Annotated in this window: 52 protein-coding genes (2 of these 52 running past the window's edge); 36 read left to right on the top strand and 16 right to left on the bottom strand. The window is 46.1% G+C overall.

Translation table 11 applies throughout. The annotated features are described in order from the left end of the window. Positions 1-491, top strand: partial view of a hypothetical protein gene (locus AC58QM_RS25805; RefSeq protein ID WP_497287695.1) — the end only. Its footprint begins 862 nt before the window's first position; only the last 491 of its 1,353 coding nucleotides appear in the window; the start codon falls outside the window, past its left edge; its stop codon occupies positions 489-491. A 286-nt stretch (positions 492-777) separates the two neighbouring features. Further along, on the top strand, positions 778-2,808 hold the full coding sequence (locus tag AC58QM_RS25800) for an S-layer homology domain-containing protein (protein ID WP_497287694.1): 2,031 nt from the start codon (positions 778-780) through the stop codon (positions 2,806-2,808). A 115-nt stretch (positions 2,809-2,923) separates the two neighbouring features. On the opposite strand, the gene AC58QM_RS25795 is transcribed toward AC58QM_RS25800, so the two are convergent. Both AC58QM_RS25795 and AC58QM_RS25790 read right to left on the bottom strand, forming a co-directional pair. Further along, the gene (locus AC58QM_RS25795) at positions 2,924-4,408 is read right to left on the bottom strand and encodes a hypothetical protein (RefSeq protein ID WP_497287693.1); all 1,485 of its coding nucleotides are present in this window, start codon (positions 4,406-4,408) and stop codon (positions 2,924-2,926) included. Between the two features lie 67 nt (positions 4,409-4,475). Then, entirely contained in the window at positions 4,476-5,234 is a 759-nt protein-coding gene (locus AC58QM_RS25790; RefSeq protein WP_497287692.1) for a stalk domain-containing protein, read from the bottom strand. A 186-nt stretch (positions 5,235-5,420) separates the two neighbouring features. Between AC58QM_RS25790 and AC58QM_RS25785 the strand changes: the two genes are divergently transcribed. Both AC58QM_RS25785 and AC58QM_RS25780 read left to right on the top strand, forming a co-directional pair. After that, complete coding sequence (locus AC58QM_RS25785) at positions 5,421-6,233, top strand: helix-turn-helix transcriptional regulator (protein WP_497287691.1); 813 nt, start codon at positions 5,421-5,423, stop codon at positions 6,231-6,233. 118 nt (positions 6,234-6,351) lie between these two features. Next, complete coding sequence (locus AC58QM_RS25780; RefSeq protein ID WP_497287690.1) at positions 6,352-7,368, top strand: ABC transporter substrate-binding protein; 1,017 nt, start codon at positions 6,352-6,354, stop codon at positions 7,366-7,368. Between the two features lie 76 nt (positions 7,369-7,444). Here the strand turns inward: AC58QM_RS25780 and AC58QM_RS25775 are convergent, their stop codons facing one another. Then, the gene (locus AC58QM_RS25775) at positions 7,445-7,846 is read right to left on the bottom strand and encodes a CHRD domain-containing protein (RefSeq protein WP_497287739.1); all 402 of its coding nucleotides are present in this window, start codon (positions 7,844-7,846) and stop codon (positions 7,445-7,447) included. A gap of 266 nt (positions 7,847-8,112) precedes the next feature. Here AC58QM_RS25775 and AC58QM_RS25770 point away from each other — a divergent pair, with 266 nt between their 5' ends. From AC58QM_RS25770 to AC58QM_RS25720, 11 genes are all read left to right on the top strand, one after another. Then, positions 8,113-9,393 (top strand): S-adenosylmethionine decarboxylase related protein, encoded by a 1,281-nt coding sequence (locus tag AC58QM_RS25770; protein ID WP_497287689.1) that lies wholly within the window; start codon positions 8,113-8,115, stop codon positions 9,391-9,393. Beyond that, entirely contained in the window at positions 9,390-10,277 is an 888-nt protein-coding gene (speE, locus tag AC58QM_RS25765; protein WP_497287688.1) for a polyamine aminopropyltransferase, read from the top strand. The genes AC58QM_RS25770 and speE overlap by 4 nt, the downstream gene beginning before the upstream one ends. 146 nt (positions 10,278-10,423) lie before the next feature. After that, a complete protein-coding gene (locus AC58QM_RS25760; protein ID WP_310502445.1) occupies positions 10,424-10,999 on the top strand; it encodes a TerD family protein in 576 nt (191 codons plus the stop codon). A gap of 77 nt (positions 11,000-11,076) precedes the next feature. Further along, positions 11,077-12,321 carry a TerD family protein gene (locus tag AC58QM_RS25755; RefSeq protein WP_497287687.1) on the top strand — a complete coding sequence of 415 codons (1,245 nt, stop codon included), beginning with the start codon at positions 11,077-11,079 and terminating at the stop codon, positions 12,319-12,321. A gap of 54 nt (positions 12,322-12,375) precedes the next feature. Continuing rightward, positions 12,376-12,921, top strand: a complete 546-nt coding sequence (locus AC58QM_RS25750; protein ID WP_497287686.1) for a hypothetical protein — start codon at positions 12,376-12,378, stop codon at positions 12,919-12,921. A gap of 413 nt (positions 12,922-13,334) precedes the next feature. Continuing rightward, the gene (locus AC58QM_RS25745) at positions 13,335-16,316 is read left to right on the top strand and encodes a rhamnogalacturonan lyase family protein (RefSeq protein WP_497287685.1); all 2,982 of its coding nucleotides are present in this window, start codon (positions 13,335-13,337) and stop codon (positions 16,314-16,316) included. A gap of 471 nt (positions 16,317-16,787) precedes the next feature. Continuing rightward, the gene (locus tag AC58QM_RS25740; protein WP_497287684.1) at positions 16,788-17,807 is read left to right on the top strand and encodes an ABC transporter substrate-binding protein; all 1,020 of its coding nucleotides are present in this window, start codon (positions 16,788-16,790) and stop codon (positions 17,805-17,807) included. 17 nt (positions 17,808-17,824) lie between these two features. Further along, complete coding sequence (locus tag AC58QM_RS25735; protein ID WP_497287683.1) at positions 17,825-18,814, top strand: FecCD family ABC transporter permease; 990 nt, start codon at positions 17,825-17,827, stop codon at positions 18,812-18,814. A 1-nt stretch (position 18,815) separates the two neighbouring features. Then, positions 18,816-19,595: an ABC transporter ATP-binding protein gene (locus tag AC58QM_RS25730; protein ID WP_497287682.1), complete on the top strand. Its 780-nt coding sequence runs from the start codon at positions 18,816-18,818 to the stop codon at positions 19,593-19,595. A 26-nt stretch (positions 19,596-19,621) separates the two neighbouring features. Further along, on the top strand, positions 19,622-20,137 hold the full coding sequence (locus tag AC58QM_RS25725; RefSeq protein ID WP_497287681.1) for a HugZ family pyridoxamine 5'-phosphate oxidase: 516 nt from the start codon (positions 19,622-19,624) through the stop codon (positions 20,135-20,137). Positions 20,138-20,182: 45 nt separating this feature from the next. Then, on the top strand, positions 20,183-20,626 hold the full coding sequence (locus tag AC58QM_RS25720; RefSeq protein WP_497287680.1) for a DinB family protein: 444 nt from the start codon (positions 20,183-20,185) through the stop codon (positions 20,624-20,626). 474 nt (positions 20,627-21,100) lie between these two features. Here AC58QM_RS25720 and AC58QM_RS25715 read toward each other — a convergent pair whose 3' ends face one another. From AC58QM_RS25715 to AC58QM_RS25705, 3 genes are all read right to left on the bottom strand, one after another. Next, positions 21,101-22,267 (bottom strand): GGDEF domain-containing protein, encoded by a 1,167-nt coding sequence (locus AC58QM_RS25715; protein ID WP_497287679.1) that lies wholly within the window; start codon positions 22,265-22,267, stop codon positions 21,101-21,103. A gap of 539 nt (positions 22,268-22,806) precedes the next feature. After that, complete coding sequence (locus AC58QM_RS25710) at positions 22,807-23,517, bottom strand: DsbA family oxidoreductase (protein WP_497287678.1); 711 nt, start codon at positions 23,515-23,517, stop codon at positions 22,807-22,809. A gap of 31 nt (positions 23,518-23,548) precedes the next feature. Then, complete coding sequence (locus AC58QM_RS25705; RefSeq protein WP_497287677.1) at positions 23,549-24,421, bottom strand: SDR family oxidoreductase; 873 nt, start codon at positions 24,419-24,421, stop codon at positions 23,549-23,551. Positions 24,422-24,564: 143 nt separating this feature from the next. Between AC58QM_RS25705 and AC58QM_RS25700 the strand changes: the two genes are divergently transcribed. Then, the gene (locus AC58QM_RS25700; protein ID WP_497287676.1) at positions 24,565-24,921 is read left to right on the top strand and encodes a winged helix-turn-helix transcriptional regulator; all 357 of its coding nucleotides are present in this window, start codon (positions 24,565-24,567) and stop codon (positions 24,919-24,921) included. A gap of 99 nt (positions 24,922-25,020) precedes the next feature. Here AC58QM_RS25700 and AC58QM_RS25695 read toward each other — a convergent pair whose 3' ends face one another. Continuing rightward, on the bottom strand, positions 25,021-25,230 hold the full coding sequence (locus AC58QM_RS25695; protein WP_497287675.1) for a hypothetical protein: 210 nt from the start codon (positions 25,228-25,230) through the stop codon (positions 25,021-25,023). A gap of 374 nt (positions 25,231-25,604) precedes the next feature. On the opposite strand from AC58QM_RS25695, the gene AC58QM_RS25690 reads away from it, so the two are divergent. The 3 genes from AC58QM_RS25690 to AC58QM_RS25680 all read left to right on the top strand — a co-directional run bounded on the left by AC58QM_RS25690 (position 25,605) and on the right by AC58QM_RS25680 (position 29,368). After that, positions 25,605-27,524 (top strand): DUF2334 domain-containing protein, encoded by a 1,920-nt coding sequence (locus tag AC58QM_RS25690; protein ID WP_497287674.1) that lies wholly within the window; start codon positions 25,605-25,607, stop codon positions 27,522-27,524. A gap of 193 nt (positions 27,525-27,717) precedes the next feature. Continuing rightward, on the top strand, positions 27,718-28,374 hold the full coding sequence (locus AC58QM_RS25685) for a hypothetical protein (protein WP_497287673.1): 657 nt from the start codon (positions 27,718-27,720) through the stop codon (positions 28,372-28,374). 181 nt (positions 28,375-28,555) lie between these two features. Next, on the top strand, positions 28,556-29,368 hold the full coding sequence (locus AC58QM_RS25680) for a thermonuclease family protein (protein WP_497287672.1): 813 nt from the start codon (positions 28,556-28,558) through the stop codon (positions 29,366-29,368). A 293-nt stretch (positions 29,369-29,661) separates the two neighbouring features. Here the strand turns inward: AC58QM_RS25680 and AC58QM_RS25675 are convergent, their stop codons facing one another. Further along, positions 29,662-30,936: an MDR family MFS transporter gene (locus AC58QM_RS25675; RefSeq protein WP_497287671.1), complete on the bottom strand. Its 1,275-nt coding sequence runs from the start codon at positions 30,934-30,936 to the stop codon at positions 29,662-29,664. Positions 30,937-31,158: 222 nt separating this feature from the next. On the opposite strand from AC58QM_RS25675, the gene AC58QM_RS25670 reads away from it, so the two are divergent. From AC58QM_RS25670 to AC58QM_RS25650, 5 genes are all read left to right on the top strand, one after another. After that, the gene (locus AC58QM_RS25670; protein WP_497287670.1) at positions 31,159-32,211 is read left to right on the top strand and encodes an NAD(P)/FAD-dependent oxidoreductase; all 1,053 of its coding nucleotides are present in this window, start codon (positions 31,159-31,161) and stop codon (positions 32,209-32,211) included. Positions 32,212-32,344: 133 nt separating this feature from the next. Then, a complete protein-coding gene (locus AC58QM_RS25665) occupies positions 32,345-32,836 on the top strand; it encodes a CcdC protein domain-containing protein (RefSeq protein WP_497287669.1) in 492 nt (163 codons plus the stop codon). Positions 32,837-32,955: 119 nt separating this feature from the next. Continuing rightward, positions 32,956-33,927 carry an ornithine cyclodeaminase family protein gene (locus tag AC58QM_RS25660; protein ID WP_497287668.1) on the top strand — a complete coding sequence of 324 codons (972 nt, stop codon included), beginning with the start codon at positions 32,956-32,958 and terminating at the stop codon, positions 33,925-33,927. 12 nt (positions 33,928-33,939) lie between these two features. After that, the gene (locus AC58QM_RS25655) at positions 33,940-35,100 is read left to right on the top strand and encodes a dipeptidase (protein ID WP_497287667.1); all 1,161 of its coding nucleotides are present in this window, start codon (positions 33,940-33,942) and stop codon (positions 35,098-35,100) included. 12 nt (positions 35,101-35,112) lie between these two features. Continuing rightward, positions 35,113-37,236 (top strand): CocE/NonD family hydrolase, encoded by a 2,124-nt coding sequence (locus AC58QM_RS25650; protein ID WP_497287666.1) that lies wholly within the window; start codon positions 35,113-35,115, stop codon positions 37,234-37,236. A gap of 50 nt (positions 37,237-37,286) precedes the next feature. On the opposite strand, the gene AC58QM_RS25645 is transcribed toward AC58QM_RS25650, so the two are convergent. After that, a complete protein-coding gene (locus AC58QM_RS25645; RefSeq protein WP_497287665.1) occupies positions 37,287-37,946 on the bottom strand; it encodes a transmembrane-type terpene cyclase in 660 nt (219 codons plus the stop codon). 896 nt (positions 37,947-38,842) lie between these two features. Here AC58QM_RS25645 and AC58QM_RS25640 point away from each other — a divergent pair. From AC58QM_RS25640 to AC58QM_RS25620, 5 genes are all read left to right on the top strand, one after another. Further along, complete coding sequence (locus AC58QM_RS25640) at positions 38,843-40,582, top strand: methyl-accepting chemotaxis protein (RefSeq protein WP_497287664.1); 1,740 nt, start codon at positions 38,843-38,845, stop codon at positions 40,580-40,582. Positions 40,583-40,709: 127 nt separating this feature from the next. Beyond that, the gene (locus tag AC58QM_RS25635) at positions 40,710-41,474 is read left to right on the top strand and encodes a GTP pyrophosphokinase (protein ID WP_497287663.1); all 765 of its coding nucleotides are present in this window, start codon (positions 40,710-40,712) and stop codon (positions 41,472-41,474) included. 79 nt (positions 41,475-41,553) lie between these two features. Then, positions 41,554-41,778 (top strand): DNA-binding protein, encoded by a 225-nt coding sequence (locus tag AC58QM_RS25630; RefSeq protein WP_310501655.1) that lies wholly within the window; start codon positions 41,554-41,556, stop codon positions 41,776-41,778. Between the two features lie 4 nt (positions 41,779-41,782). Continuing rightward, a complete protein-coding gene (locus AC58QM_RS25625; protein WP_497287662.1) occupies positions 41,783-42,217 on the top strand; it encodes a DUF6526 family protein in 435 nt (144 codons plus the stop codon). Between the two features lie 156 nt (positions 42,218-42,373). Beyond that, the gene (locus tag AC58QM_RS25620) at positions 42,374-46,000 is read left to right on the top strand and encodes an Npt1/Npt2 family nucleotide transporter (protein ID WP_497287661.1); all 3,627 of its coding nucleotides are present in this window, start codon (positions 42,374-42,376) and stop codon (positions 45,998-46,000) included. A 61-nt stretch (positions 46,001-46,061) separates the two neighbouring features. On the opposite strand, the gene AC58QM_RS25615 is transcribed toward AC58QM_RS25620, so the two are convergent. After that, positions 46,062-46,646, bottom strand: a complete 585-nt coding sequence (locus AC58QM_RS25615) for an NAD(P)H-dependent oxidoreductase (RefSeq protein WP_497287660.1) — start codon at positions 46,644-46,646, stop codon at positions 46,062-46,064. Between the two features lie 117 nt (positions 46,647-46,763). Between AC58QM_RS25615 and AC58QM_RS25610 the strand changes: the two genes are divergently transcribed. After that, positions 46,764-47,798: an AraC family transcriptional regulator gene (locus AC58QM_RS25610; protein ID WP_497287659.1), complete on the top strand. Its 1,035-nt coding sequence runs from the start codon at positions 46,764-46,766 to the stop codon at positions 47,796-47,798. A 111-nt stretch (positions 47,799-47,909) separates the two neighbouring features. Here the strand turns inward: AC58QM_RS25610 and AC58QM_RS25605 are convergent, their stop codons facing one another. The 5 genes from AC58QM_RS25605 to AC58QM_RS25585 all read right to left on the bottom strand — a co-directional run bounded on the left by AC58QM_RS25605 (position 47,910) and on the right by AC58QM_RS25585 (position 52,237). Continuing rightward, positions 47,910-48,908 carry a FecCD family ABC transporter permease gene (locus AC58QM_RS25605; RefSeq protein WP_497287658.1) on the bottom strand — a complete coding sequence of 333 codons (999 nt, stop codon included), beginning with the start codon at positions 48,906-48,908 and terminating at the stop codon, positions 47,910-47,912. Further along, positions 48,905-49,924, bottom strand: coding sequence for a FecCD family ABC transporter permease (locus tag AC58QM_RS25600; RefSeq protein WP_497287657.1), 1,020 nt, complete (start codon positions 49,922-49,924; stop codon positions 48,905-48,907). Before AC58QM_RS25600 ends, AC58QM_RS25605 begins: the two co-directional genes overlap by 4 nt. A gap of 4 nt (positions 49,925-49,928) precedes the next feature. Continuing rightward, entirely contained in the window at positions 49,929-50,903 is a 975-nt protein-coding gene (locus tag AC58QM_RS25595) for an ABC transporter substrate-binding protein (RefSeq protein WP_497287656.1), read from the bottom strand. Positions 50,904-51,006: 103 nt separating this feature from the next. Continuing rightward, on the bottom strand, positions 51,007-51,810 hold the full coding sequence (locus AC58QM_RS25590) for a helix-turn-helix transcriptional regulator (protein ID WP_497287655.1): 804 nt from the start codon (positions 51,808-51,810) through the stop codon (positions 51,007-51,009). Between the two features lie 133 nt (positions 51,811-51,943). Further along, a complete protein-coding gene (locus AC58QM_RS25585; protein ID WP_310501662.1) occupies positions 51,944-52,237 on the bottom strand; it encodes a hypothetical protein in 294 nt (97 codons plus the stop codon). Between the two features lie 241 nt (positions 52,238-52,478). Here AC58QM_RS25585 and AC58QM_RS25580 point away from each other — a divergent pair, with 241 nt between their 5' ends. The 4 genes from AC58QM_RS25580 to lepB all read left to right on the top strand — a co-directional run bounded on the left by AC58QM_RS25580 (position 52,479) and on the right by lepB (position 55,059). Continuing rightward, on the top strand, positions 52,479-52,937 hold the full coding sequence (locus tag AC58QM_RS25580) for a hypothetical protein (RefSeq protein WP_497287654.1): 459 nt from the start codon (positions 52,479-52,481) through the stop codon (positions 52,935-52,937). 80 nt (positions 52,938-53,017) lie between these two features. Beyond that, the gene (locus AC58QM_RS25575; protein ID WP_497287653.1) at positions 53,018-53,785 is read left to right on the top strand and encodes a hypothetical protein; all 768 of its coding nucleotides are present in this window, start codon (positions 53,018-53,020) and stop codon (positions 53,783-53,785) included. A gap of 66 nt (positions 53,786-53,851) precedes the next feature. Further along, positions 53,852-54,466 (top strand): hypothetical protein, encoded by a 615-nt coding sequence (locus tag AC58QM_RS25570; RefSeq protein ID WP_497287652.1) that lies wholly within the window; start codon positions 53,852-53,854, stop codon positions 54,464-54,466. A 35-nt stretch (positions 54,467-54,501) separates the two neighbouring features. Further along, entirely contained in the window at positions 54,502-55,059 is a 558-nt protein-coding gene (gene lepB / locus AC58QM_RS25565) for a signal peptidase I (RefSeq protein ID WP_497287651.1), read from the top strand. Positions 55,060-55,099: 40 nt separating this feature from the next. On the opposite strand, the gene AC58QM_RS25560 is transcribed toward lepB, so the two are convergent. Then, a complete protein-coding gene (locus AC58QM_RS25560) occupies positions 55,100-55,744 on the bottom strand; it encodes a response regulator (RefSeq protein WP_497287650.1) in 645 nt (214 codons plus the stop codon). Positions 55,745-55,890: 146 nt separating this feature from the next. On the opposite strand from AC58QM_RS25560, the gene AC58QM_RS25555 reads away from it, so the two are divergent. Beyond that, on the top strand, positions 55,891-57,441 hold the full coding sequence (locus AC58QM_RS25555) for a sensor histidine kinase (protein WP_497287649.1): 1,551 nt from the start codon (positions 55,891-55,893) through the stop codon (positions 57,439-57,441). Then, positions 57,434-57,671: the 5' portion of a response regulator gene (locus tag AC58QM_RS25550; RefSeq protein ID WP_497287648.1), read on the top strand. The gene runs 185 nt beyond the window's last position; only the first 238 of its 423 coding nucleotides appear in the window; it begins with the start codon at positions 57,434-57,436; its stop codon lies off the right edge, out of view. Before AC58QM_RS25555 ends, AC58QM_RS25550 begins: the two co-directional genes overlap by 8 nt.

The raw sequence follows: 57,671 nt of genomic DNA, 5'->3' as shown, positions 1-57,671 counted from the left end.
TGTATCACGACACGCAAGAAGAAACGGCACCAGCCTACATGTTGACGAGTGATTCGCCGGTTAAGCCGGAGATCAACGAATATACAATGACGCTTGGAGGAGTCGGGCAGGGACCTTGGCCGGATACGCTATTTTATTATGATAAAGACTGCCAAATGGCCTTTCTAAAAGGCGAGAACAAGCCGCGGATGATGCGAAATTATGTGGGGAAATGGAACATGCAGGAAGAGTTCTCGGAGCCTGTGCCACCTGTGTATGTAACGCATTACGTGAAGACAGAAGAAGCAATCGAACTGGTCTATGAGATCGGGCCTTGGCCGCCGATGCCGTTCGGACTTGCTTACTGGGACAATTTAGAAGGTTATGAGATTGAAGCAAGTGTTGATGTGATTTCAGCCAAAATGATTGAAAATCAAGTTGCCATGTTCCGTCTTCAACTGACTGGACCAAAGAAGCAAGTTACGGTTAGGCTTCGCAAACGCGTAGGTTAATGCCAACGTAATGTGTAGACCAATATACATCTCATCACCATAGAATGAACCCGCTCACTGAGCGGGTTTTTTCTGTGTAAGGGTGGACATGTAGATGGATTGTAGACAAAGGATACCAGATATGAACAGGAAATTTTTAACTGAATACTTGGTATGTGATTCCATGTTATATTGTGTACTGCTAAATAAAGTATCAACAGGAACTATTTACATTCATGCCATTTACTTTGAGAGTTTTATTAAAAACCTTACATACGATTTAACACCTTGGAGGAAATACAACAACATGAAAAAGCTTATACCAACTATCGTATCGGGTGCACTGATACTAACTATGGCAATGCCAGCAATGGCAGAGACCTCATCGAATCCATTCTCGGATATTAGTGGTTCATTCGCCAAAGACGCAATCAATCAACTTCAAAAAGAAGGGATCTTAACGGGGATGGATGCTGAGCATTTCAATCCTAAAGGAACGTTGACTCGCGCGCAATTCATCGTAATTATGGTGAAATCCTTAAACCTACCAATAGATAACAAAGCTGTATCAAGCTTTACGGACGTTGAAGGTTGGGCAGTTCCGTACATTGAAGCAGCTAAAAAATTCGGTATCATAGATGGAATAAGTGATAGCATGTTTGCACCAAACGCGACGCTGACACGCGAACAATCAGCAGTAGTCATGGTGAAAGCTTTACAAAAACAAGGTGAAATCGAAGATTCAGCAGAGCTTACAATCCCTGACGCAGCAAGTGTTTCTGATTGGGCTAAGAAATATGTTGCACTTGCCTTCAAATATAAACTAATTACAGGTAATGAAGATGGTTCATTCAATCCGCAGGGTACCGCAACGCGTGAACAGGCTGCACAAATGGGTTCAAACTTCATTGAGAGTGTAGAGCAAGTCAAAGAAGACAATAAGCCCGAAACAACAGCTCCAATACCTACGGTAACACCAGCTCCTGTACCTAAGGAAACACCAGCACTAACTCCTCCTCCTGCATCAACTGGTGGTGGCGGCGGCGGTGGATATCTACCGCCAAGCGATACCGCAGCGCCAACAGCACCAACAAACGTTGCATCGTCAGACATCACCCAAACAGGCGTGACATTGAGTTGGACGAGATCGACTGACAATGTAGGCATAACTGGCTATGATGTTTATCAAGATGACGTAAAGGTTGTGACTGTAACAGGAACTGAATCTGGTGCAACCATTGGTTATACGGTAGATGGATTAACTGCGAATACTAGCTATGTATATACAGTAAAAGCGAATGATGCGGCAGGTAACGTATCTTCAGCTAGCGCACCATTGACAGTGACTACATTGGCAAACGTGGTAATTACACCAACACCAACTCCAGCTGTCACAGAGGACACATTCAGCCTGATTCAAAATGGGATGTCCAGAGAGCAAGTAGCAGCTATCTTTGGAACGGATGGTGAAACAGATACAACAGGAAATTTATTTCCAATACTGGGAACGAATTATACACAAATCTATAAATCAGCTGATGGGGTTTCAACAGCAGGGCTGTATTATGTTGATGGTGGAGTAGTATTAAACTATGGCTTTTTCCCCGTAACACCATCCCATTTAGGCACACTTGCCAATTATGATCAGGTTAAAGTAGGAATGACAAAAGCAGAAGTAGAGTCATTGTTAGTTATACCAAATGATTGGAAAAGTCCGTATAGTGAAGAAACGACGTGGATAAAAAACAATGCCACCATAGTAAACAAATATTGTGGAGCAACTGATTTTAGTGGAACTTGGTTTGCCTATGTCAATGAATCGTTAACACAAAATGAGGGCGTTGTAAGACATTCTATTCATGTTCAATATATGAATGATGTTGTGGCGTTCGTGTACAATGGATATATTGGAAATATAGAATGGTCTGCAACAACTCCAGTACCCATTGATCCGGTTACTGGTCAAATCGTGCTTGACCGAACGACTGTTGCAGCTGGCGAAATTCCACCGGAAATGAATGAAATAGATTACATCAATCTTAAGAATAATGAACAATCACTGACCGTGTTTTATTTCGGATTGCAAAATTGGGCTGTAACCCAAGATCTCGGCTTTCATATTGCAGCAGGTGGATTTCCTTGGTATCTCAATAGTCCAGGTGGGGTCACCGTAACGGGAGCAGATGATACAACGATTAATCTCGTGGCTGATTACCTGAGAAATCATTATCATTTCACTGTAATTAGGATAGATAATGTATCCAACGAAGAGTTCCCTGGACAATACGTAATTGCTTTCTCAAATCCAGCATTAACAGCAGTAAGCATTGACATTTAAAAGGCATCTTGAGCTTCGAATTCAAGGGGCACATAAAATACGCCACCATATACAAGAAAGAAGCACCCATCGAAGGTGCTTCTTTCTTTTGATCTAGAACTATAGTGCATTGCTGCTACTTCTTAACTTCATCCTTATGTTCTTTATCGGGAGCCGTAATCTCAAAGCCTAATCGGATCGCTGGAATCGCTGAACCTGGATGATCTTGGTCGTAGGTGAGCTGTGGCGTTACATAAATGTTCGGATTTTGTTTCTGTCCGCGATAAATACCCGGATAGAGATCCATGATGTGATAGCCCGGTTCGCCGGTTACATTGATCGTGAACTTGACGTGCCCTTGCGAGTTAAAGCCACACATATAGCCGATGTAGCTGTTATCATAGGTCAAATAAAAAGCATTGTCATATTCCGTCCAGCCCACGCCCTGAATCTCTACAGTAACCGCGGTGCCGGCAGGTCCGGAAGTGGGCGTCATGCTAACAATGGAGGGGTGGATGGTATAGTAGGCCTGCCCATAAATATCGTCGCCAATCTTAACGTCAATCCGATGAGGCACGCCTCCTAAATCGACTGGAATGCGGAAATCATAGGTAAGTTTTCCTTGTTCATCAGAGGTCAGCACAGTTAACTTTTTGGCACTCTCAGAAAATCCTGCAGCCGTCACACGACTACCCACCATCGTGTTCCAGTCGATTTGGACTTCTTTGCCCGCCGGCAAGCCGCTAGCGGTTAGCGTGACTTTGTCATTCACGATGCCGTCGTTGTGACTCAAGGAAACCTTGACGTCGTCCTTATTAATGAGTTCAGGCATTTGAACGCCGCCGCCTGCAGCAGATTTTGGAACCGGTTCAACATAATTATGAATGGCCGGCTTCTCGTCCGTTACGTCAAATGTGAAATGCGGAACAGGCAAATAGGAGTTCGGAGCTTGCTCATGATTAATATACGGCATCCCGAGATAGCCATGCCAGATTGTTAACGAATGCTTGCCAACAGGGCCAGCAGCACGAATTTTGGCGACGGCTGAGCCGTTCGTGGAGATGGCGGAAATCATGCCTGTCATGTGGTTGTCGTACGTCAGCTGCCAAGTGCTTTCCAAGTCGGCCCAGCCGATCCCTTCAGCTTCAATGGTAATCTCTGTACCGATGGGTCCAGATTCTGGTGACATACGGAACGTTGGACCTACGTACAAGTTAGTTTGCGCTTCGTTGTGATCTTCTTCGCGCACATAAACGGTATGGTCACCGCCAAAACCTGCCGGCACCGCAAATGTACCTTCCCACACGCCATTATGATCTGAGGATCCGGTTAGTAGGACGCTTTCTTTGAGCTCATAGTTTGGTTTTATGAAGGAATATATGCCTTTGAGTAAATAGCTGCCCTCCATGGAGGTCCATACCAGCTTGACTTCCGTATCGGGATCAAGGCCTTCCGCATGAAAGGTCACCTTTTCGCTGATAGTTGTTCTTAGTTTGTCTAATGTGAGAGTTGCTTGTTCGACTTCCTCAGCTGCGTAAACCGCAGGCAGCAAGGAGGAGCCAGCGATTAGCAAACCTAAAGCTGCTACAAGTGTTTTCTTTATAAACTTTTGTTGGGTCATACCTTCCGAATTCCCCTTTTCCTATAAAAATCGGGAACAACCTGCACGGGCTGTTCCCAGTTTGAAATTATTTACCTGCGGCTGTGGTAGGCGCCACGATTGTAATTAATGAAGGCGGGACGTTAAATGGACGAAACTCGCCTTTGGCCGTATCTGTCACCGCAGTGACGGAATAGTTCAAGATGCCTTTCGGCGTTTTATCGGAAACGGTATATTTAGCTGTCCAAAACTCAGGAGCGTTCGGAACTCCTGGAGGATGTGTACTCAGTACCATGTCAATGGTATCACCTGTCGCCAGATGTACCTGCAGCTTGGCATTCTTTTCGATTTGCCCTGTAATTGGGTTCTGTGCCGTCATCCGGAAGATGATGGAGTCACCTACAGTGAATCGATTTTGCGGAATACAGCCGCCTTCAGAATAAACGGTATCGCCGAATAGTACGAGCTTGTGATCATAGGAAATCAATACGCTCTGCGAGGAGGCATTCCAATCTACATGACCTGCACCCGTTGCATCAGCCAGTGAGCGGACAGAAGCGAATTTGACGCCGTTTTTTACGGTGACTGCTACTTTTTTGTCGTTAATGGTGATCGAACTAGCTGCCTCATCAAAAGTGTAGGTTCCAGCGATCGCTCGAACATAAGCGTCTACCTCGATCATGGATTGTCCGGCATCAGATAAGTAGCCTGCTGTTGAGTTGACCGTCTGGCCGTTAACGACAACGGAGATGCCAGATTGAGCAAAAGCGGCTGTTGGTAAAGCTGCGAGTAGAACTGTGGCGCAGATAATACAGCGGGTAATCGTACCTCTGAATGATCTCTGCATCTTGTTACCTCCTAAAATATGGAATACAAACAATTTGTATTATACATTTGTAATATATATTTTACAACAATAATATGGGGATGAAGGTGTACTACTCCTTGGAAATAATCCCTCTTCCATTGAGCCGACCCTATTTCTAGATTACAATAAGTAAATACTGTTCAATCCAAGATAGGGGTGATCTGTGTGGGAAATTCATATGATGCGTTAGCCGCTTTTTTTCTGCAGATGCCCATCGATATATTCGGTGTATTTCAAACCAACCTACAGAATGGTATGTATCAGGGCCACAAGGCACAGCCAACGACCAAAAGCGGTGTTCTTATTGCGTTGAAAGGCGAAGCTGATTTCATATATGACGGGGCAAGTTACCCGATGAGTCCAGGCAAGGCTATTATTGGCGGGTACAACCGCCATTTTGAGATTACGGTGCATTCGGCTGAGTTCGAATATTTCCTGGTTCATTTTTTGCCGGAGGCTCCTAATTCGGTAAAGTCTTTGCTCATAAGTGAGGTTCATCTGCTTCATATCGAGTTGGACGCGATGCTACTGCAGTTGATGAAGCAACTACGGCGTTATTCTACGGAGCTGGGGCACATTGAGCTGCTTGAGAAGAAGACATTATTTTACCAATTAGTGAATAAGACGTTGACATACGAGCGATACTTGCAAAATAGCGAAAGTCATTCAATGATGGAGCAGACGATCGAGCATATCCGCCAGCACTATACGGAGCCGATCACGTTGGAAAGCTTGGCGGAGCAGCATGGGATGAAGGCGAAGTATTTTTCGCACCTATTTCAAAAGTATACAGGGATAGGCCCCATCCATTATTTGATTCAATATCGGATGAAGGTAGCCTATGAGCTACTGATGACCACGCCATTTGCCGTGAGGGACATTGCCCGAAGTGTAGGGTACCCGGATGCTTATTATTTCAGTAGACTGTTCAAGAAGCATTATGGTAGGTCGCCAACCTCGCTGAAAGGGAGCGAATAAGGAATAAATCCATCCCGCTATCGGGAAAATCTCTATTTGCGTGAGCGGGACAGAGTGGTAATATTAAACCGATAATGATAATCGTTATCACTCATTTGGCGTTCACGAGAGGAAGATTATGATGATGAAAAAAAGTTACATGCCCCTTCTAACAGCGTGTGTAATGGTGGCATTCCTTTTACTAACCGCATGCTCCAGCAGCTCCAAGTCCAGCAGTGAGAGCAGCAGCAGCCCGTCTGCGACGCCTACAACTAGCGCATCGACGGCTAAGGCAAGCTTTCCAAGAACGATCGTCAGTGGCGACGGGAAACAAGTGACGATCGCGAAAAAACCAGAGAAGGTCGCGCTGGTTCATTGGGGATTGACGGAGGATTTCCTGAGTTTTGAAGTTCCGTCAATTGCTGTTGCACTTCCTTTTACGGAAAAGCAATCGCAAATGGGCAGTGAGTTGTACAAGCCTTATACGAGCAAATATAAAGAAATTACGATTGTTGGTGAGAATACGGAAGTCAACTTGGAAAAGTTATTGCAATATGCTCCTGATCTTATCATCGCGGGTACAGAGACGAACAAAAAAGTGGCAGATCAATTGTCGAAAATTGCGCCGACAGTGTTCCTTGATGAAACGAAGATGGATGTTTGGAATGACTGGCCAGGTGTGATGACAAAGTTTGGTGAAATGCTTGGACAAGAAGATATTGCGAAGCAAGCAATAGAGAAGTTCACAACGGTGTTCGCGCAAGCGAAGGATCAGCTGAAAGGTGTAGAAGGAACGGTTGCCTACGCTCAGGTCAGAGAGAAAAATATGTGGCTGCAAGGCACCAAATATGCCGGTCATTACTACGAGCCGCTAGGTCTGAAGCCGCCGGAGCAAGCGAATGGAGAAGGCGCAGAGCTTAGCCTTGAAGGTTTAACTAAAATCAATCCAGATTATATTTTCCTAGGATACTTTAACTACACGGATAAATCCCTACCTGCTCTAGCGGATGAATGGGAGAAAACGGACGTTTGGAAATCACTTAAAGCCGTGAAAGCAAATCATGTGTACAAAATGGATGGCTCAATTGCCTATGGTTTTGGTCCGATCAGCAGATTGTACGGCGTTAATGCCATTGTGAGTGCGCTTAAAAAGTAGTACGTGACACCATAATGCAAAAAGAAGAAGCACCCATTGAGGTGCTTCTTCTTTTGTACGTGGGTGGAGTGAGTCCTTAACGAGTGACTTGGCCTCGAATTTCCCCATCAGGATTTTGAATGGTGTGGACATTCATGTAGGCATTGCCGTTTTCGAATTCGCGCACCAAATCCTGGAGGGATCTTCCTCTAAGTTGGCCGACTAAATCTGCACTCGTCAAGATGCCTCGAACGACTCCTCGTCTTACAGAAATACCAAATTTAGATGGACCAAACAGAAAGGCAACAACGGGACCATTCTGACCTGCTCGTCCAAGGTGAATATGCCCTTGTGTCACGCGAGAAATGTTTCGTACAACAAGAATAAAACTGAGTTGGTTCCCTCTGTTGTTCAGCTGTAATAAGGCGTTTCCACTGGCAATAGTTCGTACTGGGGGAACCTCATTTCGACCTCTTAAGATTGCTCGGAATGTTTTGATAAGCCACCACTCTCCTTCACTAGTATTCCTACTATATGTATTCAATTCTAGTAGGAATGGTTTGTTTAATAGCCCGATAGGAAAAGGAAATATGATTGACATATAAATTCCGTGTCAGAATCACTACCCTTACAAGATAGCTGACTCTGTCAAATGATAATTAATCTACATATTCTATCAATGATAGACAAAAGAAAAGAAGGAAGGGAGTTGTATATGAAAATTATTACTAGATTGTATTTTTAGTAAATAGGAGATGAGTAGATGTGAACAACCAGAAGGTTATTATAAGTATTCTTGGAAGTGCTGGAGGAGTAGCTAAATCCGTTTTTGCCATATTAGACAAGTCGGTTCAAGATGTTAATGACCCTATCTATCATTTTATCAGTCAGTGTAACATTCATTTAATCGATTTGAAGCAAAAGGACGTGGCCTATTACGAATCAATGCTCCCTCATTTAAGCCATGCAATTACGTTACATCAGTTTGATTTGAGTAATCTGAAAATGTTTCGACAGCATTTAACCCGTACGAAGACAACGCTTGTCATCGATATCTCTTGGGCAGATACCGTTGAGATGCTCCAATGCTGCGATGAATTGGGCATTCCGTATATTAATTCAGCTTTAGAGAATACGTGGGTGGACGAAAACGAAGAGCTTGAAGGATTTACATTATTGGAACGATACCGTATTTTTCAAGAAAATAGAGGACGCTTCACGAATATGAAAGCGATTATCGGATCTGGTATGAATCCAGGCGTCGTGCAGTGGATGGCTTTGGAAGTGATGAAGCAAGCACCCGGCGAAATGCCGCTTGGATGCTATATCATCGAGCATGATAATTCATTTTATGTCGATCAGTCGATAGTTCAGAAAAGAACGATTTATACCACATGGTCTCCCGAATGCTTCTTGGATGAAGCCATATTGAATTATCCTATGTTTATGAAGCGAAATATGCCTGTATTTCTTTATAACGATGTGTATGAACTGGCGTTTAAGGTGTCTCTAGGGAACAAACAGTTTTATGGATGCTTGATGCCACATGAAGAGGTTATTACGTTGGGAAAAGCATACGACATGGAGACAGGCTTTATATATCGGGTGAATGATGTTACAACGGAATTACTTTGTGCCAATCTCAGCAATGCTGACGAGCTTTGGAATTGGAATCATAAGGTGTTAGACCCTGCAGAAGCCGAGCTGGAAGGGGAAGATTTGGTAGGTGTGCTGCTCGTGTATAAAGATAAGGAACGATTTATGTACAACGTCATGAGTAATCAAAGCGTATTTGCCGAATTCAAGACGAACGCCACCTATTTCCAGGTAGCATGCGGTATCTATGGGGCTATATCCACGCTGTTGCTTGATGAAATTCCTAAAGGTATTTATTTTGTTGACGAACTGTTGTCTCAAACAGACAGTGGATATGGTAAATACCTTTCGTATTACATGAAAGACTTCGTTACAGGCGAAAATAACGGGTCCGATGGGTTGTTACTAGATAGAGTTTCACAATGCTCAAATGGGGGGGCAAACGTGTGACGAACAGAAAGAGTTCTTTGACTGGCTATTACAAAGAAACAAATGAGGAACTGTGGCTATGGGACGATATACCGGAACTTGATATGGAGGTCGGCTATAAAGTCGAAGCGCTGCTCTATTACGAACAATCACCTTTTCAGGAAATAAGTATCGTTGATACGAAAGGTTTCGGCCGTATGTTAGTTCTCGATGGAACCCCTCAGGTTACAACCAAAGACGGCTTCATTTATAACGAAATGATTACGCACATTGCAATGACCACTCATAACGAACCTAAAAGAGTGGCAATGATCGGCGGGGGCGATTGTGGCCCTTCCCGTGAAGCGCTGAAATATGAAAGTGTGGGGCAGATCGACGTAGTGGAAATTGATCAAAGAGTTGTTGACGTATGCCGGGCATGGATGACCAAAGAAGGCAGCCATGAGCGTGAAGGGTGTATCCGCATGATATATAGGGACGGGTATAAGTGGATTCAAGAACAGAAAAAGAATTTAGATGTACTTCTTGTAGATAGGTCTGATCCCTATGGACCAGCAACCAGTCTATACAAGCAACAATTTTATCAATACGTATACAATAGTTTGACAGATGATGGCATCGTTGTCTTTCAATCAGGTTCTCCCTATTACAACCAGAGTATCTTTAGGAATACAGTTCACAGTCTGAGCAAGCTGTTCCCAATAGTACATCCCTATTTATGTACTATTCCTACGTTTCCTGGGGGAATATGGAGCTTTGTAATTGCCTCAAAGAAATGGGATCCTCTGGAGGCAGATTTGAGTCATTTGCAGTGGCAGGATACGAAGTATATCGATCCTGAAACGTTCAAAGCTTCCTTTGTATTGCCTAGCTATATAAAAAATATCTTGCATGGGAAGAAGTGACTGCTGATTAGTCAATTCGGCTTAGACATGTTCCACTTTAGGGGATTTTAGGCGTCGAATCATTGCGGTTTATGTAACCAAACCTATATACTGGATAGAGAACCCAATGATGCATGTCTATGATCTATTTGAAAGGTGAGATAACCATGTCGATTGATTTATCCAAGGGTCAACGCATTGACCTAACCAAAACCAACCCAGGTCTAACCAAAATCATTGTAGGACTTGGCTGGGATACGAATAAATATAATGGTGGTGGAGATTTCGATCTCGATGCCTCTGCGTTTCTTCTTCATGAAGATGGTAAAGCAAAATCAGCTGGTGATTTTGTGTTCTATAATAACCTGAAAGCCTATGATGGTGCCGTTGTTCATACAGGAGACAATCGTACGGGGGAAGGCGATGGCGATGATGAGAAAATTATGATCGATTTCGCCAAAGTTCCACAAGCGATCAGTCGAATTGGGATTACGGTTACGATTCATGATGGACAGCAACGCGGCCAAAACTTTGGACAAGTCAGTCATGCTTTCGTAAGAGTAGTCAATGATGCGAACAAGAATGAGATTCTTCGCTATGATTTGGGAGAAGACTTTTCCATCGAAACAGCGGTTGTCTTCTGTGAGTTTTATCGTTATGGGGCAGATTGGAAATTCCAGGCAGTTGGTAGTGGCTTCGCAGGTGGTTTGGCTGCGCTAGTAACGAACTATGGCTTGAGCTAGGTTCGCTTGTACAGGGTGGTTGCCTTCTGGTTGCCACCCTTCTGTTTATATATGTTTAGAAGAAGGGTGAAGTCAACATGAGCGTTGTTGCTGTGATCAAAGGACAAAAGGTGGATGTAACGAAAGTACATACAACACTTACTAACTTGGCTGTCTTCATCGGTTGGGAGACTCCCAATCAAATCGAGCTCGATACGTCGGCCTTTTTACTTGCGCAGAACAATAAAGTTCGTGGTGACGAGGATCTTATCTTTTACGGAAACCCGAGCAATAGCTTCATGACATACATCGAGAAGAAGGCTAATGAAAGGGAACTGCAGATCGATCTGAAACGTGTACAAACAGCTGTAGATAAGATTGCGTTTACGCTTACGATCTATGAAAGCGAGGCGAGGCGTCAGAACTTTAGCCAGGTTCGCAATGTCTATATCCGTTTCGTGAATCAAGCAACAGGGCAAGACCTACTTCGTTATGACTTGGGCAACCATTTCTCCATAGAATCAGCGATTGTTATAGGAGAATTATATAGATACAACGGTGAGTGGAAGTTTGGCGCCATCGGTGCTGGTTATGCTGGAGGCCTGAAAGCGCTTTGTCAGAGCTATGGTGTCGTTGTAAATAAGGATCAGCAGAGCGCACGGCCAGAACCGGAACCGAAGCAGAGTCATAAGGAGGAGCTGGAGCTGGAGCCGGAGTTGGCTAAGCTACCACCGATTAAACTTTCGAAAATCGAGTTAACGAAAAAGGGAGATAAAATCAACCTCGAGAAGAAATCGGGAAATCTGGGGGAAATCTTAATCAACCTAAACTGGAATCAAAAGCCAAAAGAAGACATTGCCTTCTGGATAGATTCACCAAACGGGATCGATCTTGATTTGGCCTGCCTCTATGAACTGAAGGATGGTAGTAAAGGGTTAATTCAGGCGCTGGGGAATACATTTGGATCACTTACGCGGGAACCCTTTATAGCTCTTGATGGAGATGATCGCACAGGTTCTGTTAAAACCGGAGAGAACATTCGAATTAATGGCACTAAGCTGGCTCATTTCAAACGGATACTCATTTTTACCTTCATCTATGAGGGTGTCTCGAGATGGTCTGAGGCCGATGGCATTGTAACGGTTAAACAAAATGGCGGGCCAGACATCATTGTTAAACTCGATGAGCACGAGAACGATCTCCCGATGTGTGCAATTGCTTTGATTCAAAATGTGAACGATGAAACGTTGAGTATTGAGCGAATCGTACGGCATTTTAAGGGACACCCCGAAATGGATAAAGCATATAATTGGGGTTTAAGATGGGTTGTCGGCAGCAAATAGACCTATAGAATGGCTAGGAAAAGGAAATGGCTATCGTTCCGGGAGGTTTCGTCTATGTTAGAGTTCTCTTTTGAGATCATGTCCGAATCAAATATTAACATCGAATATGTCTATGGCAGCGAAATGTTCAAATTAAATCTTTTTCTAAAAAATGGTTACTGGACCATCCATCCCTTTGATGGCATGCTCCTTCAGAATCGAGAGTTATGCAAACTCGTCATCATTGATTTATTCAAAAATAAATATTTTCAAATCATGTTGGCAAAAGAAAATATTGCTTTATCTAGTTTACGAACATCGATTGAATTGGATCCAACGAGAGAGCCAGAAGCATCTAATCCTGCGGAGCGCAGGGGCGGCCGATGGCAAGATCCTGTAGATGAGACAGAAGAATTCATAGGCAATCATTCCATTGAGGAAATTATTCAGATCGAGCATGATGCGCTGGAGCAACGGGTTACTTTTTACGCAGATTTGTTGAAAAAAATGTTTATGGACAACTATGGTCCAGGGGATCATGAGTTTGATAAGGTGCAATCTCTGGTGCGTATTTTGAAGGAAGCGCAGGCTAAGATGACGGAGCTTACGAAAACCGTGTAATTCATAGATGTTACTGGGAAATAGATCTTACTTGCCTGAAATCGGCCAAGGAGGTCTATTTTTTGTGGTTTTTATTACTTTTTAACATAACCAATCAAGAAAAGAGAAGTTTAGTCAAAAATGTCATATCCCTGTCAAATGGCTTTCTGCCTATGCGTTTCATTTTATAAAAATGTCTAATAGACGGTGCAATCTGTCAGGTTCTACAGTTAGTACAGAGGCCAACTTACCAGCAAGTATGAGCTGTATGGGGCATGGTCATCGATTCTTGTCTGGCGGGGAGGGAATGAGGGAGCGGTTCTGACCGATGGCAAAAAGGTGATTCGTAAGTTATGTAAAACCTTGCACGACGAGGAAGTATCGAGAGTAATCAAGCGTCTCTCATAACTCGAATAGAAGGAGTGAAAATAACAATGCGAACTAACAGACCATGGAGAAAAGTCGTTTCGTTACTTCTTGCAAGCGCTCTCTTTATACCGAACTGGTCCATGGCGTCCGCAGCTGAAGGGACAAGTGGGACCGAACTCGACAGCGTTTATTATAGTGATTTTGGCGATACAGCTGCGGTGGATCCTGCATTCTGGGGGTTTACGACTGCAAATGCCACCGTATCTATCAATACATATGGAGTTGCTGGGAATAGCACCCCGATGCTGCAGTTTACACAGACGAACCAAAGTGGTGGGCGTGTAGCGACCAAGAACTTTAGTACTTCGGTCAAAGGCAGCCAGATTCTCGTTGAATTTGATTGGTATCCTGGCAAGGTTAATGATAAAGCCGCGAGTAATCCTAGTGAAAACGGCGGTGAGTTTAGGCTCCTCGATAGCACGGGCAATACGGTGTTTACGGTAAATAATACGAATAACTCGCCATTGCAATATTTTGCAGGAAAGCAGCCTGCGGCTAGTACGGGTATTACTAATCCTCAAGCATGGTATAAGGTAGGGATTAATCTCGATGTAGAAAATGAAGCAGTTAAATTGAAGCTTACCGACAAAGCTGCGGGTACCAGTCAAGAATTTACGTCATCGCTGCAAGGTGTAGCTTTTGACGGTTCGGTAGCTTCGGTAAAACTGGTGGGCATGCGGACATCCGGCAATAATATTGCTTGGACGACGTACCTCGATAACTTCGGTGTTTATCATAAGCCTATTCCCGAAAATCGAATAACAAAAGTGGATAAGTTAGCCTATCACACTGTGTATGTAGACAAAAAGAAGCGGGATATCGATGCCATCGGCTTACCGCCATCTGTGAACGTTACCCTTGCCAATAATAGTAAGGCATCCGTACCTGTAAGTTCGTGGGTGAACGTCGGAAAGCCTTGGAATTCTAGTGTGCCTGGCGTGTATACGTTTCAGGGAGAGCTTGCCGTTCCGGCAAGTTTGGAGAATGGTTTTGGCAGATATGCAACCCAATATGTCTATAACCGTCTTACTCCACCTGATAAGGCAAGGCAGACAGAGTGGCTGGATAGAGGCGTAATTGCTTTGAAATCAAATGAGGGCATATTCGTGAGCTGGCGTCTGCTGGCAGATGAGTATGATCGCGATGTGAAGTTCAACATTTACCGCAACGGGCAAAAGCTGAATACGTCACCATTGTCGGTTACCAATTATGTGGATGCGGCTGGTGTCCCAGGTGATGACTACAAAGTGGAGACGCTGGTTAAGGGGAAATCAGATTCGAAAGCAGCGGCGACAGCTACGGCTAATGATTATCTTTCTATCCCGATGCAAAAGCCTGAAGGAGGAACAACGGCTACAGGCAGCTACACATATAGTGTTAATGATGCGGGTGTAGGCGACTTGGACGGTGACGGTGAGTACGAGGTTGTTGTGAAGTGGTATCCCTCCAATGCCATCGACAGCTCGCAGAACGCTATGACGGGGCCAACGATTTTTGATGCTTATAAAATGGACGGCACGCTCTTATGGCGGATGAATATGGGGCTGAATCTCACATCGGGAGCCCACTATCATCAATTTATCATTGCAGATTATGATGGAGACGGCAAAAGTGAGTTCCTCATTAAAACGGCGGATGCCACAACCGTCTATGGGGTAACTAACGGGAAGTTTGATAGCACCAAGGTTATCAGTGTCATTGGCAATGCAGCGGATAATGGCAAATGGGTGAATGAGGCTGGCCATATTTTCGGTGGGCCTGAATATATCTCCGTATTTAAAGGAGAAACAGGGAAGGTCATCGACACGATTAATTATGCATTCCCGCTGGGGGACGTCGCTTCTTGGGGAGATACGTGGCACAATCGTTCGGACCGTTTCCTTGCCGGATTAGCTTATTTGGACGGCGTAAAGCCGAGCGCGATTTTTGGCAGAGGTTATTATGAACGGACGACGTATGTGGCTTATAGCTTAGTTCGTGGCAAGCTCAAAGAAGAGTGGACCTTCGACTCCGCTCAAGCGGGCAGAGGTGCAGGCTTAGGTTTCCACAATCTAGCCACTGCCGATGTTGATAATGACGGTTTCGACGAGATTATTGCAGGTTCGTTGACCCTTGATCAGGATGGATCCATTCTCTATGAAATGGATGGCGACATGCAGCGTGAACAGGGTTCACACGGTGATGCGCTTCATGTAGGGGCATTTGATCCTGCACGGGAAGGCCTTCAGGTTATGGCGGTACATGAAGTTCCGTCTGTGGCTTCTGTAGAACTTCATGATGCTGCAACTGGGGAAACATTGATGTCCTACAATGGTTATGTCGATACAGGGCGTGGTTTGGCGTCCAATATTACCGCAAGCCCAGGCTTTGAATTCTGGGGTACGGGAGGAACGACGCCAGCATCTGGTGGTGGCATTTATAACGTCCAAGGTCAGGTTGAAGTCGATAGTTTTAGAACGGCAGGTGTATCGGTTAACTTCTCGCTTCTCTGGGATGGGGATTTATTAAATGAGCTGTTGGATAATACATCGATCACCAAATTTAATCCTATCACGAAGAAGGCGGAGCCTTTCAAAAGCTTTGCAGGTGTCGTCAGTAACAATGGCACGAAGGCGACGCCGACCCTACAAGCCGATATCTTAGGAGATTGGCGTGAGGAAGTTCTTCTGCCGACAACGGACAGTTCGGAACTGAGAATCTTCAGTACGACTATTCCTACGGAGTACCGAATTTATACACTTATGCATGATCCAGTGTATCGGAACGGTATTGCATGGCAGAACACAGCGTATAATCAGCCGCCGCACTTGAGTTTCTACCTCGGTGAGGACATCAGAGACACTGTTCTGGCAGGCGGATTAAAGGCGCCGAAAGTCCAATACACGGATAAACACCACGATAAGGATCCGAAAGATCCTAAAGATCCTAAAGATCCTAAAGATCCTAAAGATCCTAAAGATCCCAAGGACCCAAAAGATCCTAAGTAACGTTGAAGTTGTTGCTCTAGCATAAACCATTATTGCAGGCTGTCCTAAAAGTAGAATCTACTTAGGGGCAGCCTTTTTCCGTAAGTAAGACTCACTTTAACTCTCACTGGAGTTTACGTTAGTCCGAGTTTGCCGAACTAAAACAAGCGGTCCTCTCTAAAAAGAAGCAATAGTCCGAGTTTGCCAAACTATTTACCTATTATCCATCACTGGAGGGAGTTTAAGCTGATTTAGTGGGGTTATTTCGGACTAACGAAGCATGGATGACGCTCACAGTGAAATTAGTTTGATGATTTCGGACTAATGATGCCGGAGATCCTATCGCGCGCGAATCCTGGGCGCACTAAGAATCTTTCTCATTGAAAGAATAGAGATAATGTGTTACCATTTCCCTGATAATGATTATCATTTTTATTGATAATGATTATTAACATCAATTACAAATATACATACATCAGGGGGTCATGGGTTTTGAAAAGGTTCGTTTCATTTTTACTTTTAACAGGTTTATTGGTAATGACAGCATGTTCGTCACAAACAAAGGAAGCGTCAGCTCCAAGCACAAGCACACCAAGTCCAGCTACTACGGCTGCTGCTAGTCCTAATGCTCAGAAAACTGCTGCTGATGCAGACAAAGTATATAGTTTGACGAATGATGGGATTGACCCAGCGGCTGTTACCCAAGCTTTAAGCCAATTCCCAGCGAAAGTGCCGACGCGCATTGTAACAACATCTGTACCCTTGGCAGAAATGCTAAATCTTCTTGGGATTACGCCTGTAGGTGTACCAACTTCAACGAATCCGCTTCCAGCGGCATTTGATGGAATTAAACGTATTGGCTCACCTATGCAACCAGATCTAGAGGTTGTAACGAGCTTGGAATCCGACCTGCTGCTTGGTGCGGAATCCCTCAAAAGTACGCTGGATAAAAACTTGGCAGGAATCAAGCTTGATAAAGCCTACTTGCGTACAGATTCCTTTGAAGATTTGAAGCTTAGCTTCAAAGTGTTAGGCACGTATTTTAAGAAAACAGATGAGATGAATAAAATTCTGACGAAGATCCTAGATCAAGAAAATATCTTGATTAAAGAGTCTAAAGGCAAGAAAGCACCTAAAGTTATGCTAGTGATTGGAACAGCAGATTCGTTCATGGTAATGAGTGAAAAGTCTTACTTAGGAAGTCTTGCTAAGAAAGTAAATGCAGATAACATCGCCACTTCTGCTTTGAAAGTAACAGCAACTTATTCCGCAATTAACATGGAGCAGATTGTCGCAATTGATCCGGACATTGTATTGGTTCTAGCTTCTGGCGACCATGGCGCAACGGTAGATAAGTTCAAAAAGGAAGTAGAGAAAAATACCACTTGGAAGCAACTTTCCGCTTATAAGAATGACAAGATTCAGATATTGGATTACAGCATCTTTGGTGTAACGTCCATTACAAATGTAGATAAAGCATTAACTCAAATCTCTAACTACTTCTATAAATAACCTGAGGAGCTACACCCGTGATTAGCAAAACTCGAAACCAGTCGATTGTTATCTTGACGTTCATACTTGTAGCGATAGTCGCCATCATCGCGATTGGTCTAGGCAGTGTATCGATCTCAATACCGGATATTCTCAAGACGTTATGGGGTTCTCCGTCCAAAGCCATGCATGCTACGATCATCTGGGATATTCGATTGCCTCGCGTTTTGCTGGCATTGATTATTGGCGCTAATATCGCCATCTCAGGCGCGCTTTTGCAAGCTGTCATGGGCAATCCGCTTGCTGACCCTGGGTTGACAGGGGTTACTAGCGGTGCCGCAGCTTGTGTGCTTGTGATTATGCTAGCAGCACCTACGTACACGCAATTTATTCCAATTGCTGCTTTTGTAGGCGGCGTCATTGCAGCAGGCATTGTGTACTCACTTGCGTGGAGACGGAGCGGGATTACGCCGATAACCATTATTCTTTCCGGCGTTGCCGTAAATGCTTTATGCGGAGGCGTTATTGGCTATTTGACGATTATGTACAGTGATCGACTTCCTTCGGCGGTACAATGGCTGAATGGCAGTCTTGCTGCAAAAGGAAATAATGCATTGACGATGATTTATCCCTATGCGATCGTTGGTTGGATTCTGTCGATGTTCGCCATCCGCAAGGCGAATATCATTCGTCTTGGCGACCAAGTCGCATCGAATCTGGGTGAGAATACGAACCGTATTCGTATCCTGTTGTCGCTTTTGGCCGTATTCTTGTCAGCGGTATCCGTAGCAGCTATTGGCATGATTGGATTTGTAGGTCTCGTCATTCCGCACATGTCCAGACTCTTAGTAGGCTCGGATTATAAATTTCAACTGCCGATGAGCATGGGGCTTGGAGCCCTTGTCTTATTGCTTGCAGATACAGGTGGACGGACCTTGTTCGCCCCACTTGATATCCCAGCAGGCATTCTCATGGCCGTAATTGGCGCACCTTATTTTCTATATTTGATGAGAAGGAGAGCGTTCTAATATGTTGACAGTCGATGGGATTTCGATCCGATATGAACAGAAGAGCGTCATCAACAACTTCTCCTTCTCTGTCAAGCAAGGTGAGATATTGTCGATTATCGGGCCGAATGGTTCGGGTAAATCCACACTGCTCAAAGCCGTTTCTCGGCTGATTCCGTATCATACGGGAACGGTCATGCTTGACGGTGTAAATATGAAGTCATTGAGCTCCAAACAAGCTGCACGCAAGATGTGCATACTTAGTCAGAAGAATCAGGCGCCAAGCGATATGACAGTGGTTGATCTTGTCTCATATGGCAGGTATCCGCACAAAAAGTGGTTCGAGAAGTTAGATAATGAAGATTTAGGTATTGTCGATTGGGCCTTGGAGAAAACGAAGTTACTACCTTACAAAGACCGAACGGTTTCTTCCTTGTCCGGCGGTGAATCGCAGCGTGCCTGGATTGCGATGGCGTTGGCACAACGTCCTCAGATTTTGCTACTAGACGAACCGACAACGTATCTGGACATTTCTCATCAGCATGAAGTGCTTGAACTCGTTCGAGAACTTAATCAGTCGATGGGGATGACAGTCGTTATGGTTTTGCATGATCTTAATCAAGCGTCCTGTTATAGTGATAGTATTGTTGTGGTGCAAAACGGTGAGAAGGCGATGAGCGGAACACCGCGTCAAGTGATGACGACAGATATGATCAGGGAAGTGTATCGGATGGATGCAGAGGTCACCTACGCTATGGCTGAGCAGAAGCCTCGTATTCATCTATTAAGTACGGTAAAATAGCCAACCCTATAATTGGAGGAATCAGCATGCAGAAGAAACCGGTTGATATTGAGAAGAATAAGGAAAATTATTTGCAGTTTATTGCCAAGCGCAAAAACTTGATTTTGAGCTTGATTGACGATGAAGGTAAGCCGTTTATCAGCTACGCTCCTTTCGTTAAAAAAGATGGCAAGCTGTATATTTATATTAGCCAAATCGCTGATCACTATCGTTATATGGAAAACAACGATTTTGTTGATGTGCTGCTGATTGCCGACGAATCCGAAACCAATAATAAATTTGCAACAGAACGCGTGCGTTGGAGCTGTACTTCTGAGAACATCGGTAACGAGGGGCATGACGATATTTTCGAGTTATTCAATGCGGATCATGGTGCGAAAATGGTAGATTTGCTACGCGGACTAGATTTCTCATTGTTTGAGATGACACCTTTGCAAGGTCGTTATGTTGTTGGCTTCGGTATGGCTTTTGACTTAGATCTGGAAGCGAATAAATTCACTCATGTTGTTGTGGATAAAAAGAAAGATGCCATCAATAAATAATGATCTGTCCGTGGACAATGATGTAAGCAAAGGAGATCACTTCATATGACTTTTTCAACAGTGCTGCCTATCTGGCAAGCGATTCAAGAACGTTTTCATAAAACAGTGAAGGCTTTGCCTGAGCAGGATTTGAGCTTGCAGGTAGGTTCTTCCACGATAGGCGGTTTGCTATATCATAATGCGGAAGTAGAGTTCATGTTCGCGGAATGGTTTTTTGGAAAAAGCATACCTGAGAATCGCAAAGGGGACGCGGACAAGCCATCCTTCACGAATTTGCAAGAATTGGTTGACCTGCTAGCAGCATCGAACGCGCACCTGATTGAAGCAATGCGTGAGCTTCCAGAGGAAGCTTGGCAGGTGAGTGTGGAGTCCCGCATCGGTGCATCCACGCCCCTTGAGGCTGTCGGGAGATTGATGTACCACACGGGTATTCATGCTGGGCAAATCTCGCTCACACAGAAAAACGCGGGTACGCCAACAAGTAAATAAAACGAAAATAGACCTCACTTGTGCGCAATCGGCCAAGGAGGTCTATTTCTTATCTCATTTTACCTTTTACAAACAAAAACTCAACACGACCGTAATATCATTCTCCGATAAATCAATATGCCCATTTTCGTTACGGTTAAATCTATAGCCGTTGTCCTCGATCCCCTTACATATACGAAATAGCCGATGTTCATCCATTTGGATTAGCTTTGCAAAGTGTGCTAGATACATGGGCTTATCATTTAGAGAAATCATCTTACCTACCTACTCTCTGTGAGGGTTATTTGTGCTTAGCCTTAAATTAACAAGAATGAGTTAAAAAGTATCAGGAAATTTGTCGTCCTTATTCTGAAAAAAGGAAGTGTTTGATAGTTTGTCACAAACTGTGATCAAGCCGTCGCCGCTCATGTAAACGGATATCAGCTTTTTGACACAACAACAAAAAGGCCGTCGCACACATAGCGATAGCCTCATTTATTTGTCTACAGAGCCGCGATACACGCTATTCCGTCCGTTCCTTTTTGCCTGGTAGAGCGCTTGATCACAAGTCGAGTAAATGTCTTCGAGGTGTGCCCCTTCACTCGGGACGATCGTGAGAACGCCTATACTGATGGTGTAGGAGATCTTCAATCCAGAAACACGCGAGCCTTCAACGGCCTGTCTGAGCTTCTCCGAGTAGAGCGTTGATTCCCGTTCATTCATGCCGGGTACGATAATGGCAAATTCGTCTCCGCCATATCTAGCAAATAGATCATCGGCGCCAAGCTGAGCCTTCATTCGCTTCGAGAGATCAACAAGCACCTGATCCCCGATGTCATGACCGAACGAATCATTAATCGACTTAAAGTTATCAATATCAAACAGCAGCAAGGTAATTGGCTTCTTTTTCTTCTCATAATCGGTCATGTATTGATTCGTAAGTGTGACGAATGTCCTCCGGTTGAGCGTACCGGTTAAATCGTCATAATTGGCCAGTCGAAGCAAGGCTTGGTCGGTCTGTTCTTTCATCAAGAGAATGAATCCCGTATTGCCTACAATCATAGCGAGATACTGGCAAAGCAGCATCAGGGTCTGATTACCGTCCAGATGATAATAGCTCATTAGTGTGCCAAAGAATAAAGCACTGACGACCCTAATAAGAAGCACAGTAACGACGATCAGATAGAAATAGCCAATGACTTTGGTCAATGTAGATGCAGCTTGCTTACGAATCATTTGGAAAGCTGGAATGAGGAGTCCCACAGCTATACCTATGGAAACAAAGGAAATTCGGAACTTCTCTTCGTTATAAAAAAGCAGGATGCCATGGAAGCCAACAATGTTGAAAAGGGTCAAAGCCGCATACAGGTTCCGAATCTGCCTGCTCAGCGTATTTTGAATCTTCAGGATGGAAATCGTTTCAAATGCATAACCAATAAATAACAATGAGTTCACAAGAGATACCGTAAGTGAATCCGAAATGCCGCCACGAACCATTAAAAGAAGCCAAGCCGCGGCTTGCGTACATTTGGCATAGAAGAAGTACCGAATTGTACTATCATCCTTACGATGACGCCAGTAGGCAATAATGAACACGGCCGTAAATAGTTGCCCGATGACGAGAGTTAGCAACATGGTTTTCATATCGATAAGTAGTTCCATTTTGAACCTCATCTGACTGTTGGAAGTTTGGGGGATTTTTCGAAAAAAATGTCGAACATTTTTACTTTACCATAAAATTGAGGTGAGGTGCTTCTAAATTTTTCCAAATATAAACGATAATTCTTCCTTGCTTTAGTTTCCCGTTATTGGCTTGATTATTCTATGTGTAAGTTAGGTATTGGGTACATTGTAGGGCCGATTAAAATTCCTTTCACGCATGGTGACTATCAATTCGTGAATAGATGTAGAAACTACAGCTAATTTGCTCGAATCTGACGTTTTTCATGATTAGATGGAAAAAATGCATTTAATTTGTAAGAAATTTGAAGCGTTGAGCAAATCGAAGAAATTTAACTACAGATAATACAGTTAACCTTTCGGATTCGAGGATTGCGTCTCAAATAGATGGAGAAAATCCAGTTAGATTGCAAGAGGAGGGTTATTACTCTTAGGTCTTTAACGAAAATAGAGGTTGTTTCAAAAGTCTAAATTGAACTTTTGAGACAACCTCTTCTGGTAATAAGAGTAAACGTCGATGCTTAAGGTTTGTTCGGAACCGCACACGTGCCGTCCAAACAAGCCTCGTCGCTGGCTGTTTCAGCAACCTGTGGCGGTTGCTCGGCATCCCATAGCTGTTGCATAGCGTTCAAGTAGACGCCACTTGGTTGTGCACCGGACAACGCATGTTTGCCGTTGATGAGATAATACGGAACGCCGCGGATACCGAGGCGACTGCCTTTGTCTTCTTCGGCGCGCACGTCCTCGGCGAACTGATCGCTATCGAGCACGGAGAGGGCCTCTTCGCGATCAAGTCCTATAGCTTCCGCAATGTCTGCAAGGATGCCATGGTCGCTTACATTCTTGGACTCACTGAAATATGCACGGAATAATAGCTCCGATATAGCTGCACCTTTATTTTGCTTCTCGGCGAATAACCGCAACCGATGAGCATCGAAGGTGTTCGTCAGCACGAGGCCATCGAAATTAAAGTCGATCCCCTCACTAACAGCTTGCTGACGCATCTTCTCATTCATGGAGATCGCTTCCTGACGGCTCATGCCGTATCTGGAAGAGAGCATGTCATAAACGTCGTGTGGGACGCTTGTAGGTGCTTGACGGTCTAACTCAAAGCTGCGATAGACAACTTCAACCTGATCACCGTGGGCAAAGCTCGCTAGGGCTTGCTCAAAGCGGCGTTTGCCAATGTAACAGAACGGACAAGCAAAGTCCGACCAAATTTCAACTTGCATAAGGTTCACCTCGTAGTTAGGAGTATAACGATTATTTATTGAATAATAGCGCAATACTTTCATGAATGGAAGTCGGTTTTCTGCCAATTAGCTTCTCAAGGTCGTTGGACGTGTGTCCTTCGGTTCCTGCAGCCATTTTACGATCAATCGCCACTAGGAAGTGTACAAGACCTTCAGGAAGTCCAGCCTGAACCATACCTTGGAAAGAATCCTCATCGGAGACGGATTGGTAGTTTACTTCGGTACCTGAAACCTGTGATAGAATAGCGGCTAGTTCTTCATAACTCCAAGATTGGGACGATGCAAGCTCATAAACATAATTTTGATGGCCATCCTCGGCAAGGACTGTTGCCGTAGCCAAGGCTAGGTCATCGCGTGTAGCTGTATTTATTTTTCCTGTTCCTGCTGAGTTTATTATGCGGCCATTATCGATATAACCTTGCAAGCTCGGGTTCACATAAAGCTCCTGATACCAAGTGTTTCGCAAGATCGTTGTTGGAATTTCTGATGTTTTCAGCGCATACTCAGTCGCTAGATGCACATTGGCCAGTGGGGCGAAAGCATCAACATCTGCAAAAGCAAAGCTCGTGTAAACGATATGCTGGACACCGGCTTTTTTGGCAGCTTCAATTGCACTGACATGCTTGCGTACACGGCTAATCGAATCATCTTGCGGGGAAGAAATAAGCAGGAGCTTAGAGGCATTTGCGAAAGCTTTCTCCATCGATGCAGGATCATCCAAATCGCTATATCGCACTTCAATGCCTAACGCTGCAAATTCAGCGGCCTTCTCGACATTGCGAACACTTACAGCGATCTCACTCGCTGGTACTTTGTTCAGTAAGTGCTGAACCACCAATTTACCAAGTTCACCTGTTGCTGCTGTAACCACGATTTTTGACATGACTAATGTCCTCCTATTTATAAAAAAATGTTGGTTAATTCGTTATAGTCATATATTATTATAGTATCTTTAAAAATGTAAGTAGTAACAATTTAATAACATAGTCATAAAAATAAGACCATGGAGAAAGCGAGGGATTGGACATGTCCCGAACATCGTTTCAGGGTGAAATTCCAGTAGAACAAATTGAAGTCTGCCCCGTTACCGCGACCCAAAATGTCATTGCAGGTAAATGGAAAATCATCATTCTGTGGCATTTAAGAGAGACAAAACGGTTTGGCGAGCTTCAACGGTTGGTGCCTGGTGTATCGAAAGGCATACTGACGACGCAGTTGAGAGAGTTAGAAAAGGATAACATGGTTCATCGGAAAGTGTATCAGGAGGTTCCTCCTAAAGTGGAATATTCCCTGACAGATGCAGGAAGAAGTTTCATTCCTATCCTCGAGAGCATGGGGGAGTGGGGGAAGAAGTATGAGATCATTAAGAAGAATGGTGAGTGAATGCGGCGCATGCCAACTAGAAGAACCCCTGACTCTCGCAGTCGGGGGTTTATTTATGATCACTATGTAAGTAAACGTATAGGAAGATAAGCTCGTTTATTATGGATTCGCAATAATCTTGCCATTTTGCCACTCGAATTCATACTCGAATTGTTCCGTGGAGTCATAAAGGGCAGGCGAGTAAGGACGAACAATGTGATTGTCAGTGCGTTTCTCTGATAGCTTCTCTGGTTGACTCTCTTTTGCAGCAACACCTAGAACCGATAGGGACAATATACAGAAAAATACGAAACCGATTTTTGCTGTCATAGTCGGATGCCTCCGTCACAATAAGATATCTTTAGGATACGATGTTTATGTCATTGCAATATTATCTGGAAGTAAAGAGATTGTGTTATTTTTATATTCTTACCCAACTCCCGCAAAATGAAACAAGCAAACAGAAAACGGGAGACAGAAGGCAAATCTATTACCTATAAGCAGTGGCACTATTAGCGTATTGTTTATGGAAGTTTTTCCATTATAATGGAAGCGATTCCAATCGCGCCACGCCTTGCTTTATCTCATTTTGACCTCTGTTCAAACTCTTATAGTAAGAAGACCTAGATTCATATATAATTTAGGAGAAAATGTCGAAATCATAGGTATTATCTACGTTTTACATAATGGGGGAGCAGGCAAGCGTGAAACGTAAATTGTGGCAGCAGATTGGAATTGGTATCGTTGGTGGCCTTCTAGCAGCCGTTGCGCTGGCCGTTTATATCCCAACTCAGACAGAGACCAATGATTCCCCTAATGCAGGGAAACGTCATGTCATGATCCGACTGGAGGATGTTGGATTAGGCGGTGATTACAATACACTCGAAGGCTTGGGGAAATTGCGGGCCGTCATGAATTACATTGAGTCTGAGGATGTACCCTTTCATGTGGCGGTAATTCCCAGAAGGATGAGCTTGCAAGATGATGGTGTCTGGAAGGAAAAGGGGATTGACGACCCCAATCCAGACGAAGTTGTCAGCGCGTTTATTCAGGTTCTCCAGCAGGCTGAGCAGCATGGCGGTGTATTAGGCATGCATGGGTACCGTCATCAATATGGGGAGACCTATCGTTCGGATGGCGAGCAAAACTCAGGAATAGGGTCTGAGTTTAACATTAAGGATGCACCGGAAACGCAAGAGCTCTCTTATGCAGCGGAACGGATGAAAGAAAGCTTGGCTGCCTTTGCTAGAGCAGGTCTACATCCCGCGTTCTGGGAGTCTCCCCACTATAAAGATACCCACGAGCAGCAAGGCGTGTTTCGTTCTTTCGTCGGGCTGATGTATCAACCTGATCTCTACGCTAAAAACGCACGTGATGATATGAATACCTATGATACGATTAATACGTACGGACAAGATAGTTTGGGTTCTGTCTATATCCCTGCGCCATATCGCTACATCAGCGACGACAAATCAGTCGATCAAATGTTGGATAAGGCAGCAAAGGATGATGGACTAGCTTCTTTTTACTTCCATCCTTTTTTAGAATTTTCACACCTTGAACCTGTCATAGGGACGGATGGAAATCCAGCAGTGAAAGAGGGTATTCCTCTCTATCACTATAAAGAGGGAGATACAGCGTCTTACTTGCATAAATTGATTGCAGGCTTTAAGAAGCTAGATTACCGCTGGATGTCACTGCACGATATCGTCCCTTTTACTCCTGCACATCGTGTTACACTGCCACCTAGAACGAAGCTGCAGAATGTGATGCTAGGCGATGTAACAGGCCGTGGACATGCGGATGTGGTCGTGCGCCAGCTCCATCGTATTCTAGTTATTCCTGGGAATTATGAAATGCCAAGAAATCGCCAGCAGGAAGCTTCACAAGTATGGTTAAGAGAGACTTTTGCTCCTGAAGAGCAGATTTTGCTTGTGGATGTCAACAGTGATGGCAAACAAGATCTGCTCGCGTATAACGCAGAAACAGGAAATGTGAGGGTAGCCATAGCCGATCAGAAACAGTTCCTGCCAGTTCGCGCAATGGGGGCCTTACCTTTAGGACTTTCATCTATTCGTACGCTTCGGTCTAGCGGCGGCATGGGCTTGATTGCTAGAGGTGACAAGGGTCTTGTGCAAGTTAACTGGTTGAATCAGCAGTTGACGTATACAGAGTCCGACACGAAGCTGCCTGAAGATGCTGAAATTTTCACAGCTCACATGCAAGACACCGCTGCAGATGATGATATCCTGTGTGTCTCTCATAAGGAGCGACGGGTATCCATTATGTATCGTCAAGGACAAGGCATGTTCGCTGACCCCCAAACAGCAGGTGGGGTTTCCTTTGGGAATAGCGATCAGCTGCTAGTCGGCGACACGAATGGTGATGGACGAAGCGATCTGATTGCGTATAACGCGGAGACGGGCATCTGGCGGGTATTCCAGAACGAGGGAGATAACCATTTCCAGCCGCTGGATAACGAATTTGGCCCTTGGGCACAAGGCAAAGAGAGACGTGGTGTCGTTGCTGATTTTGACGGCAATCGGAAGATGGATATGGGCTCCTATGATGAAACGGGGCATGTGTTGGATTTAGCTCTTTCATTTCGAAAGGGAACGCGATAGGTAGGCGAAAAAGCACCCGGAGGGGTGCTTTTTGCTGTCTGCAGCTTCCGGTATAGTTACAAAACTTTGAAGTATGATGTGATTTTGTAAGATAGGAAGCGTAAATAGGTACATGAATGCTATGTATGTCCCCATACCTTAACTAGTTACTATTCATAGAATAGAGTAATTGGTCCTTGTCCCTGAGGGCCTAATGCCAACTAGAAAGGATGAAGGGACTGTGGAGGATAAAAAGAAAGAGCAAAAAAACAAAATTGAAGTTTCGGTAAAACCAATTATTAATGTTAATGTAGGAAACGCGTCGTCGAAGAAAGAGAAAAAATGCTGCTCTTGCAGCGGTATGGTCAACAGTTATGTGGAAGCGGAAGAACTGACGTTGCGTTTTCAAATTTGCCCCAATTGTAGGATGGAGGGGAGCTTAATCTATTTTACCGTGGAGGACGGTTCATTTACGTCCAACTCCTTTAGTCTTCCGAAATGTTATACTTCGCTTACAGGAGATACGGTATTAGAAATAAGCGGTTCAGGTTATTTTAATTTCCTAGGGATAACCTTCCAAGGTCCTTATGCAATTACTTTAGTAGAAAGACTAGGTGCGACAGATGACGTTGTCATGTTTTCTTTTGCTGGCCTAGATATTTTGGACAGTGAAAACTCGTTGCTTGGCACCTTTAACGTAAATGTACCGGACGGCGACCTTTCCATTACGCAATGCAGCAAGGATTGTTCATGCGGAACGTCACCTCCTGTGCCTCCACCTCCAACCAATGGAATGGCTGCTGCGAGCAAAATGACAAGCATGAATCGGCTGATTATCGTAAAGCCTGATGGCCAAGTGATTACGCGGTGATTCGTAGAAATTGACGCGGGGCTGTTTGAGGCGATTTAGTTCGATGATTTCAGATCAATGGGCATATCGAGTACGAATACGACGGCGGAAGCCGTTTTTTTCATGCTTATGAATTCATCCAGGTCTGAAGTCTGCTATACTTTCATAGACAGATAGAAACAGTCATCACTTGGAGGAATTCATGATAATCGCAAAAGGAAAGATCGTCGCTGTTGGACTCAGCCTACTTATGCTGCTGGCAACGGCTTGCAGCCCTTCCGAGGTAGAGAGTAGTCAATCAGCTGCACAAGGCAGCAAGTCATCAACTGTTGCCACTGCAGGGACAGCGGATGTGGCAGGCAAGTCGGCGACGAATAATCGCATCGCAGCCAAAGTTACGCGTGTCGTTGATGGCGATACGATGAAGGTCTCTTTTACAGAGGGCGGCAAAGTCAAAGAAGAAACAATTCGCTTACTTCTTGTGGATACGCCAGAGAGTGTAGATCCTGAGAAGCCGGTGCAACCATTCGCGCTGGATGCGTCCAACTATGCAAAAACGATGCTGACAGGCAAAGATGTCCAACTGGAAATGGATGTGTCGGAGCGGGATAAATACGGCAGATTGCTATGCTATCTCTACATTGGGGATAAGATGTTCAATGCGCTGCTGCTGGAAAATGGGTATGCCCGCGTGGCCTATATCTACCCGCCTAATGTGAAATATGTGGATCAGTTCCGGGAGATTCAGAAGCAGGCACAGCAGAAAGGCTTGAACATCTGGAGCGTGGAAAATTATGCGCAAGAGGATGGTTTTCATGAAGGTGTGGTGAAAGGGGGCGCAGCTGGAACAGCTACTCCGAAGCCAAGCGCTACTTCGCAATCCAAACCAACCGCATCCTATAACTCCTGCAAGGAGGCGAATGCGGCTGGAGCGTATAACATCAAGCGAGGTGAGCCTGGTTACAGTGCCAAGCTGGATGGTGACGGCGATGGCGTTGCTTGTGAGGCCAAATAGTAGACTCGACCATGCGAACCGCTATCGATGTCGCACTAGATATCTCAGCAAGGTGACCGTTGACACCAATGAAGTAACTGCGATAATGAGCAAAGTTACGATCTCAACCAGACTTTGCAGTTGTAAGCGCAGCGTTAAGTGATCTAAGATGACAAATCGTACAATTTTTAAAGAAATCATATAAATGGAAATGAAGACTAAGGCAGCAACGATAACTGAAATGAATCTGTACAGGATGATGCCTCCTCTCCCAAAAAAGCACCCTTATGGGTGCTTTTTTTGTTCAACCGCGTCTATGGTGCCGACGCAGTTTGTCGATCGTATTGATTAAACATCATGTTGTAGATGGCTGCTGACAGAACAGCAAGTGCCGCCAGCAAGATGAACGTCCACGTAAAGCCAATCCAACTACTAATCGGGATGGAGAGCGGTGCAATGGTGCGCCCCAGTGTGTAGCGCAAACTGGAGGCAGCAAAATATTGACCGCGGATATGATCCGGCGCCAATCTGGACACGAAGGCTTGCTGTGGTCCTGCTGACATAAGCTCAGCAAGTGTGAAGACGGCGATGGCGATTGTCAGTCCCCAGAAAGTGGACATCTGGCAGAACATGACCATGCCCAGCGCATAGAAAAGCGCCCCGCCGATGAACACATAGCGATCGCGATACATCAGCATCCATTTGGTCACGATGACCGTGAAAATGGCGACGAATAAACCATTCTCGGAGACAATCAAGCCAAATAGCTGCTTGCCCGTTAACTGGAGATCCCAGTCATTATAGGAGAAGATCGTCGTCAACGGCATGGTTTCTTCCAAGAAAACGGGGAAGAGCAGATCCAGCTGCATGAAGGTCTGCGAAAGCAGAACGCCAGCAATGACGAATAGCAGGAATACACGGTCTGTGGCGATGATTTTGTAGTCGCGCAGCTGGACCGCAATGGCATGGTACCAAGGGGTGTCAGCTTTTAATCGATGGCGATCGGCTAGTTGCTGCGGCAGTGTCTCATTTAAGCGACGTGCCATCATGAGTGCGAGCAAAACGCAGAAGACCGAAGCCGCGGCCAGTACGAGATAGGGATTGTCCTTGTATAAGAGAGAGCCGAGCAAAGGTCCGACGACGACGGCCATGTTCGCGGCGGTATAGAAGATGGCAAACACGCTGGCGCGATGCTCATCTTTCACAACATCTGCGACCATAGCCTGACTGGCTGGCCAGTACAAGGAGCCAAAAAAGCTAGCCAAGCTGAAGCCCATGAAGCTAATAACAGGCATGGCAAGCCAGGGAGAAGCGGCAAGTGCGAAGATCCCGTAACCTAGGGCTTGTCCTAGAGCAGCAATCACCATCATCCGTTTCCGGCCGAACCGATCCGCACTATAACCGCCTAGCAGATTACCAAAGACGGAAAGCGCCTGTGACAAAATCAGAAGAACACCTGTCCAGCCTTTACCGAATGAGTTGGCAAAATAGATCGATAAAAACGGGAAAAATGCCCAGAAAATAACGTTAAAAGCAGTTTCTCCGCCGAGGCGGATTTTTAAATTAATGTCCCAATCTCTGATCTTCATTATTTAATTTACCTCTGGTTAATATAAGTGTCACCCTATCATACTACCATTCTTCGTACGGAAACAAGGCAGATATAAGGAAGAATATTTCCAGTTATCTGTTAGAGAAGGCCTTCACGGTTCATTCAGCATTTTTTCTGTTGATAAAATCGCCAAAACGCAGTATCATTCATTAATAATGATTCTCAATCGCAATTGGTGACTTAAGGAGTGAATGTGAGCATGGAACAGAACGAATTGTTTGATGTAACGGTTATCGGCGGGGGACCAGCAGGTCTGTACTCGGCTTTCTATAGTGGACTTCGTGAAATGAAGACCAAAATCATTGAATTTCAACCGCATCTAGGCGGTAAAATACATGTGTATCCCGAAAAAATGATCTGGGACGTTGGCGGTGTTACACCGACGCCAGGAGCAAAGCTGATCAATCAGCTTGTCGAGCAGGGGCTTACGTTCAGCCCGGAAGTTGTGTTGAATGAGAAAGTGGAAGCTATCGGTAAAAACGAAGATGATATCTTCGTTCTGCGCACAACTTCGGGCAAGCTGCACTACTCCAAAACCGTAATCGTCGCTGTCGGTTCCGGCATCCTTAATCCCAAAAAGCTAGAGATCGAAGGTGCAGAGCGCTACGAAGTTTCGAATTTGAACTATACGGTAAAGTCGCTTGAGCGCTTCAAGAACAAGACCGTCGTCATTTCAGGTGGCGGCAACTCGGCTGTGGACTGGGCGAATGAACTAGAGCCTGTCGCCAAGCAGGTCATTCTGAGCTATCGTAAAGAGCAGCTAACCGGACACGAAGCCCAAGTGAAACAGTTACAGAACAGCACAGCGATCTGCCACTTAAATACGTCCATTACAAAGTTATTTGCTGCTGGTGAGGATTCATCTATTGAACGTGTTGAGCTGACGAATCACGAAACGGGAGCAGTTTCATCTGTGTTGGTGGATGAAGTGATTATCAACCATGGCTATGATCGTGACACGACCTTGCTTGAGAATAGTGAAATTGAAATCGAGAGAGCGGAGAATTACTATATCGCGGGTAATGCGAACAGTGAATCCTCTGTGCCAGGACTCTATGCAGCTGGGGATATTCTTAATCATCCAGGCAAAGTGCATCTGATCGCGGGCGCCTTCCAAGACGCGGCGAATGCGGTGAATAAAGCGAAACAGTACATCCAACCTACAGCAGAGAAGTTCGGGATGGTCTCTTCGCACAATCAAGCATTTAAGAAGCGTAATAAAGAATTAGTGAAACAAATGTTTCAATCCTAATCGGGATAAGCTACATATATCCAATCAACTAGGCACCCTGCGGGGTGCTTTTTTCCGTCTCAAGACGGAGGTAAATTCTTATGAGTGACCGTATAATTTTCATACTACTAGTCATCGAAAGGAGCACTATGAAATGAACACGGAAACACTCATCGGTTATGGCATTGGTGCTGTTGTTATTATTTTAGTTATTTGGCTTCGAACACGAGGGAAAGCAAAACCCATTCGGAATAAAGGAAGAGGCATGCTGATTCCAGTCTTCCTGCTTCTCATTGTGTTCGGGCTTAGTATTAACTCGCTGACACATATACCAGATCATCCTTTTCATATACCCGCTATATGGGAGTTGCTGTGTGCAGGCGTGCTCGGCGTGGCGTTAGGCAGTATTATGCTGTACCACACGGGGTATGAGAAGCGGGAGGATGGATTCGTTTATTCGAAGCCTAACCCGAACTTTAAATATGTGATCGTTGCAGTCATTGCGGTTCGATTGATTCTGTCACAATATTTTAAAGGCTTGGATCCAACAGAATTCGCTGTGCTAACGATGGTCATGGCGTATTTATACATTTGTGTCTGGCGGATTGGCAGCTTCCTCAAGTACAGGAAGGTTAGTGCTAGCTAAAAAGACAGCGATTAGGAGTACCCTTGGGGTACTCTTTTTTCAATTCGCAAGTTTCCCCCACTGCCTCTGACTTTGCTATAATAAAAAGAACTACATATAAGCAGGTGATGACCATACTAGTGATCAAGTCAACCGAAGTGCAAGAACTTCTTGCGATGCCAGCTTGCATCGATATCATGGAGGCGGTCCTCGCTGATTTGGTGAATGGACAAGCTGTACAAGCACTACGATCCGTTGTTCCGCTGCAAGGTGGCAATGTGATGGGGCTCATGCCGACGTATTTAAAAAGAGATGAGAAGGTTGGGGCCAAGGTGATCACCGTTTTTCCTGGTAATCATGGAAAAGGCTTCCCGTCCCATCAAGGCTTTGTCTCACTGTTCAATTCGACCAACGGTCAATTGGAGGCGATTGTGGATGGCACCCGAATCACCGCCATCCGCACGGCAGCGGTCAGCGCAGCAGCAACGAAGTTGCTGGCTAAGCCCGAGGCCGCGACCCTTGCCGTGATCGGTACGGGCGAGCAAGCCCGTACGCACATCGAGGCGATGCTGCTGGTGCGCCCGATCACGAAGATCCAGGTATGGGGGCCGAACCCGGCCCATGCCGAAAGATTGAGAGCCGAGACGGCAAGCCGCTATCCGGCGGTCCTCGTCTCGTGTGCATTATCCGCACAGGAGGCGGTCGCGGATGCGGATATTATCTGCACGGTCACAGCGTCGACGACGCCGATCGTGCAGGGCTACTGGATCAAGGAAGGCGCGCATGTGAACGCCGTTGGCGCCTGCCGAGCCAAAGACCGCGAGCTCGACACCGAGCTAGTGCAACGGGCTGAGCTGTTCGTAGACCGCACGGAGTCCGCCGTGAACGAGGCGGGTGATTATCTGATCCCTCTGCAGGAAGGGGCGATCGGTGAGGACCACATTTTAGCTGAAATTGGGGAGCTGTTGGTGGGCTTGAAAGAAGGAAGACGCTCTACCACGTCCATCACACTCTTCAAATCATTAGGACTTGCCTGCGAAGATCTTGCAGCAGCGCACTACATCTACAAGGAAGCGATTCGCACGCACAAAGGAACCCACATTGACTTCTAGGAGTGAGCATCGATGAATTCAACAGAAGGACTATATCCATTCCATCTTACACCAGAGCAAGAGGAACGCGCACGAGAGCTGCATGAGAGCTCGATTATTATCGATCTTTTGTTCCAGGGACCGCTGTCCCCGAAGGCAATTCCAGAGGCTATTTCTGAGAGCGTTCGGGAGGCGTGTGAGCCTTTTAAGGAGGATTCATGGGCATACAGCGCGATGCCGAGCAAAATCATTCATGACATGGCCGCTCGTGGAGAAATCTCGGAGTTTAAAGAGGAGTGGTACCGTTCAGGCATTACGGCAGGGAATCGTCAATTGGACGTGTCTAGTGTGGACAAGATCCTGATCAGCATGGGGGATATTCAGCGTCAATTTGATGCGAACGATTGGCTTGTGAAGGCAGTAACGGCGGAGCAAATTCGTGCAGCGAAGGCTAATGGCCTGAAGGCGGGGATAGTAACCGCACAAGAAACAGACGGCTTAGGCAAAAATCTGGAGCTGCTCGAGGCGATGTACAATTTTGGGCTGAGAGTGCTGCAGCTTACATACAACAATCAGAATTATATTGCTTCCGGCTGTATGGAAGAGGCGAACGGCGGCGTGAGTAAGTTTGGTACGCGTTTCATTGCAAAAATGAATGAACTAGGCATCATCGTCGATACGAGCCATTGCGGCAAACAAACGACATTGGACGCGTGTCGGCTTTCGACAGCGCCAGTGATTGCTTCGCACACGGGTGTTGAGGCGATTTATAACCATAAGCGCTGTAAAAGCGATGAGGAGTTTAAGGCAATCGCTGCGACTGGCGGCGTGATTGGTGTGTTCGCGATGCCGTGGTTCGTCCACGGGGATCCGAATGATACGACAATTGAGCATGTGCTCGATCATATGGATTATCTCGTCCGACTGGTCGGCGTGGACCATGTCGGCATTGGCACGGACTGGCCGATGAGCGATGTGGCGTGGTCGTTGGTTTATTTTAAAGAGCATATTGCGCCTCGTATCGGTTTCGCCAAAGGGGATGGACCTTCGACGGAAACGGTGAAAGGGCTTGAGAAATATAGCTATTTTATCAATTTTACTCGTGGTTTGGTGGCAAGAGGTTACTCGGATGAGGATGTTCGCAAAATGATGGGCGGAAACTGGCTGCGCGTGTTTGAAGCGGTGTGCGGATAGGAGATGGCGGAGATGACGAGAGAGCGATGGACGAGCAGTTATAAGCTGTATGCGGCTGGTGTGTATGAAGGGACGATTCGTTTTACGGAGCGTGCCATTATGCATGCTAAAGTGGATGCACGTCGGCGCACGCAGATGCAGGAGAATGTGCTGGCAGAGACGGCTGGCTACATCCTTCCTTTGCACAAAATTAGTGCGAATCAGTCCCACTATGCGGGTGTGGAGTGGCAGGGTGAAGCCGTCGTGCTGGGTAATGGCGAGCGTTATGAAAGGCATATCCAATACACGGGTGAAGTAGCGGGCAGAGAGGTCGTTTCGCAGGTTTGGGCTTTGCGTAAGGATACCGCGCTCGATATTGTGACCGTGGATGGCTGTGTGGTGGCATTCGTGGCACCGAACCGCTATGGTATGGAAGTGCTGGTTGTGGACGGTTATGAAGCTGTGACACCGCTTGTGGAGTATGCGGATTCGCGGCTTTCAGCTGCGCAGTATGGTGTGAATGATCTGGGGACTGATTTAGTGCCGATGCGCGATGGCGTTCGTTTGGCAACGGATGTGTATTTGCCGGAGGGCGTGGCGCCAGGAACGAAGCTGCCGACAATTCTGATCCGCACGTGCTATGACCGCAATATGCGGAAGGTGTTTTTCAAGCGGTGGGCGAACAAAGGCTACGCCGTCGTCAATCAGGATGTTCGCGGACGCGCCGATTCCGAAGGGGAACTCGTGCCGTTTTTCTATGAGCGTGACGACAGTTCGGATACGATCGATTGGATCGTCGCGCAAGACTGGTCCGACGGCAACGTCGGCATGTGGGGCGCGTCGTACTTGGGGTATGTGGTTACCGCTGCTTCGACGAGCGGGCACCCGAACTTGAAGGCCGTCGTGAACGAAGTGAACGTCGGTTCGCCGTTCGTGGATACGGTGCGCAAGGGCGGCACTGTGTGTTCGTGGCCTTTGCTGTGTTGGACGCTGGCGCAGTCGGTGGGGACGCGGACGGATTTTGACATCTTCGGGGGGCGGACGGTCAGCCCGGAGAAGGCTGTCGACGCGAGACCGATCCGCGAGATTCCGCAGCAGATGATCGGTCGGGCCTCCGGCCCATGGGATATTTGGAGCGAGCATCCGGAATACGATGATTTCTGGCGCGATTGCACGTATAGTGAGCGCGGGGATCAAGTGAAGGTGCCGATGTTTGTGATCTCAGGCTGGTATGACGGCGACAGCGCTGGTGTATCCGAGACATGGCGGATGCTGACCAAGCATGATGTGCCTAACCGCAAAATCTGGCTCGGACCCTGGGAACACGGCCCGAATCGCGCCCGTGATCTGCTGGACACCAGCTTCGGCAACGATGCCGTTGTGTATAACTATGATGTGAACGTGCTGCGCTGGTTCGATCGGTTTTTGAAGGGTGTCGCCAATGGCATCGAGCAGGAGCCTAGGGCTAGTTATTACGTGGTCGGCACCAATGAGTGGCGCGTGTCGGATGACTGGACGCCGAGCGAGGCGACGGCGACGAAGTGGTTTTTGGGCAGCGGCGGACGAGCCAACTCGAGCCTTGGGGATGGCGTGCTGACGCTCGGAGAGCGACCGCAACAGGCGGATTCGGATGCGTACGTGTACAATCCGGAGGAGCCCGTGGCGGACAGCGGCGAGCGCGAGCCGGAGAACATGCGGGGGCATGAGCTGCGCAGCGACATCCTCGTGTACACGAGCGAGGTGTTGGCGGAGCCCGTGACCGTGGCGGGCGAGCTGTCGTGTGAGCTGTACGCGTCGAGTACAGGCGTAGACACGGATTGGGTTGTGACCTTAAGCGATGTGGACCCGAAGGGGAACTCCATCAAGCTGTCCAACTACATCGTGCGTGCGAAGTACCGCAATGGGTTGGATGAGCCGGCGCTTCTGACGCCGGGGCAGGTCGAGAAGTACGCGATTTTCATGCAGAATATCGCGCATACTTTCCCGGTCGGGCATCGCTTACGATTTACGGTGACTTCGTCCAGTAAGATGATTGCGTTCCCGAACACGAACACCGGCTTGAATCCGTATGAGGATCCGCAGCCAGTCGTGGTGACGCAGAAGATTTACCACTCGGAGGCGTATCCGAGCCATGTGAAGCTGCCGATTTTGGCGTAGAAAAAGAATAAGGAAGAGAAAAAGACACCTCAACAAGGTGTCTTTTTTTGCTAGGCGCGGAGGGTAGGTACCAGTGTGACATTCGACCCTTTCGTTATGTGCAAAGCGCGATGAATTATCACGATGTATACAATGTCCGCTACCGTCGTAAGCACACACAGCAGTAATAATAAGATGGAGTCCGGGTACAGCGAGTAGCAGAGTACGGATGCACACAGGGTGCCGATCATTTTGTAATAGGCGATGTAAATAGTCTGACCTTTGAGCCCTTGCTTAAAAGGCAACTGGATAAACAGGAGCGACATCATCAAATTGATGCCAAAGGCTGTGTATTTTCCTTCTTGATCATGAAATTCTACGATCATACCGACATGGAGCAGCAAGGCGATGACAAGCAAGGAAAAGATCGCAGGTAAGAGCAGACGTGGTGGATATTCGGGTTTGGCAAAGTAGACAGCCTGGAACAGAATGACACAGTCCAGAAGAAGCCAAACGAGCGAAACAATCATCTGCAGCGGGTGGAAAGGCATCACGAAGGCGAAGAGAAACTCCCACGTAATGTTAGCGCAAATCGCAGGTAACGGCATACCGCAGGCACGATCCTTGAACCCTTGGATAATGATGAGGATATAGGTGACCGTCCAAAAAATAGCTAGTCCATATTGCAGGAAGAGCTCCATTTGATTAGGCAGCAAGTGTTGCATCACCATAGTGGGACGCACATCCTTTCGAGGGTGTCTCTTTCCATTTCTATGTACAACCTCCGGAAAAAAGAAGAGGAACTTGTCTTCTCGTACGTTCATTTTGAGAGGGAGGGGGGCGTTAGAAGGTTAGCCTACGGGGATCGCTGGGAGTGGTGGGATGGTGAAGGAGGTTGGAAGAGTGAATAAGGTTTATGAGTAATTAACTGTGAAGGTGAAATGATGGTGCATGCTGGATGTGTGGTTATAGATATTGGGAGAGTAATAAAGGGGGGAGATGATGCTAGAGTAGGAATAGTGCTGAAAGTTGGAATTCTGGCTGGATAGGAAGGTTGGTGTGTGTAGGCGAGGTGGTAATTGTTCAAAAGATGCAAAAGTACATCAATTTTTTCTGATAGTAGCTGGAAATGTAAAATAACTGGAAAATATGCCGTTAATTTTTCGTATATTTGCTGATTGATGTGAGATGCTCGAGATTAACTGTAGGTTATCCAGTAATTCTCTCAAATCGGCTAGTTTTTACGGAATTAGCTGTAGTTTTTACAGTTAATTACTCGGGGAGCTCTCGCGTTCTCCGGTCAGTCTTCCGCTCGTCCCACACGCCTCACTGGTCCAACCTGTGCACGCAACCCGTCCCCTACTATGTCCGCGCCAACTCCTGCCCCATTCCCCACACGCCCCGCCTGTCCCCCCGCCCTCTATGTCCGCCAGCCAGTTCCGCCCTTCCACGCCAACCCCCGCTCATCCAATCCTTTGACCATTTTGTGACTAAAATTGGAAGAATGTTAGTTAAACTCATACCGAGTTAATAGTTTCTATGGAATTCTCCTTACAATTTTCCGATAACATAGGCTTGGGATAAAGAGAGAGAGAATTCTCATAAATTGAAATGTCGGAGGATTTGGATGCAAGCGATAGCTAGATTAGAAGAGTGGATGAGACGTACGCAGGTAAAAATGAATTTGAAGCAGAAGCTTATTGGTTCCTTTGCAGTCATTCTACTGTTTATGGGTATTTTGGGTCTTACCGATATGGTAAGAATGAAAAATATGAAGCAGGATATGACGGAAATTGCTCAGAACTGGATGGTTGGAACTCAGCTGATTCAGGAATTCAGTTATTTGACGGAGCATATTGCGAAAGATTTGGTAGGTGTCCATGGTCAGAAGGATGCCTCATTGAAGCTAGAGTTAACGCGTGATATTCAAGCGACAATCATCAAGGGTGACAAGGCGATAGACAGTTATGGCACCTCGTTAGCTAATGACGAAGATAAGAAAAATTACAACATGATTCTAGAACAATGGGGCAATCTAAAAAGCAATTACGTCAAGTACACGAAAGCAACTGACGAGATTGAATTAATTAGGCTCTATGATGAGCTAACACAAAGCTATAATTTTGTACAAACGATAAGTCGCAAAATGGTTGCTTTCAACCAACAAGGCGCAGATGAAAGTGTGGCAGAGAATACAGCTGCGTATCGCAGCAGTATCGTAAGCGGTATTAGTCTATTGATCCTCGCCGTGTTGTTATCTGTAGCAATTACATGGGTAATTGTCCGCAACATTACGAGACCGGTTATTGCTGCATCTCACGTGCTGGATCGTATGGCAGAAGGGGATCTGACAGCTTCGGAGCTGCATTTTACGAATAAAGACGAAATTGGCGTCCTCGTTCAAGCTGTAAATGGCATGATGCGGCAGATGCGCGAAGTCATGGCCCGTATGCAGGAATCATCCAGCGCTGTGGCCTCCTCGTCCGAGCAATTGTATGCGAGCTCGGAGCAAAATAGCGAAGCCTCCCAGCATGTCGCGGTCGACATTCAGACGATTGCTGCAGAAGCGGAAACGCAGCGAATTAATGCGCTGGAATGTGCTCGTGCCATGGATGAAATCGCAGTTGGCGTGCAGCGCATTGCGGAAACGACGTCGGACGTGTCCGATCTATCGATTAACGCATCAGAACAAGCACGCAACGGTCAAGCGGATGTTCAACATGTAACGATGAGTATGCACGCTTTAAGCAGTGCGGTTACACAGGCGAATCAGACGATTCATCAGTTGGCTGAGCACTCCCAGAATATCGGTAAAGTATCACAAATGATCGGCGAGATTGCGACGCAAACGAATCTCCTCGCCTTGAATGCAGCGATTGAAGCGGCACGTGCTGGTGAAGCAGGCAAAGGCTTCGCTGTAGTCGCTGAAGAGGTTCGCAAGCTAGCTACGCAAACTGGAGAGTCGGTTGGTGCGATCAGAGGTGTGGTTACCAACATTCAAAAGGATACACAAGAAGCTGTAAAAGCGATGGATGCTGGACTCGTTGAAGTGCAAAAAGGACTGCAATCCGTCGATCGTACGGAACTGAGCTTCCAAGCCATTGTTCGCTCCGCAGACGAAGTGGCTTCCAAGATTCAAGAAACAGCAGCGGCTGCGCAGCAAATGGCTGCAAGTTCACAGCAAGTCTCCGCAACGGTCACGAACATGGAACATGTAGCAAAAATAACTTCAGAGTTGTCGCAAAGTGTGGCAGGGGCAACGGAAGAACAGCTAGCGTCCTCACAGGAGGTTACATCGTCTTCCCAGATGCTCGCAAGTATCGCCCAAGACTTGCAAGACGTGATCAATACGTACAAAATGCACTAATATACATACAACGGACACTTAAGACACCCTCGTGGTGTCTTTTCTGCTCGCAATATTTGCTTCTGGCGATCTCCGTGATTTAAACTAGCAGAGAACAGCATTATATGACCAAAGGATGGAATTCCGTATGAATATGCTCACGAATCAGTTATCGATGAATGATTTGAAGAAGTTCAAGAACGACATCACCCGATTCATGATGACCTATAAGTTTGCTTTGGACGAAATGGAGACTAGGATTGATATCCTCGTTCAAGAATTCGAGATGCTGCATGAATATAATCCAATTGAACATACAAAGTCGCGGTTGAAATCACCGGAGAGTATTTTTCAAAAGCTGATGAGAAAAGGCGGAGAGCTCTCTTTTGAAGGTATTAAAGGCAGTGTGAAAGACATCGCCGGTCTGCGAATTACATGCTCATTCGTATCCGATATTTATGTGATCTCTGAGATGCTGAGAAATCAGAACGACCTACATATTTTGAGTGAAAAAGACTATATCAAAAACCCGAAGCCGAATGGGTACCAAAGCTTGCATCTGCTGATTGAAGTGCCTGTCCATATGTCAGATCGCGAAGAGCGCGTCTGTATGGAAGTTCAAATTCGGACGATTGCGATGGACTGTTGGGCGAGTTTGGAGCATAAGATATTTTATAAATTTAGTGAAGGCAACCAAGCTGTACCTGCCCGTCTCTTGGAGGAGTTAAAGCAAGCAGCGGCCTCCGCGGCAGCACTCGATTCACAGATGGAACGGCTGCATGCCGAGATCAGCGTGATTAAGGAAGAACAAGCGGATATTGCCGAGGATGCCTTGAATCAGATTATGATTAGTAATCAGCAATTCGCGTTGCCGAAAGCGCTGCTAGCCCTTATGAGTGAAGAGGAGTCCTAGGTGGCAGATGAAGGTAATTGGGTGATGCAGGTGTATTCGTGCTATAATAGAAGGATCGGATTGAGAAGGGTGCGAAAACATGCAATCATTTGAAGACTGGAATCAAAAGGTGAAGACAACCTTCAACGCGACTAGCAATGAAGCGGTACTCACGGTAATGGAAGCGGGCAAAATCTTAGGTATGTCGAAAGATCAGATGAAGCAATATGTGGACAAGAACAATTTAACGAAAGTGCCGATCATGCGAAGTGTGCACCGTTACCTGTTATTAGAGAGTGAGATTACTGAGATTGTGGGGAAATAAGTAGATGAAGGTTCAAAATTATGTCAATCATCGACGTATGCATCCGTTGTTTCACTATGCATTTTCATTGTTGGCGCTAGGTTTAGTGGTTCTATCCATTATGGATCTAATAAGCGCTATACAAGCTAATGATCAGGTGTTGCCAGCGGTCATGTTTGTCCTCATTGCAGTCATAGTGGTTGTGATTTTTCTCTTGATACGTTCTTACCCAATCAAAGCACAGGATCGGGCGATTCGAGCGGAGGAGAACCTGCGGCATTTCGTTCTGACACAGGAGTTGTTGGATAAGAAGTTAACGATGGGTCAAATTACAGCTTTACGTTTTGCATCGGATGAAGAATTTCCTGCACTTTGTAAGAAGGCAGCAGCGGAGCGAATGGCCCCAGATGCGATTAAGAAAGCGATTCGCAGTTGGAGAGGCGACCATTTTAGAATTTAATAAATGTCTACTAAAAAGAAGACACATCCGCGGATGATGTCTTTTTTTTGTGATTTTTCACACAGTTTTGCGCAAAAAGTAGTTATTTTTTCCTAGGACTTCTGGTACAATTTTAGGGAGAATCGTATTGGTTCGATTTTAGAATGAGGTGGCTTGGTGAGCAGCAGTATAAGTAAAACGTATCATTCTTTTATAGATAAAATTACGGAGGATAAGAAGGAATATAGGAAGGTATTTCTACTATTTGCTTATCTATTCTTTGTAGTATCCGCTTCAACGATCGGTCGAACGGCGGCGGACACGCTATTTCTAAGTCGATTTGATAATTCCTATTTGTCTTTGATGTACTTGCCGCAGGCACTCGTCATGATTACGGCAGGGATCGTGTTCCAACGATACTCTCCCAAGGTACGCTTAGAAACACTCCTCAAACTGATGATTCCATTGATTTCGATGTTCGTTTTGATCTCTAGATTCGGTGTAGGGATGGAGCTGCGATGGGTGTTTCCTGTCATTTATATCGGCTATGATGTGTTCAATTTTCTGATGATCGTCTGCTTCTGGCAGTTCGCTACATCGGTGATGGACCAGCGCAAGGCGAAACAAATGATCGGACTTGTAGGCAGCGGGGGAATTATGGGCGGGATTTTAAGCGGCTTCGGTCTTAAAGTCCTTGTTCCACTTGTAGGTACGGCGAATTTGATTTACGTGTACGCGGGTCTGCAATTACTCGGTCTTGCTGCGGTGTTTGTTATTTTGGGCATGACCCAAGACAGCGGTGATTCGAAGCCAGCCCAGACGCGTAAACCTACTGCAAAGTCGTCCTCCGTCCAGCAAAAAGGCGGTCTTTTCGCGAGTGTGCCGCATCTCAAATATGTCGCTATTTTAGCCGCTGCGCTCGTCGTTTCGTTAACTTTAATTGACTATCAATTCAAAGTCATTCTACGCGGCACCTTGCAAAACGAAGCATTAGCCGGCTTCATGGGAAGCTTTTACGGCTTCTCTGGTTTGATTGCCCTCTGTGTGCAATTGTTCGTCTCGGGGCGTGTGATTACGCGATTCGGTGTGATGACAGCGCTGTTGATTTTCCCGATTGCGCTCTTTGCGGGGAGTCTCGGCATTCTTGTATTGCCGGTTCTTGCTATGGCGGTTGTTGTCAAAGGTAGCGATAAAGTCGTCGGCGACACGATATATTCCTCGGTCAGCCAATTAGTGATGTTTCCGGTCCCTCCGGAATGGCGGAATAAAGCGAAAGGTTTCTTGGACGGGATTGTCCGTAATGGTGCCAAAGGATTTGCGGCCATCTGTCTTCTCCTCGTTACACGATTCGTAGCCCCTGAGAAGCTAAGTTATCTCGTGTTAGTTTTGCTTGTTGTGGGGATTTTTGCGGGTATCAAGGTCAAGAAAGCATACTTGACGACGCTCCTGTCCAATCTCAAAACAGGCGGCGACGACTTGCAAAAGGTCGAGCTGAATCTTATGGATTCTGTTACTCGGCAAATCTTAATTGATACGTTGCATGGTTCGGACAAGCAGCAAGCGCTGTATGCGTTTGGGCTTTTGAAGGAGACGAGCTCTTTCGACTTAACTCCGCATCTAGATGGCTTGCTGCAACACCCTATACCTGAAATGCGTTTAGAGGCGTTGGCCTACGTGGAGTTGAGGGTGCCTGAAGGCTTTGAACCGACTCTGCAGACCTTAATTGCATCAGATCATGTACAGGTTAGAGCCAAGGCTATTATTGCCCTATCAGCCTACGCGAAAGAAGATTATGTCGATGAACTAACTGTGTATTTAGAGGATCCGTCTGTTGAGGTTCAAGCGGCAACCATTGCTGGCTTAGTCAAATACTACAGTATTGAAGGTATGTTCCGTGCGGTAGGGAAGCTGAAAGCCATGATGGAAAGCGGGCACGAAGAGGAACGAATCGCGATGGCGGCGTTGTTCGGACAAATCCGTGTGAAAAACTTTTACAAGCCGCTCATTTCGCTTTTGCAGGATAACAGTCCGCAGGTTCGTATTCGTGCCTTGGAGTCAGCGGCAATTCTTCACGTTCCTCCGTTACTCGTGCCGATTATTGGTATGTTAAAAGATAGCCAAACCCGGCGCTATGCCATTGACGCACTTGCTGCCTATGACGAAGATGATGTGCTGCCGCACTTGGCACCTTATTTAGAGCACCAGGAAGTAAGCTTGTATTTGCCTTCGGTGTTTGAGCGAGTTGGGACACAACGGGCGATGGACATGTTATTTGCTTGCTATGAGAAAGCGCCCTATGCGCTGCGCGACCGTATTTTAGAGGCGTTGCAACGTATGAGTAAGCAATTGCCTCAGCTGGATGGCCGGAAAGTGGAGGCCTATATTTTGCAAGAATTGCAGCTCTATGCACAGTTTGCTGAGCATGGTTCAAGCGTGATTGGCGTAGAAGAATTTACGGAAATTGAGAAGATTATTGGCGAAATTCGTACAGCGATATCTCGGCGTGTTTTCTTACTGCTAGCATTAGTAAATGATGCTCAGACCATGCAGGCGGTATATCTGGACTGGTCCGAAGGGGATTCACGTCAACAGGCTAACGCCGAAGAGGTTATCGATCAGACGCTTCAAGGCGCTCTGCGCACGGAGATGGCCAAGTTCATGGCTGGTTCGCGGAAGCTGATGAAAGTATCCGTCAGTAAGGTCGAGCTCAATCTGCATTTGAGCTGGTTAGCGGAGCAAGGAGACGAGTGGCTGACGCAAACGATCCAGTATCATACACATCGTAAGACAGATTCGTCTGCGAATGTCGGGCTTGCTGATCTGATGCATCGTGTGCAGCTGCTTCGTCGTGTATCTCTGTTTCAGGGTCTTACGAGCAGAGACTTGTCTGTTATTGCTAAGCGATTGCATCAAATGGTCGTTGCCCAAGGAAATACCATTATTAAAGAGGGCGATCCAGGAGATTCCCTCATGCTGGTAGATGAGGGCAGAGCTGGCGTATATCGCAACAATCAGCTCCTCGGAGGGTTGAACTCAGGCGATTGCTTCGGTGAAATGGCGATACTGACATATAGTGCACGTACAGCTACGATACGTGCAGAAGAGAATATGGTACTGTGGCGGTTAGACTCGTCTGTGTTCTACGATATGATGTTTGATCAGACAAGCATTGCAGTTGAAATGATGAAGCTGCTTTCCCGCAGATTGCGCTCTGAGTTGGAGCGTGGTCAAGGGAAAGCTGTAGTCGTGCAGCAAGAGGAAGAGCCTGTGCAAGAACGTGTGCAAGAGCCAGATAAGAGGGATGCAGCGGCACAGTCCGAGCTGAAACTTGCACAAGATGAGGCGGCTGCAGCGGAGATGAAGTCAACTGCGGATGCCAAGGAATTGACGAGAGATGAAATAATTTTACGGCGTATCCTCGTCTTGCAGAAAATCGACCTCTTTGCGCATCTAGGCCCCAATGATTTCATGTGGTTGGCGCAAATGGTCGAGGAAGTTGCCTATGAAGCTGGTGAAGCGATCTGTCGGGCAGGTGACTTCGGAGACACCATGTATGGGATCATCGAGGGAAGTATCCGCGTCCACCGTGGTAGCGAGGAGTTCGCGCTGCTAAGAGAAGGAGCCTTCTTCGGCGAGATGGCTATCATCGACAGTGGCCCGCGCTCGGCGGATTGCACCGCGAAGGAACCAACCGTGCTGCTTCAGCTGCATCGTGATCTCGTGCTGAGCTTCTGCTTCCAGAACATCGATGTTCTGCGCAGCATGATGCGCGTGATTGCAGATCGTCTGCGAGGCATGATCTAAAGTGACAAAAGGATGCCAACCGCGGTGACGGGTTGGCATCCTTTTTGGATTGGGGCTGTTATTAAACCCTTTTAACTCCGAGTCCCTCGACTTTCCGTAACCATTGCTCCAATACTTCCTTCTTCTTAAACTTAACCATTCCAATCTCAGTGACCTTTACAGGTTTGATGCCGACATAATGCAGAATGCCGCGCTTCATAATAAGGTGATTGGCGCTCTTTAAAGCTAGGCGGTAGTACCAGGGTGGAGAATCCATCGTCACGATGAGGCGCGCGGTTTTCTCCTTAAGCAGCTTCTCAATCATAAAAGAATTAGGTTTGGATTTGAAGGCGAAGCCTGGTAGAAACACACGGTCGAAGAAGCCCTTCATGATCGCCGGCATCGAGCCCCACCAATTTGGATAAATGAATACAAGATGATCTGCCCAGCGGATCGTCTCCTGCGCAGCTACTAAATCAGGCTCTAATTCTGTCCGGTTATGGTAGCCGTGCTTCAGATTGGGATCAAAATGAATTTGTCCGAGATCAATGACACGAACTTCGGCTCCACTGCTGGATGCACCTTTTGTATAGGCTTGTGCTAACGCGTTGCAATAGCTTTCGGGATAAGGGTGTCCAATGATTACGGCAATGTTGTTATTTTTCATAATTAACACCTCTATGTTATGATCGTTATAATGCAATAATAAGCCCGGAGGCAGGATAACAAAATGATGAAAAACGCGAAAAAGTTGATCATTCGCGCAAAGGAAGGAGGGAGTTGAATGAACAGGGACGACGTATCCGTGTCTCTTGCATTTCCAATCATGAAGACGATGGCGCTTAGTGGGTACGATTGGGATTCCTTTTGCGCTTACGCGGGAATCGATGCCAGTTTGTTCCGAATTCCAGAAGCTCGCATCGTTCAAGGTGACTTTGAGCGTGTTGTCCAGGCAGCAGCTCGATATACCGGTGATGATATGTTCGGGCTTCATCAGGGTCAACGTTTGAGCCTTTCTGATTTAGGCGTTCTTGGCTATGTCATGATGCATTCCAAGACTTTGGGAAAAGCGCTATCGGCTTATCAGAAATATAACTTCATCGATTGCAGTGGCTTTAACATCGACATTGTTATGGAGAATGAGGATGTCGTTATTTCCGTGTTTCTCAGCAACTCGCTTGAAGATCCCGGCCGGCACTTTATTGAGTGCATGACGGCCTCCTTCTATCAGACGCTGCTCACTTTAAGCTGTCGACCTCTCCCGATTAAAGAGATTAGATTCATGCACGCCCCGCCGTCGCAAATCGAAGAGTATGAGGTTGTTTTTGGGACTACTCCGCTTTTCCATCAGAAAGTCAATTCGATGCGGTTAAGCAAAGAGATACTAGACTATGCGATTGTTGGTTCGGATACGCGGCTGTTAGACGTCTTTCAAGCGATGGCTGAGGAGGTTAGTGCCAAGCTTTTTTCAAATTACTCCGTACTAACGAGTAACCTGAACAAGTGGATCATCGCATGCATGCCGTCCCATTTTCCGAGCTTGCAGGAAGCCTCCAAAGAGTTCTTGATGAGTCCTAGAACGCTTCAAATAAGGCTAAAGACGGAGAATACTTCATATAATCGATTGGCCAATGAGGTTCGCAAGGAGTTTGCTATCCGTTATTTGGCACAACCGGAGTATACGATCGGAGAGATTGCCTATTTGCTGCACTTCTCAGAGCCGAGTGCGTTCCAGACGACTTTCCGGAAATGGACGAATTTGACGCCAGGAGAATACCGTCAGCGCGAGCGCGAGGTAGTAAGTTCGGGGCGGCTCTAAGGAATCCGCCGCCGCAAACAGCTATTTCGTTGTTTATAAACGACAAAATGAACATAACAAAAGGCAACAAAGAGGCAGGATGCGCCCCTTTGTTGCCTTTTTGCACACTAGCTAGCGCCGTCGGCGCTCCCGCCGCAGCAAATAAATAAAGTACGGCGTTCCGATGAGCGCCGTCATAATCCCCACGGGGACCTCCCGTGGGATAATAATGACGCGGCCGACGAAGTCGCCGAGCAGCATAAGATCCGCGCCGATCAAGGCGGCGAGCGGGATCAACCACTGGTGCCGGCCGCCGACGAGGCTCCGCGCAATATGGGGCGCGATCAGGCCGATGAAGCCGATCGCACCGACGGCCGACACGGAGATGCCGGCCAACGCCACTGCGAGCAGCAGCAGCCAGAAGCGCTGCCGTTCGATCCGCACGCCCAACGCGGCGGTCATCTCGTCACCAAGCTGAAACACGTTCAGCTTGGCGAAGTTCGCCCATACGATGGGCAACAGCACGGCAATCCATGGCAGCAGGCTGTATACGTTGTTCCAGCTGCGATTCCATAGACTGCCCGAGAGCCAAAGCAGCGCGGCATTGATATCACTGGGATGGCGGACAATCAAGTACTGGATGCCAGCCTGAAAAATCGTCCCAATCGCAATGCCCACTAGGGCCAGATGGGAGGGACGAAGGGTTAAGCGGCGACTTAACAAGAGCAGCAAAAGGAAGGCAACGAATGCCCCGACGAAAGCGGCAATCGGTAAGTAATAGCTTGGCAGCTTAGGAAATAAGAAAATGACTCCAGCGGCCATAAAGCCAGCTCCTTTGGTAATCCCGATAACATCGGGGCTTGCCAAAGGGTTTCGAATGACGCTTTGGAGAATCACGCCGCCAACGGCTAGTCCAAAGCCAGCCAATATAGCAACCAATATGCGGGGCAAGCGCAATTGGTGCACGATAAAATACGAAGGATGCTTCGCATCCGTAAGAGCCGCCCACACATTGTGATAAGGGATGCGAACCGCACCCACATGAGCATTGATGATGGCTAGGACAATCATAATAAGGAAAGCTACGATCAATGAAATAACAGGGATCCGTAAGGCTTTTAAGGTCATCATCGTGCCCTCCGTTGCTTCAACGCTAGGTAAATGAAGAACGGAGCGCCAATCAAGGAAGTGACGATTCCGACCGGAGACTCGAAGGGAAATGCGATAAAACGGCTAAGAAAATCAGCATATAACAGCAGAATCCCGCCAAGTAAAGCTGTTAACGGTCCGAGAACGACCAAGTTCGTACCTACTAATGCGCGCGCAATATGCGGCACAATTAAGCAGACGAAGCCAATAGGGCCGCATAAGGCTACTGCGGAGCCAGCTAGTACAATGACGAGCAGGACACTAATGCCACGCACAAAGGTGATGCGTTGACCAAGCCCAGTGGCAATTTCATCATCGACAAGCAGCAGTTTAAACGAAGGGAGCATGAACGCAAATAGCAGCATGCCTCCTATAAAAAACGGAAGAATTACGCGCACTTCGGTCCAAGCGGCTTGACTTAAAGAGCCAACCAACCAGAAAATCATGCTGTCTGTCGCATGCTGATTAAGAATAATGACCCCTTCCGTCAACGAGGACAGGAGGAAGTGGATCGTGATGCCAGCGAGCGCAATATAGACGTATTGTTTGCTGCCCGTTCCAGCGAGTGACCAGACGAGCAGAGCTCCAAGTGCTGCGCCGACAAAGGCAAAAGCAATCAATCCCATGTTGCCGAAATGTGGAAAAAAAACAAGTCCAACGACAACCGCTAAAGCTCCACCCGCATTGATGCCGAAAATGTGAGGGGAAGCTAGCGGGTTTTTGGTCGTGAGCTGGGTGAGCAACCCTGCCAATCCAAGCTGCATCCCGACGATGCAAGCCATGAGGGCTCGCGGTAAGCGCAGCGTTTGGATATAGAGATGAGCTTTATCGCTGCCTTGGTAGGTCACAGCTTCGAACAACGTGTGCCATGACACGGGGGATTGGCCCCATTTTAGACTAGAAATAATTCCGATTAGAATCGCAAATAGGCTCGCAGAAAATAGGAAGAGCAGAGGCCATTTACGGCTCTGCTTCTCAAGGTTTATGGGTTGGTTCATCGAACTACTGCCCCAAATTCTTCACGATATCGTCGAGGATTTTCTCAGACCCAATCATTCCGCGGGATAAGGACCAGTCGCGTCGCTCAACGGTGAACACTTTTTTGTTAGCAACAGCATCGATTTTTTGCCATAGCGGGTTCTTTTCCCACTCCTGTACGATGGTAACTTTCTCTGTCGGCATCAAGAATAGGACTTTTGGATTCGCCTCTACTAATTGCTCCAGGGTAATCTGTGGATAAGCTGTCGCATTTTTCACAGGATCAGTATATCCAAGCATAGTCAGAAAAGAGCCGCTATAAGCATGATCGGAGTGTGCGAAGAAGCCTTTTGGATTCACAACTGCCGGAAGAACACTAAGGTTCGATGCGGCTAGTTTCTTTTTCATCGCTTCAACCTTCGTTTGGTGCTCAGCAAGGCGCTTCTTGCCTTCTTCTACTTTACCAACAGCTTGTGCGATAATGCCTACATTCTTCAGCATTTGATTGTAATCCGCTTGGAAGTCATCCAAAACAAGAACGGGTGCAATACCTTTGAGCTGTGGAATGGCAGCTTTATGCTTATTAATATCTACGATAATCAAATCTGGTTTAAGGGACGAAATAAGTTCAATGTTAGGCTCGTAGCGTGAGCCGACCGAAGTGTAAGTTTTCAACAAAGCTTTTACCGGGTCCATCAAAAGGTCTGCAGAGCTATCGTCCGCTACACCGATTGGCTGTACACCAAGAGAGACAAGGATGTCTGTGAAGCCGAATTCCATCGCTACGATACGTTCAGGCTTCTTAGGCAATTCAACTGTACCTACAGCATCTTGAACGGTTATCTTTCCGTCTGCTTTGGCAGCGGGTGTTGGGCTAGAGGCAGCTGGTGCGGTTGTAGCAGCTGATTCGGTATTCGTCGCTTTGCCACAAGCAGCAAGGCTTAGTGCAAAAACGCTGATCAGTGCGATAAGGCTAATACGAGTAAAAAATGATTTCATTGATGAATTCCCCCGTGACAATGATTATTATTCTCAATTAGTATGATACCGAATAATAGTTCCTTAGAACATGTCCAATATGCAGATCGGACATGTCTTATTATTAGATTTTAGCGTGGAGGGTGACATACTCGGAAGGCGTATAGCCCGTCCTTTTCTTAAATACTTTGCTGAAATGGAAGTAATCGACGAAGCCAACGCGGCTTGCGATTTCTTTGGCCAGTAGATCTGTCTGCAGAAACATGATCTTAGCTTTCTCAATACGCAAGGCATATAAGTAGCTCATGAGCGTCTTTCCCGTCATTTTTTTAAATAAAACCGTAAAATACCCCACACTCATTCCCGCACGACGGGCCAGCATCGGCAAAGTAAGCTCGAGCATGTAATGCTCGTTCATATAGGAAATCGTACCTTCAATTGACTCTGAAGCTGACTTTTTCTCGTGGGTCAAATCGGATTCATGGAGATAGATAAACAGAATGCGCTCTAGCATCATTCTCATTCGCATGATATGCGTCGTGTCTTCCCAGACTGTCAACGGATCATGGTCTTGCGTTCTGCGGATAATTTCATCGAGCATATAGTGGATTTTGATTTCACTCAACGTTGTGAGATGCCCCTGTAAGGTCCAAGAATGGTCTTCAGGCAGCATCGTATAGGTAATGATAACGTAATCGACGATTTTGGTTTTGGGTACTTGTATAGTGTAGTCACCTTGCTCGGGATGACAGGCATAGGCTTGGGAACAAATAATCGGCTCCTGCCCAGACCAATGCAAGGTAAGATGACCTTGACGGACAATAACCAGTTGATATTTGTTGGGTGAGCTAGCGACTGCTAAGGCGGAAGAAGCCACCTGGATATGATCAATTAGCGGTACAAGCGGGATCATTTGATGGAAATTCACTGAGATGCAGTCCTTTCGTATGTGCTTACACATCTAGTCTAATTGAACATGCTCATCTTGATAGTGACATAAAAGGAGGGCGGCAACAAGTCTTCGCGGACAAAAAAAACACCCCGATCGGGGTGCCGCGTGCTCACATCGCATATACACTTTTGCTGATAATCTCTGGTAACTCAGCGCGCTGCGCTAAATATTGCTCAGGTGTGATGCTGCCATTGAATAATCGCAACTGCAGCTGCTCGGTAAGCTCCGCCAATTGGAGTTCAATCACCTTCTGTACATCTACCTGGTTAGCTTTCGCGATATCGGCTAATGAGAATCCGTTAACCTGTGCTTGATAAATATCTTCCTCTGACGAAAGCTTCAGGACATGCAGTAAATCTTCTTTGATTGGTTTAGTGTCACGTCTACGAATCGAAATCTCCACCCCTACAGATCATGTACTCTATTGTATTCAGGTGAAAGCTAAGTGGAATGGGGGGATATCACTGAATTGTCGGGAAAAAAGGATTGTTTCTCTGGCGTATGGTACGAAAGTATACCATCGACTCCCGCGAAGGTAGCAGTTATAAACTACCCTTATGGGCGAGGGCACAAATTGGATAACAAGATACAATATGTATGTAAGCAAGCGAGCGCAGTTAACAAAGGAGGTCGGGCACAAATCAATGATGCCTTTAAAACGTAAGGTAGTAACCATCTCATTGAGCCTATCGACTTTCCTAGTTATGGGCACAGCCTATGCGTATTCCGAGGCGAGTACGCCACTGCAGACGTGGTTCAAGGCACAGCTATTCATCCATCAGCAAGCGATCGATAGCAAGCTTCAACAAGAGATAGTCACGGTAAGGCAAGCCTTGGATGAATCAGGTAAGGAGTCGGTTGCTCGCGCTGGTGTTCATTTGGAGAAGGTGACAGAGGATACAGGTTACAAGGTTGTCAGCAGCATAGACACAACGCAGCAAGTATACGCGGATCAATTAGAGCGCGCATCGCAATTGCTTAGTCAGTCTAGCAGGGAAGCTTTTGATCGGTATATCCAGACTTCGACCAACCAAATGAGCAATAACTTGACGCAATGGGCTGATGAAACGATTCAAGGTTTAACAGCTAAGCTGGGTGACTAGTCAGTCAGGTGAGTTTTGAGTTCACTTATCGGTGAGCGCAATGAAACAAATAGACTAATACTAAGGGAGAATGATGACGAATGAAAGCATTGAAAAGTAAATTAGCGATTGGTGTTGTAGCAACAGGTTTAGTAGCAGGTATGGGGACAGCGTTTGCAGCAACGGATGCAGGAGCACAGCTTCAAAGCTGGTATACGACAGCATCAACTGCAGCTAAACTAGCTATCGCAGGTGACTTTGGAACGTATTACCTGAACAAAGCAAAAGCGCTTGATGAGAGTGTTGATAGTGGATTAAACGCAGCTCGTGTGAACATTAAGACGACAGGTGAAGCTGAGTTGGCTGGCGTTAACAGTGCGATCGGAACTCAAAATTCTACTTACCTGAATCAAATTACTAACAAAAAAACAAGCATCTCGAACAGCATTGGCGCTGAGTACGATGATGTCGTTAATACAACAAATGCAGTAACGAATGGCAGCCTAGCAGCCATCGGGATTGCAGATACAATTGAAATCACGAACGGTATCAAAAATCATGAAGCTGTTTATACAAACAGATTGAACGATGGCGTTAAAATAACGAGCGATGCTGCAGTAGCAGAATTGTCTGCGAATATTATTAAAACGAAAGCTGATTTGGAAGCTTTGCTAGCTACAGAGAAAACAAATGCAACTGCGGAAGTGAAAGCAAATCTTGATACGAAAATTAGCGCACTACAAACGAAACTTGCCGAGCTAACAACTCAGCTTCAAACAGCAGCACAAGGGAGAATTGTTGCTCGTGCAGATGTACTTGAAGCAGATGCTTTAAAGAAATTGGACGATATCGTTAAAAACATTAAATAATATCCCAATAGCCGGAGGTTCACCTTGGTGGATCTCTGGCTTCTCTTAACAGAAGGAGCTGGCAAGATGAAGAGCAGAAATAAGAAGGTTCAGACTTGGTCGAAGCGGAAGGTCGCTGCTGGAATTGTCTCTTTAACAGTTATCATCACGGCTTCAGCCGGAATTTCCTATGCGGATACAGATTTAGCGGGTTCTATGACTTCGTGGTTTACGAAGAAAACAGGGCAAGTTATGCAGAACTTGGATGCTTCAATTACATCCGAGACGGAGACGCAGAAGGAATTGTTGAAGAAAGAATTGCAGCTTCGACTCGAAGCATCATCCAGAAATCTAGAAGCCTTCACAGAGGAACAGAAGAGGTTACACTCGGCAGCGCTAGGACAGTATGTTCAAAACTTACTATCCAAAGTGAATATACGTTCTGAGCAAGACAGAGCGCAAATCTTACGCAAGCTTCAAGTGATTCAAGATAGCGCTCAGGCGGGAATGGATGCGTTAGTGGACAGTTACGTACCCCCTAATCTTTTGTTTGTGCCTACAGTGCCGAGCATAATCATAGCTCCGCCTCAACTTCCACCTCAACTTCCAGCACCGCCTCAACAACCGTCTACAGTTGTGGGGGATGTATACGGAGTACAATCCAAACCAACTACGGTAGTAGAGGTTACTTACAAAAACTAACGACATCAGAATTTAGTCATAGAGGTGAATATCATATGGAAGAAATGATAGTGGAGACACCAGCAAGAAGTAAGCAGAAAAGTGAAGTGTGGGGGTGGATTCGGTTTGTTTTACTCCTAGGACTTATCTTCATGTTAATTAATAATATGATCGGGCTTACCAAAGTTTCGGGCAATTCAATGAATCCCTCGTTACACAATGGGAATGTCTTGCTCATGAACAAAATTCCGCTTTTCTTTTCATTACCCGAATACGGAGATGTAGTGGTTATCAAGGACCAGCGGCTAGGCTTTTCCATCATTAAGCGGGTGATCGGCGTTCCAGGTGACCACGTACTCATCGCAAATGGCATCATTTATGTCAATGGAAATCCTTTGCCTGAATTGTATACGGTCGGGAAGTCGGAGGATATGAAAGAGCAGACTGTGGCAAGTGGGCACTTGTTTGTTATTGGAGACAATCGGAATTTGGGTGAGAGTAAGGATAGTCGAGATCCATCCCTGGGTCAGGTTCAAATGAAAGATGTGAAGGGATATGCAGCCGTTTCTCTATTCCCAATGAAACGAATTTCGATGCCACTTGAGCTGAAATAATGAAAGATCCGGCGGGTCATCCTGGCGGATCTTTGGCGTGTTATCGTTGAAGTTCGAATTGCACTAATCCCTTAGAGAGAGCATAAAGGGCTGCTTGTGTACGATCTGTTAATTCGAGCTTGGCTAATACTTGACTCACATGCTTCTTAACCGTGAATTCAGTGATGAACAGTGTGTTGGCAATTTCTTTATTCGAACGTCCCTTGCCAAGGGCTAGCAGGACCTCAAGTTCTTTGGGGGTCAGCTCGGAAATCGAGTGATCTGTATCAGCTGTGTGATTCTCCATCAGTGAACTCATTAAATCAGGATCGTAATATTTACGTCCACGAGCAACGACTTCGATCGCATATAAGAGGTCCTCTGGAAAAGCTTCTTTCAAACAGATGCCTTCAATTTGTTGGGATTGGGCTAATAGAAGTTCACTTCGTGTGATGGATGAAGTTAATATCAAGAATTTACATGTATGCCCCGCACGGCGTGCTTCTTGGATCATGTCTAATCCACTTTCGCTGCCTAAATTTAAATCAACGAGAACGAGGTCAGGCGTGGATTGTTCAAGGAGAAGAAGCGCCTCCCTGGAGTTGCTTGCTTCACCAAGCACTTGCATGAGTGGGCTGGATGCTACTATTGTACGAATGCCTTGTCGGACAAGCGGATGGTCATCAAGGATAATTATACGAATCATAAGGTTAACCTCCTATAGAAAACTAAACTATGTTATAGTTCTTATTACCTAGGTCTTTTTTACCATACATTAGTAGATTCTCAATTATATCTCACATTTTGGCGAAATACCATAAAGATTACATTAAGCTTAGGAGCAGTTGGACTATGTTTTTTCAAAAGAGAACAGGCTTATATGTATTCCTCGCTTGCAGATGGACATTGCTGCTTATTGGCCTTTTATTGTATGTCCGAGATCATCTAGTTCCCCAAGAGTTCCTATTGATGGCTGTACTTTTCCAAACCATGTATAGCCTTGTACATACCAGACACATGCCTAGGAGTATAGGGATAGGTGCAACTGTTATGGATCTATGTTTTATTATCTATTTGCTAAGCCATACGGGGGGACCTTCAAGTCCATTTCTGGTGTACAGCTTTACAGGATTGGTTACGATCAAAAGGTATGTAACTTGGCGTGTATTTTATTCCGTTATACTAGGCTATCTGGTGCTAATTCCGCTTCTATTTTCCAGTGTATCTTCAACATCCATGTATGAGTACCTGAAAAAGCATTTGGATTATAGTGTTATCGCCCTCATTTTCATGCTTAGTGTTGGAACGGTACATTATGGGGTTAAGGTTGTACATAAAGAATACAGGAAGCTCGCTAGGATTTACGCATCTAGTCCATATGCGGCTTCAGCCAAACATCAAGGTGTGGTTCCATATTTGGAAGGCGTACTCAAGAAGGTGCTGGATGACCGCGATGTTATCTTGTGTCTGACTGCGGTGAGAGAGCCAGAAAAAGTCCGAAGTTGGAGACAGACTTACTTTTTGAACTATTTGAAACAAAATATGCCGCCTTCTCACAAAATGTATGCGAAAGTGCCTTCTCCGACAGGCGAGGTTTTACCTTTTTATATCGAAACACTGAAGGATCGCTTGGGAAATATGTACGGTTGGTTACTTGTGAATGCGGGTAAGGATGAATTGTCTTTTCTACATCACATGTATATTCGTTTTCTGCTAATTCGATTGGAAGCTGATCACTTTGTTGGAGGAGAATTGGTGCATGCAGCAGAGAAGGCGGTTGCGAAAGAACGTGATACGATCGCGCAAAATATTCATGACGGTATCACGCAGGAATTGTTTTTCATCTCTATTCAGCTGTTTCAGTTAAAGCAATCGCTTCCTGTAGAAGTACGTAATGAAATACTTCCTCATGTTGTCGAAATTGAAAAGAAGGTCAAAGAAAGTCACCGTGAGATTAGACAGTTTATTATCGAACTGAAGGATGAGAAAAGAAAAATCAATCTTCATCATGCCATAGAGAAACTGCTGCATCGAGTGACAGAGCATACAGAAGTAAAACCAAGCTTTGAGAAAAATGGTTGGATTGCACACGAACAGCTTGAGATTGAGGAGGCCATTTATCATCTGGTTGAGGAAGCTGCGAATAACGTCATCAAGCATGCGCAAGCCAAGCATATTTATGTGCAAATAGAGGTCACAAGTGTGCAGTGGTCAATCACAATTAGGGATGATGGCATAGGTATGAAGCTGTCGGAAGGAAACTTACAGGGGCGTTATGGACTTGGAGGCATGGAAAATCGTATCAAATCTTTGAACGGATCGCTTTCTTTTCACACGGAACTGGGTAAGGGCACAACCATTACGGCTTATATTCCGCGAGAAAGGAGATTGGCGTATGTATAGTGTGGTTATAGCTGATGATCGGCAAATTGTACGAGCAGGTCTGCACATGTTACTTGAAGGATGTGGTTCTTATACCGTGATGGGAGAAGCTTCTGACGGTAATGAGGCGGTAGCTCAAGCGCTGACCCTCATGCCAGATTTACTGTTAACTGATCTTAAAATGCCGGGGGTATCGATTATAGAGGGTTCCAAAAAATTGAAAGAAAGCTTACCTCGCATGAAGATTATCA

The sequence above is a fragment of the Paenibacillus sp. J22P165 genome (genome assembly GCF_059692015.1).
The sequence above is the reverse complement of the archived record's forward strand: the minus strand, read 5'-3'. Positions and strand labels throughout refer to the sequence as shown.

Coding starts and splice junctions, on each gene's coding strand:
- AC58QM_RS25800 (WP_497287694.1), top strand. CDS start 778: ATGAAAAAGCTTATACCAACTATCGTATCGGGTGCACTGATACTAACT.
- AC58QM_RS25795 (WP_497287693.1), bottom strand. CDS start 4,408: ATGACCCAACAAAAGTTTATAAAGAAAACACTTGTAGCAGCTTTAGGT.
- AC58QM_RS25790 (WP_497287692.1), bottom strand. CDS start 5,234: ATGCAGAGATCATTCAGAGGTACGATTACCCGCTGTATTATCTGCGCC.
- AC58QM_RS25780 (WP_497287690.1), top strand. CDS start 6,352: ATGATGATGAAAAAAAGTTACATGCCCCTTCTAACAGCGTGTGTAATG.
- AC58QM_RS25760 (WP_310502445.1), top strand. CDS start 10,424: ATGTCGATTGATTTATCCAAGGGTCAACGCATTGACCTAACCAAAACC.
- AC58QM_RS25755 (WP_497287687.1), top strand. CDS start 11,077: ATGAGCGTTGTTGCTGTGATCAAAGGACAAAAGGTGGATGTAACGAAA.
- AC58QM_RS25750 (WP_497287686.1), top strand. CDS start 12,376: ATGTTAGAGTTCTCTTTTGAGATCATGTCCGAATCAAATATTAACATC.
- AC58QM_RS25745 (WP_497287685.1), top strand. CDS start 13,335: ATGCGAACTAACAGACCATGGAGAAAAGTCGTTTCGTTACTTCTTGCA.
- AC58QM_RS25730 (WP_497287682.1), top strand. CDS start 18,816: ATGTTGACAGTCGATGGGATTTCGATCCGATATGAACAGAAGAGCGTC.
- AC58QM_RS25725 (WP_497287681.1), top strand. CDS start 19,622: ATGCAGAAGAAACCGGTTGATATTGAGAAGAATAAGGAAAATTATTTG.
- AC58QM_RS25720 (WP_497287680.1), top strand. CDS start 20,183: ATGACTTTTTCAACAGTGCTGCCTATCTGGCAAGCGATTCAAGAACGT.
- AC58QM_RS25715 (WP_497287679.1), bottom strand. CDS start 22,267: ATGGAACTACTTATCGATATGAAAACCATGTTGCTAACTCTCGTCATC.
- AC58QM_RS25710 (WP_497287678.1), bottom strand. CDS start 23,517: ATGCAAGTTGAAATTTGGTCGGACTTTGCTTGTCCGTTCTGTTACATT.
- AC58QM_RS25705 (WP_497287677.1), bottom strand. CDS start 24,421: ATGTCAAAAATCGTGGTTACAGCAGCAACAGGTGAACTTGGTAAATTG.
- AC58QM_RS25700 (WP_497287676.1), top strand. CDS start 24,565: ATGTCCCGAACATCGTTTCAGGGTGAAATTCCAGTAGAACAAATTGAA.
- AC58QM_RS25695 (WP_497287675.1), bottom strand. CDS start 25,230: ATGACAGCAAAAATCGGTTTCGTATTTTTCTGTATATTGTCCCTATCG.
- AC58QM_RS25685 (WP_497287673.1), top strand. CDS start 27,718: ATGCCAACTAGAAAGGATGAAGGGACTGTGGAGGATAAAAAGAAAGAG.
- AC58QM_RS25680 (WP_497287672.1), top strand. CDS start 28,556: ATGATAATCGCAAAAGGAAAGATCGTCGCTGTTGGACTCAGCCTACTT.
- AC58QM_RS25675 (WP_497287671.1), bottom strand. CDS start 30,936: ATGAAGATCAGAGATTGGGACATTAATTTAAAAATCCGCCTCGGCGGA.
- AC58QM_RS25670 (WP_497287670.1), top strand. CDS start 31,159: ATGGAACAGAACGAATTGTTTGATGTAACGGTTATCGGCGGGGGACCA.
- AC58QM_RS25665 (WP_497287669.1), top strand. CDS start 32,345: ATGAACACGGAAACACTCATCGGTTATGGCATTGGTGCTGTTGTTATT.
- AC58QM_RS25655 (WP_497287667.1), top strand. CDS start 33,940: ATGAATTCAACAGAAGGACTATATCCATTCCATCTTACACCAGAGCAA.
- AC58QM_RS25650 (WP_497287666.1), top strand. CDS start 35,113: ATGACGAGAGAGCGATGGACGAGCAGTTATAAGCTGTATGCGGCTGGT.
- AC58QM_RS25645 (WP_497287665.1), bottom strand. CDS start 37,946: ATGGTGATGCAACACTTGCTGCCTAATCAAATGGAGCTCTTCCTGCAA.
- AC58QM_RS25640 (WP_497287664.1), top strand. CDS start 38,843: ATGCAAGCGATAGCTAGATTAGAAGAGTGGATGAGACGTACGCAGGTA.
- AC58QM_RS25635 (WP_497287663.1), top strand. CDS start 40,710: ATGAATATGCTCACGAATCAGTTATCGATGAATGATTTGAAGAAGTTC.
- AC58QM_RS25630 (WP_310501655.1), top strand. CDS start 41,554: ATGCAATCATTTGAAGACTGGAATCAAAAGGTGAAGACAACCTTCAAC.
- AC58QM_RS25625 (WP_497287662.1), top strand. CDS start 41,783: ATGAAGGTTCAAAATTATGTCAATCATCGACGTATGCATCCGTTGTTT.
- AC58QM_RS25615 (WP_497287660.1), bottom strand. CDS start 46,646: ATGAAAAATAACAACATTGCCGTAATCATTGGACACCCTTATCCCGAA.
- AC58QM_RS25610 (WP_497287659.1), top strand. CDS start 46,764: ATGAACAGGGACGACGTATCCGTGTCTCTTGCATTTCCAATCATGAAG.
- AC58QM_RS25605 (WP_497287658.1), bottom strand. CDS start 48,908: ATGATGACCTTAAAAGCCTTACGGATCCCTGTTATTTCATTGATCGTA.
- AC58QM_RS25600 (WP_497287657.1), bottom strand. CDS start 49,924: ATGAACCAACCCATAAACCTTGAGAAGCAGAGCCGTAAATGGCCTCTG.
- AC58QM_RS25595 (WP_497287656.1), bottom strand. CDS start 50,903: ATGAAATCATTTTTTACTCGTATTAGCCTTATCGCACTGATCAGCGTT.
- AC58QM_RS25580 (WP_497287654.1), top strand. CDS start 52,479: ATGATGCCTTTAAAACGTAAGGTAGTAACCATCTCATTGAGCCTATCG.
- AC58QM_RS25575 (WP_497287653.1), top strand. CDS start 53,018: ATGAAAGCATTGAAAAGTAAATTAGCGATTGGTGTTGTAGCAACAGGT.
- AC58QM_RS25570 (WP_497287652.1), top strand. CDS start 53,852: ATGAAGAGCAGAAATAAGAAGGTTCAGACTTGGTCGAAGCGGAAGGTC.
- lepB (WP_497287651.1), top strand. CDS start 54,502: ATGGAAGAAATGATAGTGGAGACACCAGCAAGAAGTAAGCAGAAAAGT.
- AC58QM_RS25560 (WP_497287650.1), bottom strand. CDS start 55,744: ATGATTCGTATAATTATCCTTGATGACCATCCGCTTGTCCGACAAGGC.
- AC58QM_RS25555 (WP_497287649.1), top strand. CDS start 55,891: ATGTTTTTTCAAAAGAGAACAGGCTTATATGTATTCCTCGCTTGCAGA.